The organism is Chryseobacterium sp. CH25 (genome assembly GCF_004119455.1).
GTDB lineage: Bacteria > Bacteroidota > Bacteroidia > Flavobacteriales > Weeksellaceae > Chryseobacterium.
This window is the reverse complement of record NZ_NRQT01000013.1, coordinates 57,672-115,342: the sequence shown is the minus strand read 5'-3', so window position 1 is coordinate 115,342 and position 57,671 is coordinate 57,672. Positions and strand designations below refer to the sequence as shown.

60 protein-coding genes and 3 tRNA genes (2 of these 63 cut by a window edge) are annotated in these 57,671 nt (G+C 34.4%); 17 read left to right on the top strand and 46 right to left on the bottom strand.

The features are described from left to right. From BOQ64_RS21560 to BOQ64_RS21545, 4 genes are all read right to left on the bottom strand, one after another. A protein-coding gene (locus BOQ64_RS21560) for a GLPGLI family protein (protein WP_129059289.1) crosses the window boundary here: on the bottom strand, positions 1-300 show its 5' portion. Its footprint begins 342 nt before the window's first position; only the first 300 of its 642 coding nucleotides appear in the window; it begins with the start codon at positions 298-300; its stop codon lies beyond the left edge, outside the window. Between the two features lie 300 nt (positions 301-600). After that, entirely contained in the window at positions 601-2,886 is a 2,286-nt protein-coding gene (locus tag BOQ64_RS21555; RefSeq protein ID WP_129059288.1) for an NADP-dependent malic enzyme, read from the bottom strand. Positions 2,887-2,901: 15 nt separating this feature from the next. Further along, positions 2,902-3,753: an ATPase gene (locus tag BOQ64_RS21550; RefSeq protein ID WP_129059287.1), complete on the bottom strand. Its 852-nt coding sequence runs from the start codon at positions 3,751-3,753 to the stop codon at positions 2,902-2,904. Between the two features lie 85 nt (positions 3,754-3,838). Next, positions 3,839-4,102 (bottom strand): hypothetical protein, encoded by a 264-nt coding sequence (locus BOQ64_RS21545; RefSeq protein WP_129059286.1) that lies wholly within the window; start codon positions 4,100-4,102, stop codon positions 3,839-3,841. Positions 4,103-4,467: 365 nt separating this feature from the next. Here BOQ64_RS21545 and BOQ64_RS21540 point away from each other — a divergent pair, with 365 nt between their 5' ends. The 4 genes from BOQ64_RS21540 (at position 4,468) to BOQ64_RS21525 (ending at position 8,519) form a co-directional block, all read left to right on the top strand. Beyond that, positions 4,468-4,926, top strand: a complete 459-nt coding sequence (locus BOQ64_RS21540) for a GtrA family protein (RefSeq protein WP_129059285.1) — start codon at positions 4,468-4,470, stop codon at positions 4,924-4,926. A 3-nt stretch (positions 4,927-4,929) separates the two neighbouring features. Beyond that, on the top strand, positions 4,930-5,658 hold the full coding sequence (locus tag BOQ64_RS21535) for a lysophospholipid acyltransferase family protein (RefSeq protein WP_129059284.1): 729 nt from the start codon (positions 4,930-4,932) through the stop codon (positions 5,656-5,658). 40 nt (positions 5,659-5,698) lie between these two features. Then, a complete protein-coding gene (locus tag BOQ64_RS21530; protein WP_129059852.1) occupies positions 5,699-7,468 on the top strand; it encodes an MFS transporter in 1,770 nt (589 codons plus the stop codon). 94 nt (positions 7,469-7,562) lie between these two features. After that, positions 7,563-8,519, top strand: coding sequence for a DUF3810 domain-containing protein (locus BOQ64_RS21525; RefSeq protein WP_228448516.1), 957 nt, complete (start codon positions 7,563-7,565; stop codon positions 8,517-8,519). Between the two features lie 506 nt (positions 8,520-9,025). Here BOQ64_RS21525 and BOQ64_RS24980 read toward each other — a convergent pair. The 5 genes from BOQ64_RS24980 to BOQ64_RS21510 all read right to left on the bottom strand — a co-directional run bounded on the left by BOQ64_RS24980 (position 9,026) and on the right by BOQ64_RS21510 (position 14,116). Further along, positions 9,026-9,124, bottom strand: coding sequence for a hypothetical protein (locus tag BOQ64_RS24980; protein WP_410494870.1), 99 nt, complete (start codon positions 9,122-9,124; stop codon positions 9,026-9,028). Continuing rightward, positions 9,096-9,863, bottom strand: a complete 768-nt coding sequence (locus BOQ64_RS21520) for a thiopeptide-type bacteriocin biosynthesis protein (protein ID WP_228448515.1) — start codon at positions 9,861-9,863, stop codon at positions 9,096-9,098. The genes BOQ64_RS24980 and BOQ64_RS21520 overlap by 29 nt, the downstream gene beginning before the upstream one ends. 9 nt (positions 9,864-9,872) lie before the next feature. Next, positions 9,873-12,077, bottom strand: a complete 2,205-nt coding sequence (locus BOQ64_RS21515) for a lantibiotic dehydratase family protein (protein ID WP_129059282.1) — start codon at positions 12,075-12,077, stop codon at positions 9,873-9,875. A 373-nt stretch (positions 12,078-12,450) separates the two neighbouring features. Then, a complete protein-coding gene (locus BOQ64_RS23275) occupies positions 12,451-12,609 on the bottom strand; it encodes a hypothetical protein (RefSeq protein WP_164975864.1) in 159 nt (52 codons plus the stop codon). A 127-nt stretch (positions 12,610-12,736) separates the two neighbouring features. Continuing rightward, positions 12,737-14,116 carry a helix-turn-helix transcriptional regulator gene (locus BOQ64_RS21510; RefSeq protein ID WP_228448514.1) on the bottom strand — a complete coding sequence of 460 codons (1,380 nt, stop codon included), beginning with the start codon at positions 14,114-14,116 and terminating at the stop codon, positions 12,737-12,739. 1,676 nt (positions 14,117-15,792) lie between these two features. Here BOQ64_RS21510 and BOQ64_RS21505 point away from each other — a divergent pair. From BOQ64_RS21505 to BOQ64_RS21490, 7 genes are all read left to right on the top strand, one after another. Beyond that, a complete protein-coding gene (locus BOQ64_RS21505) occupies positions 15,793-17,301 on the top strand; it encodes a vitamin K epoxide reductase family protein (RefSeq protein ID WP_129059280.1) in 1,509 nt (502 codons plus the stop codon). A 94-nt stretch (positions 17,302-17,395) separates the two neighbouring features. Continuing rightward, positions 17,396-17,560: a bacteriocin-like protein gene (locus tag BOQ64_RS23270; protein WP_164975862.1), complete on the top strand. Its 165-nt coding sequence runs from the start codon at positions 17,396-17,398 to the stop codon at positions 17,558-17,560. Between the two features lie 82 nt (positions 17,561-17,642). Next, the gene (locus BOQ64_RS21500) at positions 17,643-19,835 is read left to right on the top strand and encodes a peptidase domain-containing ABC transporter (protein WP_129059279.1); all 2,193 of its coding nucleotides are present in this window, start codon (positions 17,643-17,645) and stop codon (positions 19,833-19,835) included. Positions 19,836-19,905: 70 nt separating this feature from the next. Next, positions 19,906-20,100: a bacteriocin-like protein gene (locus BOQ64_RS24975; protein ID WP_410494490.1), complete on the top strand. Its 195-nt coding sequence runs from the start codon at positions 19,906-19,908 to the stop codon at positions 20,098-20,100. Positions 20,101-20,146: 46 nt separating this feature from the next. Then, positions 20,147-20,488 carry a hypothetical protein gene (locus tag BOQ64_RS24250; protein ID WP_228448513.1) on the top strand — a complete coding sequence of 114 codons (342 nt, stop codon included), beginning with the start codon at positions 20,147-20,149 and terminating at the stop codon, positions 20,486-20,488. Beyond that, positions 20,482-21,444: an HlyD family secretion protein gene (locus BOQ64_RS21495; RefSeq protein WP_228448512.1), complete on the top strand. Its 963-nt coding sequence runs from the start codon at positions 20,482-20,484 to the stop codon at positions 21,442-21,444. The genes BOQ64_RS24250 and BOQ64_RS21495 overlap by 7 nt, the downstream gene beginning before the upstream one ends. Before the next feature lie 123 nt (positions 21,445-21,567). After that, positions 21,568-22,737 carry a putative phage abortive infection protein gene (locus BOQ64_RS21490; protein ID WP_129059278.1) on the top strand — a complete coding sequence of 390 codons (1,170 nt, stop codon included), beginning with the start codon at positions 21,568-21,570 and terminating at the stop codon, positions 22,735-22,737. A 504-nt stretch (positions 22,738-23,241) separates the two neighbouring features. Here BOQ64_RS21490 and BOQ64_RS21485 read toward each other — a convergent pair. The 9 genes from BOQ64_RS21485 to greA form a co-directional block, all read right to left on the bottom strand. Further along, a tRNA-Met gene (locus tag BOQ64_RS21485) sits at positions 23,242-23,315 on the bottom strand. 242 nt (positions 23,316-23,557) lie between these two features. Beyond that, positions 23,558-23,631: transfer RNA gene (locus BOQ64_RS21480), tRNA-Met, on the bottom strand. A 242-nt stretch (positions 23,632-23,873) separates the two neighbouring features. Next, positions 23,874-23,947 (bottom strand) — tRNA-Met (locus BOQ64_RS21475). A 44-nt stretch (positions 23,948-23,991) separates the two neighbouring features. Further along, positions 23,992-25,284, bottom strand: a complete 1,293-nt coding sequence (locus BOQ64_RS21470) for a peroxiredoxin family protein (protein WP_129059277.1) — start codon at positions 25,282-25,284, stop codon at positions 23,992-23,994. 61 nt (positions 25,285-25,345) lie between these two features. After that, the gene (locus BOQ64_RS21465) at positions 25,346-25,573 is read right to left on the bottom strand and encodes a signal peptidase (RefSeq protein ID WP_185147093.1); all 228 of its coding nucleotides are present in this window, start codon (positions 25,571-25,573) and stop codon (positions 25,346-25,348) included. A 5-nt stretch (positions 25,574-25,578) separates the two neighbouring features. Continuing rightward, complete coding sequence (locus tag BOQ64_RS21460; protein ID WP_129059276.1) at positions 25,579-27,552, bottom strand: T9SS type A sorting domain-containing protein; 1,974 nt, start codon at positions 27,550-27,552, stop codon at positions 25,579-25,581. A 75-nt stretch (positions 27,553-27,627) separates the two neighbouring features. Beyond that, positions 27,628-28,815, bottom strand: coding sequence for an ATP-dependent Clp protease ATP-binding subunit ClpX (clpX, locus tag BOQ64_RS21455; RefSeq protein ID WP_129059850.1), 1,188 nt, complete (start codon positions 28,813-28,815; stop codon positions 27,628-27,630). Positions 28,816-28,883: 68 nt separating this feature from the next. Next, a complete protein-coding gene (locus BOQ64_RS21450) occupies positions 28,884-29,273 on the bottom strand; it encodes an HIT family protein (RefSeq protein WP_129059274.1) in 390 nt (129 codons plus the stop codon). 57 nt (positions 29,274-29,330) lie between these two features. Further along, positions 29,331-29,801 carry a transcription elongation factor GreA gene (gene greA, locus BOQ64_RS21445; RefSeq protein ID WP_089739696.1) on the bottom strand — a complete coding sequence of 157 codons (471 nt, stop codon included), beginning with the start codon at positions 29,799-29,801 and terminating at the stop codon, positions 29,331-29,333. A 109-nt stretch (positions 29,802-29,910) separates the two neighbouring features. On the opposite strand from greA, the gene BOQ64_RS21440 reads away from it, so the two are divergent. The 4 genes from BOQ64_RS21440 (at position 29,911) to BOQ64_RS21425 (ending at position 33,301) form a co-directional block, all read left to right on the top strand. Continuing rightward, positions 29,911-30,369, top strand: coding sequence for a hypothetical protein (locus tag BOQ64_RS21440; RefSeq protein ID WP_129059273.1), 459 nt, complete (start codon positions 29,911-29,913; stop codon positions 30,367-30,369). Positions 30,370-30,377: 8 nt separating this feature from the next. After that, the gene (gene dtd / locus BOQ64_RS21435; RefSeq protein WP_129059272.1) at positions 30,378-30,827 is read left to right on the top strand and encodes a D-aminoacyl-tRNA deacylase; all 450 of its coding nucleotides are present in this window, start codon (positions 30,378-30,380) and stop codon (positions 30,825-30,827) included. 13 nt (positions 30,828-30,840) lie between these two features. Further along, positions 30,841-31,437 carry a hypothetical protein gene (locus tag BOQ64_RS21430; RefSeq protein WP_129059271.1) on the top strand — a complete coding sequence of 199 codons (597 nt, stop codon included), beginning with the start codon at positions 30,841-30,843 and terminating at the stop codon, positions 31,435-31,437. Positions 31,438-31,645: 208 nt separating this feature from the next. Beyond that, on the top strand, positions 31,646-33,301 hold the full coding sequence (locus BOQ64_RS21425; RefSeq protein ID WP_129059270.1) for a S8/S53 family peptidase: 1,656 nt from the start codon (positions 31,646-31,648) through the stop codon (positions 33,299-33,301). A 199-nt stretch (positions 33,302-33,500) separates the two neighbouring features. Here BOQ64_RS21425 and BOQ64_RS21420 read toward each other — a convergent pair whose 3' ends face one another. From BOQ64_RS21420 to BOQ64_RS21380, 9 genes are all read right to left on the bottom strand, one after another. After that, the gene (locus BOQ64_RS21420; protein WP_045501846.1) at positions 33,501-34,013 is read right to left on the bottom strand and encodes a hypothetical protein; all 513 of its coding nucleotides are present in this window, start codon (positions 34,011-34,013) and stop codon (positions 33,501-33,503) included. A gap of 61 nt (positions 34,014-34,074) precedes the next feature. Next, complete coding sequence (locus BOQ64_RS21415; RefSeq protein WP_129059269.1) at positions 34,075-34,614, bottom strand: hypothetical protein; 540 nt, start codon at positions 34,612-34,614, stop codon at positions 34,075-34,077. Positions 34,615-34,786: 172 nt separating this feature from the next. Further along, positions 34,787-35,476: a DUF1361 domain-containing protein gene (locus BOQ64_RS21410; protein ID WP_129059268.1), complete on the bottom strand. Its 690-nt coding sequence runs from the start codon at positions 35,474-35,476 to the stop codon at positions 34,787-34,789. A 9-nt stretch (positions 35,477-35,485) separates the two neighbouring features. Then, complete coding sequence (locus BOQ64_RS21405; protein WP_129059267.1) at positions 35,486-36,856, bottom strand: DUF4173 domain-containing protein; 1,371 nt, start codon at positions 36,854-36,856, stop codon at positions 35,486-35,488. A 22-nt stretch (positions 36,857-36,878) separates the two neighbouring features. Continuing rightward, complete coding sequence (locus tag BOQ64_RS21400; protein WP_129059266.1) at positions 36,879-37,364, bottom strand: Coq4 family protein; 486 nt, start codon at positions 37,362-37,364, stop codon at positions 36,879-36,881. A gap of 11 nt (positions 37,365-37,375) precedes the next feature. Further along, positions 37,376-37,669: a hypothetical protein gene (locus BOQ64_RS21395; protein WP_129059265.1), complete on the bottom strand. Its 294-nt coding sequence runs from the start codon at positions 37,667-37,669 to the stop codon at positions 37,376-37,378. 72 nt (positions 37,670-37,741) lie between these two features. Next, positions 37,742-38,032: a winged helix-turn-helix domain-containing protein gene (locus BOQ64_RS21390; protein ID WP_045492574.1), complete on the bottom strand. Its 291-nt coding sequence runs from the start codon at positions 38,030-38,032 to the stop codon at positions 37,742-37,744. Positions 38,033-38,102: 70 nt separating this feature from the next. Continuing rightward, positions 38,103-38,720: a hypothetical protein gene (locus BOQ64_RS21385; RefSeq protein WP_129059264.1), complete on the bottom strand. Its 618-nt coding sequence runs from the start codon at positions 38,718-38,720 to the stop codon at positions 38,103-38,105. Positions 38,721-38,872: 152 nt separating this feature from the next. Next, positions 38,873-39,637, bottom strand: coding sequence for an enoyl-CoA hydratase/isomerase family protein (locus BOQ64_RS21380; protein WP_129059848.1), 765 nt, complete (start codon positions 39,635-39,637; stop codon positions 38,873-38,875). Between the two features lie 346 nt (positions 39,638-39,983). Here BOQ64_RS21380 and BOQ64_RS21375 point away from each other — a divergent pair, with 346 nt between their 5' ends. Both BOQ64_RS21375 and BOQ64_RS21370 read left to right on the top strand, forming a co-directional pair. After that, the gene (locus BOQ64_RS21375) at positions 39,984-40,535 is read left to right on the top strand and encodes a phage tail protein (protein WP_129059262.1); all 552 of its coding nucleotides are present in this window, start codon (positions 39,984-39,986) and stop codon (positions 40,533-40,535) included. 32 nt (positions 40,536-40,567) lie between these two features. Further along, positions 40,568-41,389: a T9SS type A sorting domain-containing protein gene (locus BOQ64_RS21370; RefSeq protein ID WP_129059261.1), complete on the top strand. Its 822-nt coding sequence runs from the start codon at positions 40,568-40,570 to the stop codon at positions 41,387-41,389. An 84-nt stretch (positions 41,390-41,473) separates the two neighbouring features. Here the strand turns inward: BOQ64_RS21370 and BOQ64_RS21365 are convergent, their stop codons facing one another. The 19 genes from BOQ64_RS21365 to BOQ64_RS21280 form a co-directional block, all read right to left on the bottom strand. Then, on the bottom strand, positions 41,474-42,163 hold the full coding sequence (locus tag BOQ64_RS21365) for an SMUG2 DNA glycosylase family protein (protein ID WP_129059260.1): 690 nt from the start codon (positions 42,161-42,163) through the stop codon (positions 41,474-41,476). 10 nt (positions 42,164-42,173) lie between these two features. Beyond that, positions 42,174-42,953, bottom strand: coding sequence for a DUF4241 domain-containing protein (locus tag BOQ64_RS21360; protein ID WP_129059846.1), 780 nt, complete (start codon positions 42,951-42,953; stop codon positions 42,174-42,176). Between the two features lie 156 nt (positions 42,954-43,109). Further along, the gene (locus tag BOQ64_RS24970; protein ID WP_410494489.1) at positions 43,110-43,271 is read right to left on the bottom strand and encodes a bacteriocin-like protein; all 162 of its coding nucleotides are present in this window, start codon (positions 43,269-43,271) and stop codon (positions 43,110-43,112) included. Positions 43,272-43,451: 180 nt separating this feature from the next. Beyond that, positions 43,452-45,947: a phenylacetic acid degradation bifunctional protein PaaZ gene (gene paaZ, locus BOQ64_RS21355; RefSeq protein ID WP_129059259.1), complete on the bottom strand. Its 2,496-nt coding sequence runs from the start codon at positions 45,945-45,947 to the stop codon at positions 43,452-43,454. 117 nt (positions 45,948-46,064) lie between these two features. Next, on the bottom strand, positions 46,065-46,892 hold the full coding sequence (locus BOQ64_RS21350) for an alpha/beta hydrolase (protein ID WP_129059258.1): 828 nt from the start codon (positions 46,890-46,892) through the stop codon (positions 46,065-46,067). A gap of 20 nt (positions 46,893-46,912) precedes the next feature. Beyond that, positions 46,913-47,506, bottom strand: a complete 594-nt coding sequence (locus BOQ64_RS21345) for a transferase hexapeptide repeat family protein (RefSeq protein ID WP_129059257.1) — start codon at positions 47,504-47,506, stop codon at positions 46,913-46,915. A gap of 97 nt (positions 47,507-47,603) precedes the next feature. Beyond that, on the bottom strand, positions 47,604-48,809 hold the full coding sequence (gene pcaF, locus BOQ64_RS21340) for a 3-oxoadipyl-CoA thiolase (RefSeq protein ID WP_129059256.1): 1,206 nt from the start codon (positions 48,807-48,809) through the stop codon (positions 47,604-47,606). A 110-nt stretch (positions 48,810-48,919) separates the two neighbouring features. After that, positions 48,920-49,333: a PaaI family thioesterase gene (locus BOQ64_RS21335; protein WP_129059255.1), complete on the bottom strand. Its 414-nt coding sequence runs from the start codon at positions 49,331-49,333 to the stop codon at positions 48,920-48,922. Between the two features lie 2 nt (positions 49,334-49,335). Next, the gene (locus tag BOQ64_RS21330; protein ID WP_129059254.1) at positions 49,336-49,650 is read right to left on the bottom strand and encodes a hypothetical protein; all 315 of its coding nucleotides are present in this window, start codon (positions 49,648-49,650) and stop codon (positions 49,336-49,338) included. A gap of 102 nt (positions 49,651-49,752) precedes the next feature. Next, positions 49,753-50,883, bottom strand: coding sequence for a 3-hydroxyacyl-CoA dehydrogenase NAD-binding domain-containing protein (locus tag BOQ64_RS21325; protein WP_129059253.1), 1,131 nt, complete (start codon positions 50,881-50,883; stop codon positions 49,753-49,755). A gap of 40 nt (positions 50,884-50,923) precedes the next feature. Next, positions 50,924-51,277: a four helix bundle protein gene (locus tag BOQ64_RS21320; protein WP_129059252.1), complete on the bottom strand. Its 354-nt coding sequence runs from the start codon at positions 51,275-51,277 to the stop codon at positions 50,924-50,926. Positions 51,278-51,313: 36 nt separating this feature from the next. After that, on the bottom strand, positions 51,314-52,114 hold the full coding sequence (locus tag BOQ64_RS21315; protein ID WP_129059251.1) for an enoyl-CoA hydratase/isomerase family protein: 801 nt from the start codon (positions 52,112-52,114) through the stop codon (positions 51,314-51,316). 158 nt (positions 52,115-52,272) lie between these two features. Next, positions 52,273-52,737 carry a 1,2-phenylacetyl-CoA epoxidase subunit PaaD gene (paaD, locus tag BOQ64_RS21310; protein WP_129059250.1) on the bottom strand — a complete coding sequence of 155 codons (465 nt, stop codon included), beginning with the start codon at positions 52,735-52,737 and terminating at the stop codon, positions 52,273-52,275. Between the two features lie 3 nt (positions 52,738-52,740). Further along, positions 52,741-53,550 (bottom strand): alpha/beta hydrolase, encoded by an 810-nt coding sequence (locus BOQ64_RS21305; RefSeq protein WP_129059249.1) that lies wholly within the window; start codon positions 53,548-53,550, stop codon positions 52,741-52,743. Positions 53,551-53,556: 6 nt separating this feature from the next. Next, the gene (paaC, locus tag BOQ64_RS21300) at positions 53,557-54,306 is read right to left on the bottom strand and encodes a 1,2-phenylacetyl-CoA epoxidase subunit PaaC (protein ID WP_129059248.1); all 750 of its coding nucleotides are present in this window, start codon (positions 54,304-54,306) and stop codon (positions 53,557-53,559) included. Between the two features lie 100 nt (positions 54,307-54,406). Beyond that, complete coding sequence (gene paaB / locus BOQ64_RS21295; RefSeq protein WP_002981782.1) at positions 54,407-54,688, bottom strand: 1,2-phenylacetyl-CoA epoxidase subunit PaaB; 282 nt, start codon at positions 54,686-54,688, stop codon at positions 54,407-54,409. A 123-nt stretch (positions 54,689-54,811) separates the two neighbouring features. Continuing rightward, positions 54,812-55,750 (bottom strand): 1,2-phenylacetyl-CoA epoxidase subunit PaaA, encoded by a 939-nt coding sequence (gene paaA / locus BOQ64_RS21290; protein ID WP_065393409.1) that lies wholly within the window; start codon positions 55,748-55,750, stop codon positions 54,812-54,814. 113 nt (positions 55,751-55,863) lie between these two features. Further along, entirely contained in the window at positions 55,864-56,949 is a 1,086-nt protein-coding gene (locus tag BOQ64_RS21285; protein WP_129059247.1) for a 2Fe-2S iron-sulfur cluster-binding protein, read from the bottom strand. Further along, on the bottom strand, positions 56,949-57,671 hold the 3' portion of the coding sequence (locus BOQ64_RS21280) for a phenylacetate--CoA ligase family protein (RefSeq protein ID WP_129059246.1). 594 nt of this gene lie beyond the right edge of the window; 723 of the gene's 1,317 nt are visible here — the last part of the coding sequence; its start codon lies beyond the right edge, outside the window; its stop codon occupies positions 56,949-56,951. Before BOQ64_RS21280 ends, BOQ64_RS21285 begins: the two co-directional genes overlap by 1 nt.

Below are 57,671 nucleotides of genomic sequence, written 5' to 3'. Positions count from 1 at the left end.
TGTAAACCAAGCTTCCCAAATTCTGCCTTTATAGCTTAATGTTGCTTTCTGGCAGTTATAACCATATTTTTTAGCAACCTCTTTTTCTATTTTCCAGTCTAACTGTATAGGCTCTGTCAGTTTATATACATCGGCTGACATATAGTAATGCTTTGAAATTTTATTCTGCTTATCTCTTACTGCATCAAAAACATAGTCTCCCACGGCAAAACCATGAAAGCCAATACTTCTCAGAGAATCTACCTCATATTGTTTTTCCGTACAAAATCTGGATTCCCCATCCTGGACGAGGAGTACCATTTTTTGGATACTGTTTCAGTACTTAAAGAGTCTTCTTTATAGACAAGATTATAGTCTATTCTCATATTCTGAGAATAAAAATTTTGAATGAATGAGAAAAGTAGAATTGCGATGAACGTTTTCAATTGCATATATCAGATTATTAGTTTTGTTTTTTATCTCACCAACTTTAAACAAGAGTATATCACTATATATTGACCTCAAAGGTAATAAAAACATTATTAGTAGTACCAGCTGCTAGATATACAAACAAAAAAAGCATCTTTTACAAGATGCTTTTAAATATATACAGTAAATAAATTACTTTTTCTCTCTTCTTTGCGCGTCAAGAACGGCAATGGTTGCAAGGTTTACGATCTCATCTACGCTTGAACGCATCTGAAGAACGTGTACCGGTTGTTTTAGTCCCATCAGGATTGGTCCGATTACCTGTGCTACTTTCATTCCTCTTAGAATTTTGTAAGAAAGATTTGCACTTTCAAGATTCGGGAAGATGAAGGTATTTGCCGGAGTTGTTCCTAATTTTGAGAAAGGATAATCACTTAAATGATCTGCGTTCATTGCAAAATCCGGTTGAATTTCACCATCAACAATCATCTTAGGGTATTTCTCATGCAGGATACTTACCGCTTTTGCAACTTTTTTAGATGTTTCAGAAATAGCCGCAAAGTTTTCAAATCCAAGCATCGCAATTCTAGGCTCAATAGCAAAAGATTTCACTGTAAATTCTGCCATTTTAGCAATATTTACAAGGTCTTCAGATGTAGGATTTTGGTTGATAGATGTATCTGCAAAGAAGATAGGTTTCTTTTCAGACAGAATCATCATCATAGCAGCCACTTTATCTACCCCTTTATCTTTTTCAATTACTTCTAAAACAGGACGTAATACAGAAGTATAGTTTTTAGAGAATCCTACGATAAGACCATCGGTATCTCCATGCTTAAGCATTAAAGGTCCGAAATAATCTCTCTGGCGAACATATCTCTTCGCTTTGTACTCATTCATCCCTTTTCTCTGACGAAGTTTCCAAAGTGTTTCTCTGTATTTCTTTCTGTTTTCTTTCTGATCGTCATCACTTGGATCAATAATTGGAATATCCAGGTTAATCCCGTAACGTTCCATCTGCTCCTTGATGTATTTTTTATCTCCTAAAAGACTTGGATAAGCAATTCCTTCTTCGTAAAGAATCTGTGCAGCCTTTAATACGTTATATTCTTCAGCATTTCCAAGGGTAATTCTCTTCGGATTGGATTTTGCACGGCTCTGCATCATTCTTACCAATCTTTCATCTCTACCCATTCTGTCTAAAAGCTGGTGCTCATATTCTTCGAAATCAGTAATTTCTTTTCTAGCAACACCACTTTCCATAGCAGCTTTTGCAACAGCACTTGATACTTTTGTAATCAATCTGTTATCAAATGGTTTTGGAATGAAATATTCTCTTCCGAACTGTAAGTTCTGAACGTTATAAGCAAGAATTACTGCTTCAGGAACTGCTTCTTTTGCTAAATCAGCAATAGCATGTACTGCAGCAAGCTTCATTTCTTCATTAATTCCTGTTGCCTGAACGTCTAATGCTCCACGGAAAATGTAAGGGAATCCAAGTACGTTGTTTACCTGATTAGGAAAATCACTTCTTCCTGTTGCCATGATTACATCTTTACGGGTTGAAAGAGCTAGGTCATAAGCAATTTCAGGATCCGGATTTGCCAGAGCAAACACGATAGGATTTTCGTTCATGCTTAACAGCATTTCAGGAGTCATTACATTTCCTTTAGATAATCCTACGAAAACATCAGAACCTTTTACAGCATCCTCTAATGTTTCAATATCTGTCTGAGCAATGAAATCTAGTTTTTCCGGAGTAAGATTTTCTCTTTTGTGGTTGATTACTCCTTTACTGTCACACATCAAGACGTTTTCTTTCTTAAGTCCTAATGAAATATAAAGTTTGGTACAAGCGATTGCAGCTGCTCCAGCTCCGTTCACTACCATTTTTACTTTATCAATATCTTTATTGGCAATCTGTAGAGAGTTGATTAATGCAGCAGCAGAGATAATTGCTGTTCCGTGCTGGTCATCGTGCATTAAAGGAATATTCAATTCCTCTTTTAATCTTTGTTCAATATAGAAAGCTTCAGGAGCTTTAATATCTTCAAGGTTGATTCCTCCAAATGTTGGAGCAATTCCTTTTACGATTTCAATGAATTTATCCGGGTCTTTTTCATCAATCTCAATATCAAAAACGTTGATATCGGCGAAAATTTTGAACAAAAGTCCTTTCCCTTCCATTACCGGTTTTGATGCTTCTGCACCAATATCTCCTAATCCAAGTACAGCAGTACCGTTAGAAATTACAGCTACAAGGTTTCCTTTTCCTGTGTAGTCGTAAACTGTTTCCGGCTTATCGTGGATTTCCATACAAGGAACCGCTACTCCGGGAGAATAAGCCAATGATAGATCTCTTTGAGATGAGTGTGGCTTGGATGGTATAACTTCAATTTTCCCTTTAGGTTCTGCTTTATGATAATCTAACGCGGCCTGACTAAAATTCTTTTCGTCGCGATTGTTGTTACTTGACATACGTTTAATTTTTTGTTAGAGTATATATTTAATGTGGTAATCTACTAAGCTTTCAATTGGTTTCTGAACTACATGTCCCACATTTAAATTAAGTTCTTCAGCTACAGAGCGTAAAATATTTTCATAATAATAAGCAATGGAGCCAATAAAATTGATTTCAGCATCATGTGCTTCCTGATAAGGCATCACCTGATATTCGAAGAAACTTTTCATCTCTTCGAAAACCATATTCATAAAATAAGGATGGTCTTTTCTTTCAACAACAAATTTATTGAAATCAGCCAAATAAGCATTTGGTCTTGGTGAATGATACATATTTTTCAATGCATCTTCTATGGTAAGTTGGTAATTTGCTTCAAATTCACTGTGAAGATCTGCAGGAAGTTTTTTCATGAAGTATCTGCGCACCAGCTGTTTTCCGATCGCGCTTCCGCTTCCCTCGTCTCCTATCAGAAATCCAAGGGATGGTAATTCAATCTTAAGATTTTCTCCATCAAAATAACATGAGTTTGATCCTGTACCTAAAATACAAACAATTGCAGGTTTTCCTTTATAGGCAGCATATGCAGCAGCTACAAGGTCTTCTTTTGCAATGATTTCAGCTTTTCCAAATACCTTTTTAATCTCTTCTTCTATGATTATACGGTTTTTTTCAACCCCACATCCTGAACCATAGAAAAAGACTTTGGTAATTGAATTCTTTACCAACATCAGGTTGCTGTTCTTCTGAATTTCAGGAGTGATAAGTTCTCTGTTGATAAAATTTGGATTGAATCCGATGGTTTCTGTTTTAAGAAAAACCTTTTTGAAGTCATCGAGTATTACCCAATCCGATTTAGTAGAACCACTATCTACAATAGCAACCATATTTTAGATTTTAATTTAAGGGTGCTAAATTATGAATTTATCTTCAATTAGCATTTAAAAACAACCTGGAAGCTGTCTAAAATCATTAATGTTTAATCTTAGTTTTTTTTTCGTTGAATTGTAAAAGCCAGTCTTCAATCTCATCTTCAAGATAAGATGCCTGCAGCACCATAGCATTGATAAAATCATCAGGAACGGGTTCTCCATTGGAGTTTTCAAGATTCCAAAGTTCATTGGACATATTTTCATATTCAGAATACACTCGTTTGAAGCGGGAGTTTTCTTTCTCAAGAGCTTCAATATTTTTCTGTTGAAGCTGGAATTTTCTGTATTTGTTTTGACGTTTCATACAAATATTATTAACAGTTGGGTCATAAAAAATTTGAGTAGTATGCTTTCAGCTGGGCATTACAAGATAGAAAAAACCATTATCACAAGGATTTGAAAATGAATTTATTATCAGGTTATAGTAACATCATTCCGCTTATTAAAATTAGAAATAATTTTTATTTAAAAAAATATTTTAACAACTTTTTTCAGTGTTTAACATATAGTTATAAATTTGCATATTCATATTGTAAAGAATCCTAATTTGAAATAATTGAAAACCATTATGGATACATAGGATTGTAAGGAAAACTGATTGTTTATCTTATAAAACATTCTAGTTTCCAATACAATAAAAGATATATTTTCAGTTTTTATATTAATTAAATGAAAGAAATACTCATACGCCAAAAACAGGTTCTGTTCTTTATTATTGCCGGAGGGCTGAGCGCCATTGTTGAGATTGGCAGCTTTAAAATATTCAGCACTTATCTGCCTCATATCTTTGCGAGAGAAACCAACTTTTATGGTGTACATTATCCTTTAAGCAACATTTTTTCAACCAGTTGTGGGATTATCACCAACTATTTTCTGAGTATCTGGTTTGTTTTTGAAAGAGGGAAGCATTCTAAGAAAAGAGAGTTCGCTTATTTTATGCTGGTTTCTTTTATCTCTACGTTATTCAGTCTTGGTTTCTTCCAGATATTCTACAGTTTTATATTTAAAGATAATATCAACTTAATTTTTTATACCTTGAGTCCGGAAATGATCAGCAAGATTGCAGCAATCCTGTTGGTTTCCATTCTTAATTATTCGGTAAAAAAGAAAGTAATTTTTAACGGTTAAACTGTGGCAAAAATTTTAAATTATCTCTGGAGATTCTGGCTCTTGTTATTAGCATTTGTTCTAACAACGACTCTCGGGACCCCCGTTTTTATTTTATCTTTTAGTAAAAAGCATTATAAATACGCTTATAAATTCGTCCGTTTATGGTGTTTCGGAATGTTTTACGGAATGGGCTTCCGATATGATCTTATTAAACTGTCTGAACAGGAAAAGGATATAACCAAAGAATATGTTTTCATATCGAACCATACTTCAATTATGGATATTATGCTTACCTGCATTCTTTTTCCACATCATCCGATTTGCTTTGTAGGAAAAAAAGAACTTATTAAGATTCCTATTTTTGGAACCATTTATAAAAGAGTCTGTGTAATGGTGGACAGGTCAAGTGCTAAAAGCCGTGCCGATGTATACCGCAGATGTGCTGAAAAAATGGAGGAAGGTAACAGTATTGCCATTTTCCCTGAAGGCGGTGTTCCTGATGACACTTCCATTATTCTGGATGATTTTAAAGACGGAGCCTTTATCCTGTCATCAAAATACAACTCTCCCATTGCTGTTTACACCTTTATTGGTCTTAAAGAAATGTTTCCTTTTGACAATTCCAAAGGCTATCCCGGAAGAGTAAAAGTTTATTTCAATGGAATTATAGAGCCTACTGATTCTCCAAAAGACTCAAAAGCAGAAGCTTATCAAGTAATTAAAAAAACATTGATGGAGCATTCTATTTAAAAGAATTAGTTATATTTGTTTGCGAAATTTTCAATAAAATATGTCAAAAACCAACCAGCCGACTAATTACCCGGCACTGTACACACTTGTACTTGTATTTTTTTTCTGGGGGTTTATTGCTGCCGGCAATAGTATTTTCATCCCTTTCTGTAAAAACTATTTTTCTCTAGACCAATTTCAGTCCCAGTTAATAGATTTTGCTTTTTATACAGCTTATTTCCTGGGAGCATTGTTGCTTTTCATATTCAGTACCATAAAAGGAATTGATATTATAGGAAAATGGGGGTATAAAAAGAGTATTGTCTATGGACTTCTGCTCTCTGCCCTTGGTGCTGCTATCATGATTATTGCTGTTAAAAGCAATGTATATTATGGAATGCTCATCGGACTTTTTGTGGTAGCGTTAGGTTTCTCTATTCAGCAGACCGCAGCAAATCCTTTTGCCGTATTGCTTGGAGATCCTAAAACCGGAGCCAGCAGACAGAACCTGGCGGGAGGAATCAACTCTTTTGGAACATCTATCGGGCCAATTATCGTTGGTTTAGCACTTTTTGGAACTACAGCTACTGTAGATGATGATCAGATCAAACACCTTGCTTTGGATAAGGTAATCCTTCTTTACACAGCAGTAGGAGCTCTTTTCCTGATTGCTGCGGGAATCTTTTACTTCTCAAAGAAACTTCCTGATGGAATTTCCACCGAACCTATGGAAAAAGCAGGTAAAGCAAGAAAAACATTGATTGCAATGACTGCTCTTGTTATTCTTTTCTTCATCCCGGTATTCAACAGCTATAATTCTGAGGAAGCAAAGGAAATTGAAACTTTAACTCAGCATTTAACAGTGCTAAAAACCAGCGTAGAAAAAGAAACTAACGCTGCAACTATTGAGGCATATAAAACACAGATTGTTAAAACAACTGCCGATCTCGAAGCTGTTAAACATCCATTGGAAAAAAAGAGAATGATGTATCTGGGAGGTGCTTTACTTGCTGTAATCGTCTCTCTTGTGTTTGCAAACTCAAGTGCTAAGAAAAATGCTGAAGGTTGGGGTGCTATGAAATACCCACAGCTTGTACTGGGGATGATTGCCATTCTGGCCTATGTAGGAGTAGAAGTTGCCATAGGAAGTAACCTTGGAGAGCTTTTAAGCATGCCGGAATTCGGTGGACATCAATCTTCTGACCTTGCACCTTATATTTCTATGTATTGGGGTAGTTTAATGATTGGAAGATGGACAGGTGCTATCGCGGTTTTCAACCTTAACAAGCAACAACAGGCCATTGCAACCATCATTGTTCCTTTTATTGCTTTTTCTGTGATTATAGGCATCAATACGATTGCTCAAAAAGATATGTCTCACCTGTATTTTTATGCTATCTGTGTAGCGATTCAGGTTATACTGTTCCTAATCAGTAAAAATAAACCTGCATTAACATTAATCATTTTTGGATTATTTGGAACTGCGGCTATGATTACAGGTTTATTAACTACAGGTAATTTTGCTATCTATGCATTCCTTTCCGGAGGTCTTGCCTGCAGTATTATGTGGCCATCAATTTTTACACTGGCTATTACAGGCTTAGGAAAATATACAGCTCAGGGATCTGCATTCCTTGTGATGATGATCTTAGGAGGAGGAATTATTCCACCACTTCAAGGTAAGCTTTCTGACATCATCGGAATCCATAGTTCTTATGTAATTCCTGTATTGTGCTTTGTGTACATTACTATATTTGCTTATCTGGCTAAAAAGTCTTTATTTAGACAAGGAATTAATGTTGACGTTTTAGAATCCGAAGGTGCACACTAAAAATAGACTAAAAATATATAAGAAAAAAAGATTTTGGGCAGGTGTATTACTTGCCCAATTTCTTTTGTTTTATGTTTTCTCGAAATCCTTACTGATGATTTCTTTTTTTGAACAATTCTTTGAACTCCAGAAAAAAACTCATCAGATGCTCTTTAGCTGGCTTCCTTTTTCAATGGGAGATATTATCTACATCCTATTGGGAATAGCCCTTTTTTACAGCCTTATTGCTTCGTATAAGAAGAAAAACAGAAATGCTTCCCTATTAAGAATCCTTGTCATCGTAAATATCTTTTACTTTACCTATCAGATATTCTGGGGAATGCTGTACTTCCAGACTCCTATTATTAAAAAACTTTCCCGCCAGGACGCTCCTGAAATACATAAAGCAAAAAAATTGGCTTTACAATATCTGGAGAAATGTAAACTTACCCGCACTACGGTACACGAGGACCATAACGGAATCTTTGTTGTTACCAATCTTCAAGCAGTACAACAGGAAATTCTATTCCAACAAACTCAACTCCCTAAATATATATCGGATAAAAAAGCAACCCAGATTCTTGCTGTTAAACCAAGTGTATTTAAAAAAGTAATGAACTTTACAGGCATATTAGGATATTACAATCCTTTTACTGCAGAAGCCCAATATAACGCCGAATTACCTCATACCTACATCCCTTTTACAACAGCTCATGAAACTTCTCATCAGCTTGGCTTTGCCAGAGAACAGGAAGCTAATTTCATTGGATATCTTATAGGAGTCCATTCCAGTAATACAGATTTAAGATACAGTACCGAATATTTTACGTTAAAAAGTCTTTTACGGTTCATTGTTGAAGAAGACCCTGAATTTGTAAAAGCTGTTATCCGAAATTATTCTCCTGCAATGAAAAGAGATCGTGCTTATGAAAAAAGCTTCGCATTCAGACATCAGGGTTGGTTGGATGAGCTGTTTGGATTCACTAACAATCTGTTCCTGAAAAGTAATCAACAGGAGGGATCGGTGACTTATTCTTACTTCATAGACCTCCTTCTCAACTATGAAAAATAGCCATAAAAAAAGAATCGTATCAGGCGATACGATTCTAAAAACACAAATGATGAAAAAAAATTTATTACCTTGACTTGTTCCCTCATTCAAGGCGATGTAAAAGTACGACATATTTTATAATTACAAAAACATTTCTTTTCTTTTTTGAAACTTTATGAAAACTTTATGATTTTTTAAGTTTTTTTGAGTTCAACAAGCATTAACATGAATCACAATCAAGCTTTAGATATACTATTAAAATAATAATCAAATTATACTTAAACTAAGAAAAATTTACAAAATCAAACATTTGTTTAAATATAAAATATTCCATATACTCCTTATTTTGGGTGATCAAAAAATTAGAGTTATCCTTCTGAAAACTAAAAATATCTCTGCGATCTGTATCTCCATAGTTTGCTAAATTTTAAAGATATTTTTTATGGATAATGCGTTTTGTTTGAGTCAAAAAGAATCATTCAATTAACAATATACGGATTGGTAATGTTTAGTAAATTTCACCAACATTATATCTTACCACCAGTTCTAAAAACAAGACTCTTATAATATCTGTATAAATAATCATAAATAATCATTTCAAAGAGTCGTTGATTTGAAACAAACATTCGATTGATATGCATATGAAACAGGCTGAAAAAAAGCTCTGAAGAGAATTTGAATGATGTTTTTTATATGTTGCAGTGCATTTTTAGATTCATGAACATTATTTAAAACAGCAGTTCTAAAAGAACTATACTCCTCGGATTCAACAAATTCCAGATAGTTAATAATAAATATTCTATATTTTTTATCCAGTTGGGTATTCAGCTTTTTATCTGCATTGAACTCCTGCTTGAAAGCAAAATTAAAATCCGTAATCCAACTTAGCTTTTCCTGAATGGACAACCCAATATTTTCTAATATCTTATCTATGTAATAAACAGACACCATAATTTTGTCTTCATCATCAAAGTGAAGATACTCATAAAGTAAGCTCTCACTGCTTTTACAGAATAAAAACTCAGCATCTTCTATTGTTGCTTCTCCATACCTCTCAATTTCCCGCTGATAGGTGTCTATTATACATTCTGATATTTCTCCGGAATCTCTATATTCCTCAAGATGGTTATTGACTAATAAAAGAACCTTACCGAAATAGCTAATATCCGAAAGTTCAAAACGAAGCCTAAAGTTCCCACGTGGATCATTATACCGGATAAAAAACCATTTTTTAATTAAGTTTTCCTCCTGTATTTGCTGTAATAATGGTATTATAGCTTCCTCCAAAATGATATCCGTAGTTTTTACTCCTGTATAAACCTTGATATACAGCCACTCACTTCCGGGAATAAACTTTCTGTTCATTAAAATTTGTTATAGTTTATACATTGGAAACACAAATTCATGTTTAAAGTCTTCATTCTCATTAAAAAAAAACTCTTCTATCATAATTGCTTTTTTCTTTTTAACTGTCTGAATGAAAATCTTTGCCATATCATAGTTTTCTAAGTTGAGGGTTAAAATATTGTCGGATTCAGCCCATTGTATCCATGCTGGCATTTTCCGTTTCATTCTCCAACGTTTTAATTCAGATAAAAATTTCTCTTTATCTGAAATCATCGGTTCCGGAAAGACGATATCTACATCAGAAATCTTCCAGGTAGCTTTTGAAAGGATAATATTTTTATATTCTACTCTTGGCAAAAAATTATAAATATCCTTTAGTCCACCCCAATTAAAACGCAGACCTTTTCTTATTTCCTGGGAATAAAGATCAGAAAGAAAGTGATAAACAGGTAAGCTATTATAAAAATAGTTGTGGGCATTGGTTAAATAAGGTCTTACTTCTTTATTCAATCTTTTAGAACGTAAAACAATTTTATCATTTTTCATTGAAATAAAAAGATCATCTAAAGTGATTTGATTTTCATCAGGTAAAACAGATTTAGCCATGTAAGGGATCTCATAATCTCTTATCGTTGGCCTTCTAATTACATTTCCTATTCTTGCTTCAGGTAAATGAATCACTTCTGCTAAAATGATATCAGGATTAAGAATTCCTTCTTTATCAGCAATCGCTTTTGTAAGGTTATGTATTTCAGATTTTTCGGAACAGAATCTCCCCATTAGATTTGCTGCGCTACTTCCTGTACTTCCACTTAATAATAACTTTTCTTTACCGTTATCTGATATAATTTCTGTCAAAAAAGAAATAGTATCAGGCAGGTCATCCCATTTTTCACCTAACTTGTCAAAATCTTCGTCCAATATCTCGATCTTGTACTGGTTTTCCCACAAAGAATCCTGTATTTTTTTGTTAAGAATCACATGAACTGGGTTAAGTTCAATGCTTATGCTCTTATGTCTTTCGGAACCTGGAAGCACCAGGTCATCTAAATAAGGATGAATTCCTTTTAATGAAATATTTTGTTTGTAGCCGATACCAATTTCAGAATCAAGAACATATTGCAAAGGTACTTCCTGTGCTTCAAACCTTTCATTAAAAACTTTTTTGAATTGTTCTAAGCGAATATCTTTTGGAGCTAACGTTATTTTGTTCAAAAGGTTAAAGGCACTTTTAAGTTCTTTTTTCCAATAGGAAGATAAAGTCGATTGATCTTTACGGTATAAATCGGTTTGAAATAGATATTTTTTCTCATATTCTACCCCAAAAGATGTAATGAGTTCTTCAATCTCTGCATAAATTGAAATTGAATTGCCAATATTCTGGTCCAATTCATGAAGTTTACTTTTTATAGATATCAGGGTATCCATTTCATTTACCTTCAGTTTTTGTAAAACAGAAATTAAAGTATCTAAAAAATCTACTCCTGAAACATTAGGCTCAATTTCGCTGGTAAGAACCTGATTATCGATCAGTTCTTCTATAAATTCTGCAGCTTCTTCTCCGGTTATTTCTTCTGTAGTCAGGACCTCTGTAAGTTCCTGTATAGTCTTCCCTTGTTTTGAAAACTCTAATATATATTGTAATTCTTCAGAAAGTGGAGCCAATGAAATAATATAATCCCTTTTTCCACCTAAGTATTGGTATTCAATATAACGGATTTTTGTTCCTACTTTATAAATAGTATTATTAGGATAAAATAAAAGCTTATTTCTGATTTCCGGCTTTTTTATAAAATATTGAGCCAGAGATACAAGAAAGTACATATCTAATTTGGTATCCCGAATTAAATAATCTGTATATACTTTACCCTGATCTGATTCACTATTCTCACCATCTTCACTAAATTTCCCCAAACCAACCTCAGAAAATAAACCGAATGGAGTACATCGCGTACTCATCCGGCTATAATACTTTAATAAGGTATGTTTCAGCTTTTGCTGATCTTTTGTTGAAAAAAGTTTTTCTCCATGAAGCCATGTGCTAATTTCCTCATGCAAATCAGGTGAAGCCAAATAAATTGCCTCCAGGAAAACAGAATCATAAGCAAATCTATTTTTTAATTCTTCATCTGAAATTTCATCTTTATTTACTACATCAAGAAAGCTTTTACACGAAAATAAAGGGGATCGTACAATATATTTTTCGAAAAACTGAAAAGGGAAACGAGACATTCTTTTTATTGATTCCTTAGGTTAATTAATGAAGTTCTTTCATCTGACTTCTTTATAGATAAAAATAAAAAATCATTTTCAGTAATATTAATTTTATCTACCAAAAATGATTTTTATTTATCGAACTCTAACTTTTTACCAATATAATATGCCTGTTCGGAATTTTATGAAGTACTGAATTAAAATAATGAGCCTGTGGCAGTATCCAATTCATCACCGAAGGAACTTTCAAATTCTCTAATTTTCTATACTCATCAGCTATTCTGATTCAGAAATAAGCATCCGTCGAAATAATTCATGCCCACAAATTACTGTTTTGTGCAGTAATTATTCCAAAAATGAAATTGATAAAAAAAGAGAATTGATTAATACATTATGCACATGTAACTGATGTTGTTTTCCCTGTTCCTGGTTGCTCTTCTTCAAAATTCAGATTAACGCCGCCGCCTTTTATAATTTTAGGATTACTAATTCTAACCATCTGTAATTTATTCAATGAAATCTTTTTTTCTGCTTGTTTCTTGTTTTTCATAACGTTCTTTTTTCTATCTACAAATAAAGAAAGATATATCCGTTTTTTGAAAAAAACATACCGAAATTTATAAATTTCGTATCAAAAAACATATAAACAACTGAAAATCAATAATTATAAAATAACATTATTTTTTATCTCCCTGTAATGCTTTAATAAAGTAAGAGGGTAATGTATCTGTTATTTTCTTAAATGCATTGGTAAAAGACTCTACATTATTATATCCGGCTTCATCCGCAATAGCAGCTATTGTAAGTTTCTGCAGATTTTTATTTGTTTTTAATTCATTAACTATATATTGAATTCTCAATGCATTCAGATATTGGGAAAAGTTTTGTCCTTTCAATTCGTTTACTGATCTTGACAAATACGCTCTGTTTGTATTAAACTCCTTAGACAAAAGTTCTAAATTAATTTTCTTATCCAGGAACCGCTTTTCTATTTCAAATTCATTTAACTGCCTGCTTAGCTGCTCCAGTTTAGCATTTGATAAGGTTACTTTTGGTTTTTCTTTTTGAGGCTCTACTATTTCAATACTATCAGGAGCTACTGAATCCTCTGTAAGCAGATCGGCTTTACTCTGGTAATTTTTTAATTTCTTCTTATTTTCTTTATATACATAAATCAAATAAATCATAACTCCCCCAGCTATTCCCAGGATCCAAAATAAAGTATAGTTCTTTGAACTTAAATCTGAAATCAGTACTTCTTTTTCTTTTAAAAGAAGCGGGGTATCATATTTCTTGTTTATTTCGGTAGTTAAAACCTTATTATTTTTGCTTAAAATACTATCTACAGACAATAAATGTTCTATATAAAATAATTGTTTTTCTTTGTCTCCTGTCTTTTTATAATGATCTATTAATATTGGGTAAGTATTTCGTAACTCATAAGATACATTCTTCGTTTTTGTAATTATAGAGTCAACTTTTTCAAAGCTATTTAAAAACTTTGCATTATTTGTATGATATAAAACCTTACCTATATAATATTCAGCTAAAGCAATGTTCTGAACATTGTTAGGGTTTTGTTTAAAAAGTTTAGAAGCCTCATCCAAGATTGGTAAAGCACGATTATAATCTCCCTGTTTGAAAATATTAATACCCGAAACCAACGATAGAGAGGCATAAAGATCTTTATCTTTACTTTTCAAATTTTGCTCAAATCCACGTTTGACATAATAGTTTGAAGAATCCATTTTATTACTTACATGATAGGCATAGGCTAGATTATATAAACATTTTTCATAATTGATACTGTTTGTTAAACCATTCTTCTCCAAATATTCCCTATAACTTAATAATAGCTTCAATGCTTCCGGGTAATCTTCTAATTCAAGCTTCAATAATCCAATGCAGGAATTAATATTATAATAAATTTCACTTCCTTTCTTAGCATATCCTTTAGCTATTAAGTAATTGTCTAATGATTTTGAATACTCAGCTCCATAGTAATAATAAACACCTTTATTCCGATAAGCTTTTGATAAATATTCAGGGCTCTGCATTTTTTTTGAGACCGTAATCATACTATCCAGATATAATAATGCTGATCTGCCTTTATCGCTATTCAATTGATATAGCATCTGATATCCTTCAGCTATTTTCTCATTATTTCTATCTTTTTTCCCTACAGCAAGAGCTGTATTGGCATAAAGTGCTGCTTTAGCTTTGTCTGTATAAAGAGTTTTTTCGAAAGAACTTTCTAATTGTTTAATATTTTTATTCCTTAAAGAATCAGGAATATGAAATCCTTTTATACTTTGTGAAACGTATAAATTCTGGCAAAGAATCAGGAGATAAATAAAGATTTTCGTTTGCATACTGTATCCGAATATACAAAAATACATATTTAAAAAATTCTCTTACTCCCTATTAATGGTATGATTTATATTTAAAAAAAAGTAAGCATACGATTAAATAATAGGATTCATTCAAAAGGTCAGTTATTGAAATCTCCATCCAATTTCCGGTTTTTTTTGCATTTCCAAAGAAATTACATTCTTCCCCTGCTTTTAATTAATGGATTATACTGCTAAATCTTTCCCCTATTATGGAAATAAATGATAATTATTGTCACTTTGGAGCCAACCCAATCAAACAAACAATAACAAGCTAAATATCAAAAAACTACACAATATTAATTTCATTTAAACTTATAAATATCATATTATATCTTCCCAAAATTTATAAATCCAGACATACTTTCCTTGCCTCATTGAAAAAGCACATGCATCTTTGTCTCAGGTAAAAACACAATGATTTATTTTTGTATGTATACAGTACAAAATTTAAATAAAAGCTGATCAGCTTTTCACCATCCTTCGCCAAGGATAATATGGCAAACAGGCAAAGTATTAATAAAAAAATTCTAACAATGAAAATGAAGAAAGATTTCTTTTCTGAAAACAAAAAGTCAATTAGATAAAGAGTTTTTTTAAATCCTCGATCAATCAACTACAAGAATTTATAATTTCATTTTTTATAATTGCAAAGAGATTCCTTTTAAGACTAAAGAAATATTTAGGTTTAATATCAACTTTAACCATGAAAACATCAAAATATCCGCTTGCGGAAAAGTAGATCTAAAATATTTCAATACTCATCTTCCAAAAGTTCTTGAAGCAATTAATCATAATTCCTGTTTACACAAAAAAATTGGAATTGATACAGATGAAAAACTGTCCTTTAGTGGTGGAAAAATTTGGAAATATCCACCAATCCAGTCTTGAGGAGGTTCTGATACAAAGTGATTTAAAAAAGTATTGGAACCTCACTAAGGACAGTATAGAGACTTGGGAGGACTGGGCTAAACCCCTCTTGAAACAAAAGAGCCTAAAACATTATTCTTTGGATAATATTCTAAAGTAAAAAGCTAAAAAACAAATATTTTTCCAATCCCACAGGTGTACGCTAATTATGAATGTAAAAATAACCATGAAAACACTACATATTCACCTGTGGGAAAAGGGAAATAATCCCTGTTAAGATCTTCCATCTTATATTTTTGCAATATCAAGTTTTATTTTATATCCGGATAAAAAACACATTTTAGCCCAAATTCTGCAAAATAAAATATTGATATTCAAATCAAATCTACTAACAACACCTTATATCTCACTAATAAAAGAAAAATTCTTTTGTTAATTTAAAACATCTGTGTATTTTAGATGAAAATATTAATATGATTTTTGATAAACTAATTAACTACCTAAAACTTGATAAGCAGGAATTTATTTTCCAGTTTAATTCTCACCCCAATTATCCATCTGCACTGGCCTTCAGTGATACCTTAAACTTTTTGGGAGTAAAAAATGATGCCTACCAGCTTGATAAAGAATATTGGGACGAACTTCCTGAAGAGTTTATCGCGATTGTTGACAATGCTTTCTCATTAGTAAAAAAATCGGGAAGCAACTATTCTGTATACTCTGAAAAAGCAAAAACTTTAGGCAAAGAAGAACTTTACAAGAATTCAACCGACTTTGTACTTCTGTTTGAAAAAACTGAGAATATAGAGAATAAAACATCTTTCAATTTCAAGCCTATTCTATATGCAGTTTTTGCAGTGATTCTTATCTATTCTTTTATATATCAAGGGCTACTTGAAGCCATTTTTAACCTGCTTTCTTTAGCTGGAGTTTATATTTCCCTTGAATTATTCAATCAAAAATTCGGAAATACATCTACTGTTATAGGAAGTATTTGTGGGGGCGCTCCTGCTACTCAAACAGCTAACTCATGTGACAGGATTATCAAACAGGACAAGACCAGTATTCTAGGATTAAAGTTTTCAGATTTCTCACTCATCTACTTTACAGGTTTAGCTATACTAGGGTTATTTTTACCGGCTACCGCTTATATTGTTAAAGGGTTTACTTTCGTTTCTATACTTGCTATTGGTTATTCTCTATATATTCAGGCTTTTGTTGAAAAAACATTTTGTAGAGTTTGTCTGTTAATTATCTCTATCCTGGTGGGGCAATTAGTGATCAGTGCCTTCTTTTTCCAGAATCTTTCTTTTGGAGTTGGAGCTCTTTTACTTACTGTTATCCTATGGGCAATGATTTTTTCTGCAGTAATGTATTTCAATACTCTGCTTGAACAAAAAGAAGAACTTCAGAAGACCAATGCTAAAAATCTTAGATTCAAAAGAAATTATGAACTGTTCAAAAGCCAGTTATTAGAAAAAGAGAAAGTAGAATTTCAGGATACTGAGACATTTTCTGTAGGAAAAAAGGATGCAAGACTTCGTATTTCCATTATTTCCAATCCTTATTGTGGATTCTGTAAAGATGGCCATAAATTGGCAGAAAGTCTTTTAAAGAAATACCCTGAAGATGTTTCTTTACAGATGAGATTCAACTATACCCCTGAAAGATCTAATGAAAAATACGATGCATTAATCTCCGATCTTACCCATATCTACAACAATAAACCGGAAAAAGAATTCCTTCACGCTGTAGAAGAATGGTTCGAAACAAGGGATGAAAAAAGAATCAATATTTTATCCGGTGGGGTTCCTACAACAGAAAACCTGAATTCTTTGACTCAAATGACTGTGGAAAACAGTAATGCAGGGCTTAACTTCACTCCTATCCTTGTAATTAACGGTTATCAGTTCCCGGAAAAATACGACAGAGAAGATATTGTATTCTTTGTTGATGAATTAATAGAAGACGACGAAATTTAATTATATCCAGTGATTCAAAATTCACTATCTTAGGAAAAACAAAAGCGATATCCGAAAAGCTATAAAAGAGTAGGAAAACCAAAAACTATTTATTATGAAAAATCTAAAAAAACTTTCAAGAGAAAACCTAAGAATACTGAAAGGTGGTATTACTCAGGAATGTGCAAGAATTCAAAGTGAAGCGAGCTATTGCGAATCCAAAATCAACCCGCCTAAAGAAGGTGCTGTAAATGCATGTAACAAATGGTGCTACTACTAGTCAACCATTTCATTGAATTATAATATTGAATAAAGTAAAAATGTCGTCAGAATATGGCGACATTTTATAATGATTATTAGCTTTGAAGAAATTTCCTTTTTATAAACAACCAGACACTAAAGACTGTGGACCTACATGTCTTAGAATTGTAAGTAAATATTACGGTAAAAGTATATCCCTGCAACAGATCCGGGCCCTTTCTGAAACCACCCGTGAAGGAAGTAGCCTTCTCGGATTGAGTGATGCTGCAGAAAACCTGGGTTTCCGTTCATTGGGAGTTCAGGTCGATTTTAAAACCCTCGTAGAAGAAGTTCCCCTTCCATGTATTGTGCATTGGAATAAAAACCACTTTGTAGTTGTTTATAAAACCGATAAAAATAACAAGATATACATCTCTGATCCCAGCTATGGACTGATTACTTACAATCAGGAAGAATTCATCAAAGCATGGATTGGGGAAAATGCCAGCGAAAACACTGAGGAAGGAATAGCCCTTATACTGGAAACAACACCGGCATTCTTTCAAACTGAATTTGATAATGAAGAAAGTAAAGCCAGCTTTTCTTTTCTTTCAAAATATTTATTTAAATACAAATCACTTGTTATTCAAATCGCGATAGGACTTCTTGCAGGAAGTTTACTATCTCTGGTTTTCCCATTTCTTACTCAGAGTATTGTAGACGTTGGGATCCAGAATCAGGATATTAACTTTATCTATCTTGTCCTGCTTGCACAGATTATGTTATTCTTTGGTAGAATGGGTATTGAGACTATCCGAAGCTGGATTCTTCTCCACCTTTCTGCCCGAATCAATATTTCGATTATTTCCGATTTCTTCATCAAACTTATGAAGCTTCCCATCAGCTTCTTTGATACCAGAATGACCGGAGATATCATGCAGAGGATTAATGATCACCACAGAATAGAACAGCTTCTTACGAGTTCTTCATTAAACACTCTGTTTTCATTAGTCAATTTGATTATCTTCAGTATTGTTCTTCTATTCTATGATTACAGACTTTTCATTGTTTATCTTGTAGGAGCAATAGCCTATATCGGATGGATCAGTTTCTTCCTTAAAAAGAGAAAAGAACTGGATTACAAAAGATTTTCACAGGTTTCTCAGGAACAGAGTAAGGTGATTGAGCTGATCAACGGAATGCAGGAAATCAAAATGCATAATGCTGAAAAGCAAAAAAGATGGGACTGGGAATTCCTTCAGGTAAAACTATTTAAAATTAGAATAAAATCACTGTCTTTAGAGCAATGGCAGTCTGTAGGAGGAAACTTTATTAATCAGATGAAAGATATTCTGGTAAGTTTCCTGTCTGCAAAATTGGTTTTAAGCGGAAACCTAACTTTAGGGATGATGCTATCGGTTCAATATATCATCGGACAGCTGAACAGCCCGCTTCTTCAGCTTATTGATTTTATTAAACAAACTCAGGATGCCAAAATCTCCCTTGAAAGATTAGGTGAAATTCATGATAAGGAAGATGAGGAAAATAAGGATGAACAGTATGCTATGGAAATTCCGCAAAGGGACATTGAAATTACTGATATGTCATTCAGATATATCGGATCTGATGTTCCGGTTTTTGAAAATCTGAGTCTTACTATTCCTTATCGAAAAACTACTGCAATTGTTGGAGCCAGTGGAAGTGGAAAAACTACTTTACTGAAACTTCTGATGAAATTTTATGATCCGGACCAGGGTGATATCAAAATTGGGAATACAGCCCTGAAGAATATTTCACCACGATTCTGGAGAGATCATTGCGGCGTTGTAATGCAGGAAGGATATGTATTCAATGATACAATTGCCAATAATATAGCCGTTGGTGAAGATCACGTTGATAAAAAGAAACTGAGACGTGCAGTAGAAATAGCTAATATCAAAGAATTTGTAGAAGGTCTTCCGTTAAGCTATAATACAAAGATCGGAAATGAAGGTGTTGGAGTGAGTGGTGGACAGAAACAAAGGCTTTTTATTGCCAGAGCTGTTTATAAATCTCCTGAATATATACTGTTTGACGAAGCTACCTCGGCTTTGGATGCCAATAATGAAAAGATCATTATGGAAAATCTTGAGCAGTTTTTCAGAGGTAAAACAGCAGTCGTTATTGCCCACAGACTCTCCACTGTAAAACATGCCGATAAGATTATTGTACTGGATAAAGGAAAAGTGGTAGAAGAAGGCAGCCATGCCGAATTGGTAGACTTACGCGGTGAATATTACCGATTGGTGAGAAATCAGCTTGAACTAGGAAATTAACCATTGAGAATCAATATATAGCGGAATCCGAAAAGCTTACAGAGTAGGAAACTAAAAACTTCTATTAATTATGAAAAATCTAAAAAAACTTTCCAGAAAAGATTTAGTTTTTGTCAGTGGGGGTGCAATAATTCCGGACGACAACTGTTGTGGATCATGGTGCCTGGGTAGCTGGATGCCATGTCGCCTGCATCATATTGCATGTCCACCAGACGCAGACACTTCACCACCATCGTGGTATGACGGGACTTGCCCACGTATTTAAATTATATTCCCCCTGAAAAATTGGGGGAACTTTATCTCAGAAAACAATGAAAGAAGACGTTTTAGACAATATCGAACTCCGCTCAGAAAGTGTACAGGATATCCTTACTCAACCTCCTAATTGGATGATCCGTTGGGGAAACACGCTTATATTTGTAATTATCCTACTCATTTTTGTTATGAGTTATATTATAAAGTATCCGGAATTTGTACCGGCCCCTATTATAGTAACCTCTCAGAACCCACCGGAAAAATTAGAGGCAAGAATAAACTCTAAGATTGAAAAAATATTCATTAAGGATCATCAGGAAGTAAAGAAGAATGATGTTCTGATGGTAATGTTGTCAGCAGCCAATTACAAAGATGTTATCGCATTAAAAAAATGGTAGATTCCATATCTCCGAATCAGCTTAGTTCCTTCCCTATTGCTCAGACTTCAAGATTTAAATTAGGTGAACTTCAGGGAGACTACAATAGCTTTGCAAAAGCATTTCAGGATGAAGAGCTTTTTACAAGATTACAGCCTTATGCTCCGGAAAACCTCGCTACTAATCTCAGTTTATCTGAATCGAGAGCGAGAATTACGACTTTAAAACAGCAAAAAAATCTGGAATCAGCTAAATACGACCTTACCAGAAAAAACTTCCAGCGATCTCAGGAACTATTCAATCAGGGAGTGATCTCTGCCATGGAACTTGAAAATGAAAAAATCAAATATCTTCAGGCTCAACAGAACCTTGAAAATATCAATATTTCTATTTCGCAAGCTGAAGAAGGAATTTCTAATCTTAATAAAACAAGAAGCGGAACAGTAATTAATACAGAAAAAGATAAAATCAATTATTCTTCACAAACCTTACAGCTATTTGAACAACTCAGAAAAGCTTTAAAGCTTTGGGAGCAAAATTATCTTGTTATTTCATCTACGGATGGTGTTGCCAGTTTCCAACAGTTTTTCGGCGAAAATCAGTTCGTAAAAGCCGGAGAAGCTATTGTATCTATCCTTCCTAAGAATAAGGAGAAATTAGTAGGCAGAATGTCTGTTCCTACCGTAAACTCTGGAAAAATCACTCCAGGAGAAAAAGTATTAATCAAACTGGACAACTATCGTTTCCAGGAATACGGAATTGTAGAAGGAAAAGTTCAGAACATATCACTTATTCCGGATGACAAAGGAAATTATTATGTAGACGTAGTTCTACCAAAAGGATTAAAAACAAGCTACAATAAAAATCTGAAATTTGATAAAGAGCTAAGAGGAAGTGCAGAAATTGTAACTGAAGATCTGAGACTTATTGAAAGATTCTTCTATCAAATCAGAAAGCTATTAGGCTATCAGGCTTAGTAAAGGCTTTAAACAAATAAAATATGCCGTTTTCAATATAAGGAAACGGCTTTTTTATAATAGAGTGATATGTCCTGAGAAATTTGAATAAATAAAACAAAATAACATACATAATAAACATCTATGAAGAAAAAGAAACAGCCTCAAATTCTTTGGGACAAGAAAGTAATAATATTAGTCGTATTATCATTTTCAATTATTATTTTTTCATTTCTTGCACCAAACTTGTTAATCGATAATAAAGAAAAATTTGATGCAAATTCTGGCTATATAGGAGATACTATAGGCGGAATTATGAACCCACTCATAACACTTAGTAGCGTTTTTATAACTTTCTTAGCTTTTTATATGCAACTAAGAGCAAATCAAATTCAAATAGAGAACTTTAAAACTGATTTAAAAAATCAGAATAAGAATATTAAACGGCAATTGAAATTACAAACCAACGAAAATCAAAGAATTTTTTTTGAAGCTCAATTTTATGAAATGTTAAAACTACACAAAGAAAATGTGAATGAAATTGAAGTTGACTTATACATTTACAATGAACAAAAGACCTATGATACATCTGAAAATACAGATTCTTTTCAAGAAAAAAAAACATCTGTTATTAAATCAGTAATAAATGTAAAACAAATCAAAGGCAGGGACGTCTTTATCTATTTAGCCAATGAATTGGAAATAGCCTTTAAAATTTATAGAGGCTCTAAGTCTAGTGCCTTATTTGCTACTGGTGTTTCTTCTTTTTTAAATTTTTCAATTCCATATAAAGCTTTTTTCAATGGATATTCCACTCTAGAAGAAGGTAAATACAAATCTACACTACTGGGAGAGAAACAAAATTTTGACAACTCTATATTAAATGGCAAACATATAGTTAATGAGTTTATTAACAATAATACCAAATCAAGGTATCCACTATTTGAAGGACATGAAAATAAATTAGGGCATTACTATAGACATTTGTATCATATCGTAAAATTCGTCGCACAAGAAAATGACTTTTTAACATATCCTGAACAACGCAAATATTTACGTATATTAAGGGCTCAACTTTCTAATTATGAACAAGCCATGTTATTTTATAACTATTTGGCATTTGCACCTGAATGGGAAAACACAAATAAATTTTTCTCTGACTTTCGAATGATTCATAACTTATATCAAGATACATTAATAAATGATCCTTTTTTTAAACAAGAATATCAAAAAATAAAAAACAAACAACAAATAGCTCGTTCATATAAAGATAAAGATTATATTTTTGAATCTCAAAAATGGGATGAAGATTAATAATTTAACTTTTTAGGGTTAATGATCGGAAAAATACTTATCTCACCCTTTAATAATTTACAGGTTTGCAAATTCTAGAAACATCTAAATTACATCTATTTTCAGCCTATTAGCAGAGCTATGATCTCAGTACGATTTAAAAGAAAAACACAGTTTTAATTTTTAATGAGGATTTAATAGTATTATTGTTTCATCCCAACTTATCCGGTCGTTGTGGATCAAAATATTCTATTAATAGGCAAAAAACAGAAGACATCGGATAATTTTAAATTAGTATAGGCTTTATATGATAGTATATAGGATTAGCTTTATTGTGTTTTCTCAAACTTATTCCCATCATCTACTGTTAATATATATAGCTTAATTTGTAACAAATAGAAAAATCAACTACCGTCTATATTCTCTAGGTAAAAAAATAACCTAATGAAGAAACTATTCCGGAAAATGAATACTATGGTATAAAAATAAAAACCGCAACCATTCATAAATGATTGCGGTTTTTTGTAGCGAAGACGGGAATTGAACCCGTGACCTCAGGGTTATGAATCCTGCGCTCTAACCAACTGAGCTACCTCGCCGTTTTGGTGGTGCAAATATAAAAAAAATAATTTTATCTGAATCCTTATTACAACAATAAAGTTTAAATATCTTTTACATGAAACAAACTCAACAAGATATTACTACAATCTAAATAAAGCTGAAGCCTTCAGATGACATTTTATAGGCAGGGTGAGCAATTATGAGGAAAATAATTCTGAAAAATGAAAGCAATTATATAAAAATGAAAACCGCAACCATTTATGAATGATTGCGGTTTTTGTAGCGAAGACGGGAATTGAACCCGTGACCTCAGGGTTATGAATCCTGCGCTCTAACCAACTGAGCTACCTCGCCGTTTTGGTGGTGCAAATATAAAAAAAATAATTTTATCTGAATCCTTATTACAACAATAAAGTTTAAATATCTTTTACATGAAACAAACTCAACAAGATATTACTACAATCTAAATAAAGCTGAAGCCTTCAGATGACATTTTATAGGCAGGGTGAGCAATTATGAGGAAAATAATTCTGAAAAATGAAAGCAATTATATAAAAATGAAAACCGCAACCATTTATGAATGATTGCGGTTTTTGTAGCGAAGACGGGAATTGAACCCGTGACCTCAGGGTTATGAATCCTGCGCTCTAACCAACTGAGCTACCTCGCCGTTTTGGTGGTGCAAATATAGAAAAATATTCTTTACCTCCAAAATTATTTTAACATAAAATATTCTAAAACATTCCCTACATGGTCTGGTTTGTTGATTATCTTATTATTAGCATCTAAAATAAAATAGGTTGGTGTTGCATGAACATTGTAAGTATCTACATAACTACTGTTCCAGCCTCTCAATTCTGAATCATTGATCCATGGAAATGCAGCAATCTTTTTAGAATAAGAATTTTTATCTACATCTAAAGACAACGCGATAACCTGAATATTTTTTGCTTTTAAATCATTGTATTTCTCCAATAACTTCGGAAGTTCAGTTTCACAGTGTGAACATGTAGATGACCAGAATACAATAACCTTCTTGTCAGCCTTCACATCATGAATTGATTTTGCTGTAGTATTAGTTGCCGACTGGAACTTATTATTAGGGAATACAGCTCCCATTTCCACATTAGCATTAGATTTTAGAGTAGAAGCTAATCTATCATTAATAGTACATTTCAGATTTTTAGCTAAACCAAGATACTTGTTTTTAAACTCATCCATCTGATAAACATCAAAAATATCGATAAGTTCAGACAGTACTGTTTGCCCTCTTGGAGTTTCCACCTTTAAACGGTCTAAAAGTTTATCTACTGAGCCACCAACATTAGTATTGCCTCCAGAGTTTAAATAAGCTAATAATACAGGTCTCAGTAGTGATGAGCTTTCCAGCATATCATTAGACTTATCAAGGAAGTTAATGATTTCATCCTGATCAACCTTTTTATTACCATCTGCCTGATTTCCCAGGAATTTACTGTAATTAGCATTATAATAAGTTATAAAAGGGTGCTTGGCAGCATCAATAGAAGTGGATGTCCCTGAAAGTCTGTCAATCTCTGTTTTTAGAGCTTTTCCAAAGTCTGTAGTATCTTTATAGTATTCTTTGATTTGAGTTAAAGCCGGAAGTATAAGTTCTTTCTTTTGAGAACCTTCCTGTTGCTTACTCATTAGCTCATTAGCCTCATCCAGATATGTAACATCCTTCACTTTATTATTCTGAATATCTAACTTAATATTTACATTCTTGTTTTCAGAAATAAAGCTTACCGTATTATTGGTTGTGGGAAAGTAAATCTTCATCATCCCCATATAGTTGCTTGGATATTTAAAGGTCCATGTATTATTCTTGCTTTGTTCTTTGGTAACAATAATATCTTTTGAACCGCTTAATGTATATAGAATGGCATCCTGGTCTTTAAAATCTGCCGGTGTCTGAACTGTAACTGTAAACTGAGCCTGCAGTGCAAATGCAGCTAAAACCGCAGCTAGTGTGTAAATCTTTTTCATAGAGTAAAAATAAAAAAACTCTCTGATTAATCAGAGAGTTTCCTATTATTTTAATAAAATTTTATGCTTTTATGCTTTTATACTTTTTTGTGTAGAACGCAATGAACACGATAGCTACAATAGCAAGTAAATATATATACATATCTATTGGTGAAGCTGGTGCACCTGGTCCACCTCCTCCGATACCTCCTCTTCCTGTAGGAGCTGGAGCTGGTGGGATTTCTTCTGCATACGCAAAGGATACCACAAAAAGCAAAAGAGCGGATACTAGTTTATTTATAGTTTTCATATTATTTATTTTAAGATTTTGGTGTTAACTATTACTCCTTTATCAGAAACCACTTTTACAACATAAGAGCTCTTCACTGAACCATCCAGTTCAATTACGAAATCCTTAGCTGTATCTACAGCTTTCTTAGAGATGATAAGCTTACCACTCATATCATAAACTTCAATATCTGCTTTTTTCCAATTTTTATCAAATCTCACAATATAGTTGCTAACCGCTGGGTTATAAACAACCATTGTTCTTGAAAGTGATGACGTATCTTCTTTTGTTGCCAATGAACCTCTATCAGGAGCTCCATAGTAAAGGTTATAAGTTTTAGAATTTACAGGAATAACTGCATCCTGTTTAACTTCTTCAACATTACCATTAGCCGTTTTATAATAGAATCCAGTTCCAGAAGATAACTGATGAACTCCTGTTGGAATCATTTCAGCATTTTCTCTAACTTCAAATTTGTAAGAAACAATTTTCTGAGTCTGACCAGGCTCATTGTAATCAAAACTATTTAAAACAACATTTTTACCCAAGAAGTCTTTTTCGTTTGCTTCATTGATGTATAATGAGTAGTTTGATTGATAGTTAGGGTCAATTCCTCCAGTTGTTTTTTCTTCATATGTAACAATCAGGTTATCTCCAGAAGCAGCCTGTACCGTAGTAGCTGTAGATGTCTGGTGTCCTGTTGTAGCATGTCCTGAAACTACATAATAAGTTCTTGCCAATTCTTTACCGCTAGCGTCTAGACCAATTACACCTAACTGCTTAATAGTTCCGGCACTAACACTTTTAAATGCATTTTTAGCATTTACATTGTAATCCGTATTAGCAGGTCTTGCTGTATTTTTAAATCTTCTAAGGGTATTAAAATTTAGCGTTTGAGGAGTGTTATCTCTTAACTTCATAATGAAAACCCCCATTGGTTTTACCATAAGATTATTAACATCTCCTACAGGAATGTGAGTAGTCTCATCAAATGTCATAATAAGAGCATCAGTAAAAGTACTTCCTGCATTGGTATACTGTACAGATCCCGGCGAATATTGAACCGCCCAGATATTATTGATTGCGTTGCCATCACTAATACCATTTGGAGTAGTTTCAGTATATCCGATAGTTGATAAATCTAAATTCGTTAAGAAAGGGTTACCAAATTCGTAAATATTCTTACCATAATTTCCTGCCCATGGGCTTGCAGTTTCTTCAAACTGGTCATAAAGGTAAGTGTTATATTTCTCATTATACATATTAATAGCCCCACCATTCGCACCAAAGTTAATACCATTACCAGCATTCTGTAAATTAACAGTTGCTAAGTTCGAGAATGGCTGACCATTAACAGTGTAAACAGCGTTGGCTCCTCCTGGAGGAGCACTAAGATCTAAATTGTTATTATTAGATCCCAGCATATAATATCCATAAGGAACTTGAGTAGCAGAAGCAGTTGTTAAGGTTTTACTTACAACCACAGCATTATCCCAAGTTAAGATTTCATTCTTAGAATATCTGGCATCAGTAAAGGTTTTGTTAAGTTCGGGAGATAGAGTATTTAATACCTTATTATTAAAAGGTAGAGCTATCTGTTGGTAAAAATTACCGGTACCATGCTTGTCTGCTCTATACTCTTTACTTACAACACCTGTAACATTGGACTGGGATAATCCATTGATGTACAATTGTCCGTACGTAGATGTTGCATAGGTTGCAGGGGTATTCATTTTCAGAACAATGTTTCCACCATCGGTCTTTGCACCCGTACCAGCGGCATCTAATGTTCTAAAAGCGTCTCCGCCCGCACCTTCTATCATAACATTTCCACGCACTTCCAAAAGACCGGAGCCTTTTGTCTGTACACCTCCACCACTATAAACTAGGGTGCCTTCGCTCACATACATATTAGCATTAGTGTCAACATGACATAGTATCTGCGCCTGAACAGAGTAACTAATTGCTAAAAGACCTATAGCAAATAAACTTTTTCTCATTGTATAAATTATTTGTGTGTTAATACAATCTTCACCCGCAAAGGTATTATTTTTTTCTTTAAAAAAAAAACTTTTTTATCTATTAATCAAAATATTATCTTCAGTTAAGACAATCTCTTTTTCCTCTCCTATTGAAAACATATAGTCTTCCAGAACCTTTTCTGTAGTCCCTCTAAGACCTCTTGCTCCCAATCCTTTTTCAATGGTTTCCTCAACAATTTTTTCAATTGCCCCGTCGGTAATTACCAAATCCGTGCCATCCATTTTGAAGAGTTCCACAAATTGATTCACTATTGAGTTTTTAGGCTCTTTCATAATTCTTACCAGCGTTTCTTTTGTGAGTTTATCAAGGTAAGTGATGATTGGAAACCTTCCTAAAAGTTCGGGAATTAATCCAAAAGAACGTAAGTCAATTGCATTAATATTTGTTAATACATACTCATCTTCATCAGTTTTATTGATTTTTTCTGAACTGAAACCAATAGCCTGCTTATTCATTCTTCTTTCAATAATCTCTTTAATTCCGTCAAAAGCTCCTCCAGCAATAAAAAGGATATTCTGAGTATTCACCTGGATGTACTTCTGATCCGGGTGTTTTCTACCTCCCTGTGGCGGTACGTTTACGATACTTCCTTCCAACAGTTTCAATAATCCCTGCTGTACTCCTTCTCCGGAAACGTCTCTTGTAATACTTGGGTTATCTGATTTTCTTGCAATCTTATCAATCTCATCAATAAAGACAATTCCTTTTTCTGCCTTTTCCACATCATAGTCGGCCACCATCAATAATCTTGAAAGAATACTTTCAACATCTTCCCCTACATATCCTGCTTCTGTTAAAATAGTAGCATCCACAATACAGAAAGGAACATTAAGTTCTCTGGCAATGGTTTTAGCCAACAACGTTTTTCCTGTTCCTGTCTCTCCTATCATGATGATGTTAGACTTTTCAAGCTCTACTTCTCTGTTTTCATCCTGAGCGTGAAGCAATCTCTTATAATGGTTGTATACCGCAATGGAAAGTTGCTTTTTGGCCTGATCCTGTCCAATGACATACTGGTCCAAAAACACCTTGATCTCTTTTGGCTTTTTAAGATCTTCCATATTGTCTGCAGGAGAATGTCCTGATTTGGAAGCACTGTCTTTCACAATAACATGTGCCTGCTCTATACAATTTTCACAAATAAAACCGTTCTGCCCAGAAATCAACATTTGTACTTCATTTCTTTTTCTTCCGCAGAAAGAACATTGGTTTGGATTCATATTATATAATATATATGTATATGTTAAAGAAAATCGTAAAAAATTACTTTTTTACGATTTTCTGTGTGTTAAGAATTAATAATTGAGTTTTGAATCTCTGTATATTCTTCGTTCGTTAATTTTAGTCTTTCATTTCTGAAGTTCATGTCTTCCATCTTGTTTAAAGGAATAAGATGAATGTGAGCATGTGGAACTTCAAGTCCTACAACCGCTACTCCTACTCTTACACATGGAATTGCAGTTTTGATCTTCTTGGCTACCTCTTGGGCAAATCCCCAAAGGTTTTTGTATTCTTCACTTTCAAGATCAAAAATCAAATCCACTTCTTTTTTCGGAACTACTAGAGTATGTCCTTTCACCAAAGGCATTGCGTCAAGGAATGCGATAAAGTTATCATCCTCTGCAATTTTATAAGAGGGAATTTCGCCATTGATGATTTTTGTGAATATAGTGCTCATTTTTATAAAAGTTAGAGATTAAATACTGGAAGTTTAGAAATGAAAGGGAATATCAGACTATAGAGTAATGTCTAATACTTCAAAAGAAAGTTTGTTTCCGTTTGGTAAAGTAATTTCAGCGGTTTCACCTTTCACTTTACCTAATAACCCTTTCGCAATTGGAGTGTTTACAGAAATCCTTCCTGTTTTAAGGTCGCTTTCGTTATCTGGTACCAATGTAAATACCTGCTCTTGTTTAGTTGCATTATTCTTAAGCTTCACTGTAGTTAAGATAGAAACTTTTGAAGTATCTAATTGGCTTTCGTCTATAATTTTAGAAGTTGAGATAACATCTTTCAGCTTGGAAATTCTCATTTCAAGCATCCCCTGAGCCTCTTTAGCCGCATCATATTCTGCATTTTCAGACAAATCTCCTTTGTCTCTAGCTTCTGCGATCTGCTGAGTAATTTTTGGTCTTTCCACAGTTTCCAACTGTTCCAGCTCAGCTTTCATTTTCTCAAGGCCCTCCTTTGTTACATAGCTTGCCATAATTTTCAAAATTTAGTTTTAGTATAAAAAATAATCCGACATTTGCCGGACAATGTTTTACGTGTTATAATCGTTTAATTTCTACAAATATATAAAAATTTAAATTGAAATGAAAAAAACTTTTTCGATATTATCTATTTTCATTTTATTGATTTTCAGTAACTTATTCATAAACTCATGTGGAAGTAGAGAAGATACGGTGAACTGTTTTCCAAACAATCCAATCAATGTTACTTTGAATTTAAACCTTCCTGCTTATAACGCTTTAAATTATGATGACGGCTGGATTTATGTAAATGAACAACAATCCGGAACCAGAGGATTAATCATTGTTCGCGTAGGAAATACATTTAAGATTTATGATCGGAATGCCCCTCATTTATGTCCCGATAATGGTACAACCCTTGAGGTAAAGGATAATATTTCCATTTTATGTCCAAAGGATGGCACCAAATGGATATTAAGAACCGGTCAGCCATTGGATGGAGCAAAGACTTCTCTTCCTCCCAAGACCTATACATCTTATAATTATGATCCTGCAAGCAAAGTTTTAAATGTTTATTATTAAAATAAAAAATGAAGATTGTTATACAAAGAGTCTCTGAAGCCAGTGTAAAAGTAGATGGAAAAATAGTAGGAGAAATAGCAAAAGGTTTAATGCTGCTGGTAGGTATTGATGAGAATGATGAAAAAGCGGATGCAGATTGGTTAGTACAGAAAATACTGAACCTGAGAATCTTTGGTGATGAAGATGACAAGCTCAATCTTTCTGTAAAAGATATTTCCGGAGAAATCCTGTGTATCAGTCAGTTTACTTTAATTGCTGATTATAAAAAAGGAAACCGTCCTTCTTTCATCAAAGCGGCTAAGCCTGATAAAGCGGTTCCGTTATTTGATTATTTTAAAGAAGAAATCGCAAAATCCGGTCTGAAAACTGAAAGCGGTATTTTTGGGGCAGACATGAAGGTTTCATTAATCAATGACGGGCCTGTAACCATCGTTATGGATTCTATTACCAAAAGCTGATAACAGAATACGGATGAGGAACAAAAATATTATTATCGTTTATCTTGTAGTAACCCTGGTTTTCCTGAGTGAAGTTGTTTTAAATTTTAATCAATACAGCTACGCCGGATATTACACAGATAAAATTATCGGATGGCTTTGGCTGGCACTGACTATTTTTATTATCATCCGGCTTTGGAAGAAAAAAGCAATAAAAGTTTACTTTGGACTTTTGGTGGCTGGAATTATTTTGAGCATTCTCCCCATGATGCTTCCTTTTTTCGCTCTTGTAAGCTATTTTTCAACCATTGACAGCTACCAGAGGATTTCGCTTAATAATGACTATCGAATTGAGAGATACCGTCCCGGAGCATTATCCAAGCCACAAATGGCAATCTATCAACAGAAGGGTATTCTTGAAAAAAGAATCAGCAAAACGCCTTATGTAGAAATTTTAGAAAGGGTTGTACAACGTCCTTCAATTGACATCCCCAGTGAAGAACAAAAGGAACCTATTCAAGAGGCTAAATTCATTAATGCCAATAAAGACAGCATTGGGATTGAATATAAAATCATGAACAAAAAACAGATTTTTTATCATCAATTCACTGAAAATTCAGCTGAAATATAATCAGATTAAAAACCCTTTATATACACAATGAAAAATACCTTTCAGCAAAACTGAAAGGTATTTTTTTATCAAGACTATAACAAATCCTTTTGCACAAAGGCAAAATCAACCTATTGAAAAATAAATTCACAAAAACGTGATTTGTTTTCATTTTATTATTAATTTTGAGATTATCCAAATCAATTCACAACCATTTAATAAAAATAATATGAAAACAAAAATCAAACTTCTTACATTATTGGTGTTCTGTTTCTTCCTTTCATTTGGACAATCTCCGTCAGATCGCACTACTCAGCAAAATGATCTGATCTATGTATGCTTTTCAAAAGACATTTCTTCAGAAAAGGATGCACTCAGCAAAAATCCTGAACTGGAAAGATTCGCCAGAGAAAATAGAATATCATTCACTTATGATCTGGGCTTCAGTAATGAAAAAATTAATGAAATGGCAGCTAGCAGCAGACGGAACGGAAATTCAGAAGAGTCTGTTCAAAAGCTGAAAAGAATATTTAAAGCTAATGTTCCTGTTCAGGATGGAGATTCTTTTAAAAGACTTATTCAGACCCTTGAAAAATTTCCTGAAATAGAATATGTTTCTGTGATGAGCAGTGCTCCTGTTGAACCCCCTTTAGTTAATATGTTTGTAGCAACTCCGGACCTGGAAAACCTGCAGACCTACCTGAATGACAATCCTGGAATCAATGCAAAATATGCATGGTCAAGAGGAATTACCGGGCAAAACATCCGAATTCGTGATGTAGAATATGGTTTTTACAAAACCCACGAAATGTTAACCAACCAGAATTCTATTCAATTGGAGCCTGGCTATTCTCCTAATTCAGGGCTGGCCAACAATAACTACAGAGATCACGGAACTGCTGTGGTAAGTATTTTAGGATCTGTAAAAGATAATATAGGTCTTACAGGAGCTGTTTACAATGCTTCGGAGATTAAAGGGTATATGGAATGGACAACGGTTGGATATAACAGGGCTTCTGCAGTAAGCAGATCAATCAACGCTTCTCAGGCTGGGGATGTTATCCTCTATGAAATGCAGACGGGTGGAAAAGACGGCCAGTATTGTCCTGCTGAATATGACAGTGTAATCTGGGATCTTACAAAAGCAGCTACAGATTCCGGAATTATCATCATTGCCGCTGCAGGAAACGGAAACCAGGATCTTGATGATCCTTTCTATGCAACCTACAGAGCAAGAGGAAACAGTGGTGCCATCATTGTAGGAGCTGGTACTCCTAACACTACCCATTCCAAACAAAGCTTCAGCACTTATGGAAGCAGAGTGGATGTACAGGGCTGGGGAAGCAGTGTTCTGGCAGCAGGATACGGATCATATGCAAAGTATGATAATGACAATAACAGAACTTACAATTATTTCAGTGGAACAAGCTCAGCAACACCTACAGTAGCTTCTGCTGCGGTACTGATCCAGTCTTTTTACCGTCAGACAACCGGGCAGAATTTAACTCCGGCTGCCATGAGAAGCCTTCTGGTTTCTACAGGAATCCCACAGGGTGGAACTGATGTTAATAAAAAGATTGGTCCGCTTCCGAATGTAAGAAATGCTATTTTACAACTGGAAGGTACATCTAAAGCTTCTGCCAAAGCTTTACCTGCATTGGAAGTAAAAGTTTATCCTAATCCATCAAGTAGCTATATAGCCATTCAAAGTACTGAAAATAAAAAGTTGAATATCGAAATCATCAATATGAATGGAAGATCAGTCATAAAAAGCACCGTATCATCCAATGAAAATATTAATATTTCTGAGCTTCCTATGGGCCAATATATCATTAATATCAATGAAGGCTCAAGACGGGTTGTGGAAAAATTCACCAAATTATAATAAAAGGCTGGAAGATGGAAGAATGATGCTGGAAGTTACTCTTAGCTCTTAACAGTACCGAAAGGTCTGATAAAGCTATCTTTAAAAATTAAATTGCAATTTTATATAAGTAATGACAACTTCCTTCAATTCCTCTATTCAAAGCAAAAAACTCCTTTCAGTCACTGAAAGGAGTTTTTTATTCTTAACTCTTATACAATTATTTTGCAGGAACACTACTGAAATTAAGAGCTACTTTAATATTCATATCTGAAGAAGTCTGGTTCTTCAATTCATACACTGTTCTTACGGTAAGCCCTGAACTTTTTACAATGCTATCCAAAAATCCTGTATCATTCAAATCCAGACTCATGCTGGAAGAATTTGTTGAAATATTAGAACGGGAAGCAATTAACCTCTCCCCTGTTCCGCTGGAAGATACATATATTTTAATCGTTTTAAATGCACTTAAATTTCCACCTGAAGGAGATGCTACAGAGATTTTTGCATCAGAGATTCTTACATCTTTAATCTGAGCATTATTATTTCCGCCAAACCAAGTCTGCACGTTAGTAGCTGTAGCGGTGGAAGAAACTTCTTTATCAGCAGGCACACCTGTGGAAACTAAAACATTCGTTGTATAGGGAAATGTATTCTGAACCAGCGACTGTACGGTTCCACAACTTACAAGTACAGCTGAAGCGGCCATTGCTGTTAGAACTATATTTTTCATAATTTATAAATTTAAACTTTTCAGATACTAATTTGCAGAAACTGTACCAAATTGATTCAGCTTACTCAATGCTTACTGTAAAATGTCCTTTGGAGTTTCCGGAAGCCATATTACTTTTCCCGATAATCAGCCACACTTCACCTCTTTCAGGAATCTCGTAGGTGATCTCTCTTCCAAAAGGGCCATCATAATTTCCATTAGGAAGTTTTATCTGGTTGAATCTAATATTAAAATCTTTCTCTTTGGTTGAAATCTTAGCTTTAATATTAGGTTGTGAAACATTGGTAAGTTTTAAAATAAGCTCCTGATCATCATTTTTAAATTCTTCTCCTAATGTGAAAGGAAGCTGAGAGGCATCTGCTGTTCTTATAATCTGACCTTCTTTTTCATTTCTCATCACCCCTTTACGTAAAACCTCTTTAGTAGCAGGAGCATTGTTAATAATTGAATCTTTCTTTTTCAGTGCTACAGAATCTGATTTATAAACAGAATCCGGCATTTCCGTTACTATTGTTGAATCCTTCTGAGGTACATCAGTTACAGCAGGATCCTTTTTACATGAAATAATAATCAATGGAATTAACAATAAGCTTTTTTTCATAATAATTAATTTTGAGGAAGTGAAAAAGATGGAGGCTGGGAGATGAAAGTTATTGTAGTTTTCCATATTCCTGAAAGCCTTTTTCAGTAGAAGTTACCAATACTAAACTTCCATTTTCAACACAATCCTGATTAAGCAGTCCTTTTTAAATGCTAAAATTGTTCCAACTCTTTTAAAAGATTGTGCTTTTAGGTTGTACAAGCTTTTCGTTACTATTACTGATGAGTTTAAAAGTGAAATACATAAAATTGAGCATAATCCCCATCAAAAGGGTAACACCCCATGTTTTTGTATATTCCATTGGATAGATAAACCGTACCACAATATCATTGAATAGCCCAAACGGATTGTTCAGAATATCCCAACTGTTCCATCTGAGAAATCTTCCAAGATACACTCCAAAGCTGCTCATGAAAAGAAAGAGAATTACAACCCCATTGATGGTTCTTTGTTTACTGTATCCAGACAGAAGTTTTTCAATATCAATAAGGCTTAAAAAACCACAGATCAGTCCTGTCCAGGCATAGGAAAGGATCACGATCAGATCATACCATATAGGAATGGTATTTCTTACTTTTAAATGAAACAGATCGGTTAGGATATAAGGTGAGTTGGGGAAAAATAAAATCCACACAATAATAATGAAAGCCAGGGATATCTTACTTTTAATATTGAATGCCATTATAAAGGTACTCAGCAATAAAGGAATCCATGCAAGGAACAGGTTCCAGTTCAAGAAGAAAAACACTTTTGTTTCGCTGATATAATATCTGAAAAGGGAAAGACTTAAACAAAACAAGGTCATAAATACCAGCAAAGCATTCATCTTAAATCTTGGAGATTCTATTAACTTTTTCATCATGTTTTCTTATTATTCGATGGTTTGATAATAGATGATCTTTGAAAGGAAAGATTTCGATTTTTCTATCTTAATTTTATTCTGTAGATCTCTTTTAAGCTTTAGGTTATTCTTTTCATCAGCATATCTCATCAGACTTTCATAGTTGAAATTAACGGATGTCCAATGATAATCTAAATCAAAGTTCTTACGGGTTATATTCTGTGAGGTCATAAAACCACCCCAATTGATATAGCTGCATATCAGGATTGTTCCGTAAAAGTACCACGCCATGGTATTGAAAAGGAAGGCATTTCTTTTCTGTCTTTGAATTTTAATGAAGGTTAAACCAAGCCCCACTAAAGATAAAAGAAGGAATGCAAAAACCCCCAGCCTTTTATAGGTAAAAGCATAGTTCACAATATATTCATAGTTTTTGGCCGCAGCAGACAGGATCAATACAGCATTCAAAATAATCCAGACTTTGGCTAAAATTTTCAGTAATCTGGCTTTAGGATCAAAATTGAATCCTGATTTAAAGTAGAACATAATTACCAGAATAGCCATCACGATAGATAAAATTACTGCATTAACACGCTCATGGGTTTCTTCTGAAAGCTGTACAGGAGTTTTTGAAACTTCATAAAACTGCTCATAGTTGTAGGTAATAATGAAAAATACCAGCAGAATATTCAGGCAGAAGAAGGATACTACTCCACTCATTCTTTCGGCCTCCAAATCCAGAAAAGAATAGGTAGCCTTGGGTTCCTGAGCACTTTTCTGAAAATCATTATCCAAAAAGTGATGGTTTTTATAAATCAGTTTTTCAACAGCATAATTCCAGAAGTTAAAGGCAATAATAAAACCTAAAACAGTAAGACAGAAGACCTGCCAAAGATCGATATCCAGTTCATAATCTGTGAAAAGAGCTGCAAAATGATCACTTCCTGCTGCATAAATTCCAAAGAAAACAGAGATAAGAATTAGTGGGATGATCACAAAGGCCATGATTTTCTGCCACATTCCCGGAACGTTTCTTTGGGGCAGCCATTTATCCAGCATAAAAATTCTACAGATTGAGGTAAAGCCATTGATTATAAAAACAGGAATCAGAAAGAGGATTTTCATTTTCCTATTCCTGGATTTATAAGCTAATAAAAGAAGTGAACTTGCCACTGCCAGAAATGATGGAAAATCACCATACCACGCAAACGCAATTCCTGAAAGTACACTTGTAGCTGTCAGGATATAAAATGTTCTGTTTTTATTTCTTTCAGGGGTTTTAAAGAAATTCAGAGTAGCATATAGAATTCCAAGAATTCCAAAATTCAGCCCTAGATCCTGATTGTAGAACAGGATAACAAACAGGGCTGTTGTGAGAAATATATAGTGATGTGTTTTCATAAGATGTAGAGTTTAATAGTTTTTAGTGTAGAACAACCGGATCTTTCTGTTGGATAAAGTCTTTCAGGTGTTCAAAATTCTGCCATAGCAAGCTTTCAAAATCCCATTCATAAAAAGCTCTCATTGTTTGTCCTTTCCGATAAGCTTTAATATAAATCTTCACATATTCAGGAAGGATTATGGTTCCTAAAACAATAGCTGCCAAAAGATGGGCATTGAGCTTACCGTTCCCAAGCAAAAGATACTGCATGGCAATTTCATCCTCGAAGTTGGTTCCACAATCGGTAATTAAGTGATGAACATCGTGATTTTCCATTTTAGGAATCATTGAAAACCCATGTTTATGGTAGAATTCACCTAATTTTCTTCCCAATGAATCTTCCTTAAATTCCAACAGCTGCCTTTCATTGAACTGCCATTGTCTTTTTTTCTTCTTAAAGTATTTTCTGTAGAGCTTTTGTGTTTTATCATATACAAAAAGCAGAAACTGAACACATATTTTTTTCATAGTGTATTATTTTAATTAAGGTTAAGCCCTATTAAAGCATAAATTATGGCTATTGGAATATTAATCATCAGTATACCTATAGCTTTAAGACAGGCATCAGATCTTGATGGAATAAAAACAACAGATAAAAGAAGTATAAGTATGATCAAAAGATTCAGAGCCGATCCAAAAATGAGTAAGAGAAACCCGCCTATAGCAAAATCTTCATCCTTGGTTATTAAGTATCCAAACAGACACATATTTCCCAGTAAAAAGCAAAGTCCAAAAACTGACTTTCCTATATTAATAATATCCTGATCTTTCATATTTATAAAAATTAAAATCATTTCAAAACAAAGAACTTTGAATTACAAAGTAAAAGTTCAAAAAATATAGAGTTATCGTCCTAATAATTTTTCAAGCGCATCCAAATGATCTGTAAAAGCCTGTCTCCCACTTTGGGTAACGCGGTAAGAGGTTTTGGGTTTCTTCCCTACAAACTCTTTTTTTACTTCAATATAGCCCACTTTTTCAAGGGCATTACTGTGACTGGCAAGATTTCCGTCTGTAATCTCCAATAATCCTTTCATTTCAGAGAAATCAACCCAGTCGTTTACCATAAGAACGGACATAATACCCAGTCTTACACGGCTTTCGAATTCTTTATTGAGCTGACTTATTTTGATCATAATAGGTAATGACTGCAGATATCAGGTGCTGCTTGTGAATATTGGCACCTAAGAAGCTGCAAAGTTAATTTTATTTATATTTTTTATGCATAATCAATCCGTAGACAATATGCAAAATCCCAAAGCCAACAGCCCAGAAAAATAATCCCCAGCCTAGAAAAAACAGAGAAAATAATCCAAGAGCAACTTCACAGTATCCCAGGTATTTTACATCCGGCAAGGTGTATCTTTCGGCACTTATTAAACCTAATCCATAGAAGATCAAAGTTGTAGGAGCAATCCATACTACTAAATGATGCTCAATAAGAGCTGCACAAAAGATACCTCCAGCAGCTAGAGGGACTGCAAAGGTAACTAAAAGTCGTTTGGTAGTGGCATCCCAGATCTTTAATCCTTTCTTTTTACTTTTATTAGCGGTAAAAATATAGCCACTGAAAACAGCAACAACCAAAACTACCAACCCAGTAATCACCAACTCTTGAACCAATGCTGTTGTAAAACTAAGTCTACTACCATTAATATACTCCATCTTTTTACTTTCCATAGCAAAATAGGCATATCCGGCCCCTAAAAGTGCTACAACACCTGCCACCACTCCAGAGAGGCCACTCAAAGAAATAAATCTGGAAGACCGCTCCATCATGGAACGGATATGGGATAAATCTTCGTGATAATTTTTCTGATCCATAAAAAGAACTTTGAATTACAAAGTTATAATTTATTTTGAATCTGCAAAATATTTTTTTGATATAAATAAATCAGTTCAGACCTCATCTATTTTCAGCCAACAAAAAAGCCGCTGAAATAATCAACGGCATCTTATTTTATATGAACTGAAAACTATTTTGCTCTCAGTCTTTCTTTAATTGCTTCAATATTCTTTTTTGCAGAGTCTTCTAAGATAAGGCTGGCACTCATGTGAATTCTTGCTGGCATCAGTTCATTAAAATGATCAGTTCCTTCCCATGAAACTTTTTTAATCAAAGCCAGAGCATCACTGCTTCTTGATGCTAAAGTCTGTAAAAATTTCTCCAATTTTTCATCCATTTCCTGGATATTTTCTGAAACAGAGTGATATACATTATGTTGTTCTGCCCACTCAGCAGATCTGAAATCAGCATCAATAGCCATTGCTGAGAATTGTGATTTGCCAATCTTTCTTTCTACATAAGGTCCGATTACAAAAGGTCCTATTCCTAAATTGATCTCTGTAAGTGCCAATGCAGAATCTTTTGTTGCAAAACAGTAATCGGCACCACAAGCAATTCCTACTCCACCACCTGTAGTTTTCCCCTGAACTCTTACCACCACAATCTTTCCGCAGTTTCTCATTGCATTCAGAACTTTGGCAAAACCACCGAAGAATTTCGTAGAAGCTTCAAGCTCTTCAATGGCCAAAAGTTCATCGAAACTTGCTCCTGCACAAAATGCTTTTTCACCTTCACTTTTTACTAAGATAGCTTTTACCTCATCTTTAGCGCCTTCATCTAAAATAGTCTGAGCCAATTTTTCTAAAATTGCTCCCGGAAGAGAATTACTTTTTGGAGTTCCGAAAGTGATTTCGGCAATATTATTTTTAATTTCTGATACTACGAATTCGTTCATTTTAATTTTTATTGGATTCTTACAAAAATACTAATTACAGCGCTTTTAGAGAAACTTAATGCAGATAAATTCACCTTATTTTTTAAGCTGAAAATTGAAAAGAAAAGACAGGAACTCGCTCTTGAACAATTACTTGTTAGCTTGTATTTTAAAAGATATAAATTCACTCTTCAAGAATATTAAAATATCTCTTTACGTAGAAATACGTAGTCTGTAATTTGGTATTTTCTACGCTAGTACAGCCTTCTGATTAGTTGTTCCTTTGGATTAGAAAATAAACAAGTAAACGGCGGAATCTGAAAAGCCAACAACAGAGTAAGAAAACTAAAGGCTAAAAATATTTATTATGGACGAATACATTGGAATTGTAAAATTATTTGCAGGAAATTTTGCCCCAAGAGGATGGATGTTCTGCGATGGCAGACTGCTTAGCATTGCTAACTATTCTGCGGTGTTTTCTATTCTGGGAACAACCTACGGCGGAGATGGAAGAACAACATTTGCACTTCCTAACTTAAAAGGAAGAATGGCATTAGGAGCAGGAAATGTAAATGCTAACGAATTCTATCCTTTGGGGGTAGTGGCAGGAACTACTCAGAACACAATCCTGACATCAAACCTTCCAAGTATTGGAGCAGGATTTCAGCTTAAAGTGGCCAATAAAAATGCCAATACATCTACTCCTACAGCCACAGCATCTATTGCTATAACAGGAACACAGGTAGGAAGAGATTTCAATTTTGTTCCAAGTTTTGTTAATAATGCTGATCCTGATACGATTATTAACAATAAGAGTATTGCTTTTGTGGGACAAAATCTGCCTGTTAATAATATGCCTCCTTATTTGGGACTCAACTATATCATCTGTGTTGAAGGAATTTATCCTCCGCGAGATTAATATATCATAACCTAATATTTAAAACAAAAATCATGAAAAGCACTACTATTTTTACAATTTGTAGTCTGCTCATTTCAATTTTTTCATTTGGGCAGACCAGTACAGAACAATTTGAAACTGAATCCAACGCGAATACAAGCTTCACTGATAATGGGGTAATTTTTAACATCATTTCCCATGTAAGTGTTTTTGACATTCAGGCAAACTTCCCAGGAACAGGCTGGAGCGGCACCGCTAATGATAACCGTTACATTGATAATTCTAATAATACTGAGACTCCACCATCATTCAGTATTAAGACCACTTCTAATTTATTTAAAGTAAACAGATTCTGGATGTATCTTTCAGCATTGAATCTTGATCTGAATGTACAAGGATCTATTACGGTAACCGGAAAACTGAGTGGTGTAACAAAATTTACCCAGACAAAAACAAATGGGTTTGCTACAAGTTTAGGCAGTACGAATGGGTATACCTTAATTGATCTGACTAATCTGAATGGTCAAAATTATTCCAACATTATTATTGATGAGCTTCGTATTACTGCAAATGGAGCCTTCAGGTATGTTGCTTTAGATGCCTTCACATGGGTTAAAGACAGCAATGTTGTTTTAGGAACCTCAGAAAGTAAAATTTCTAAAAAAGAAGTAAGTATCTATCCTAACCCTACCAACGGACCTCTTACAATTAATGCAGAAAAAGGGTCAGAGGCTAAAATTTACAGTAATGATGGTAGGATACTGAAAACTCTTCAGGTTCAAAAAGGAACTAATGAAATTAATATTTCAGAACTTCCGAAAGGTGTTTACTTTATCAAAACACCTACCGAATCCACTAAAGTTATTAAAAATTAATATTTATAAGTTCCATCCGAGCTTGTTCCCACAAAGATTCTAATTCATGAAAACAAAATCCCTTGATTGATATTAAGGGATTTGTTATTTATTTTTTAAAGCTAAAATATATTTATCTATATACAGCTGCTTTTCCTTGGATTTGTATTGCTGAATATACCGTGGATGCTCCAGAACAGTCATTGAATCGAAAAGTTGAGCTTCCTGATTGAGCTTTGAAATAAATTCGGCATTCTTCTTCCCGAGGATAAAGACTTCTGAAGTATCCAGATTCAGGCTAATATGTTTTCGTAATGATTCAATCATGAAATCTTTTACATCCCGGAAAAGTTCTTTATCATCATAGTAATTGGCATTAAGCCAGCCGTTCTTTGTTTTTCTTACGATGGCCAATGGAAATGGAGAGTTGATATAAACCTCTTGATAAAACAGATCTGCACCACCATAATCTGCAATCATATCATACACAAATACTGAAGACACTTCATGGGTATGGGTAGATTTCATCTTTATTCCACAGACACTTTCCAGCCTTTTTGTATCTGTAAAAGGAACTCCTGTTACACCTGCTCCATGTCGACTGGGATTGATCCCTATAATAAATTTCCTTTTGTTGGAATCATTATAATATTTATGATAAAACTTTTGCATCACCAGCTTTGTCTCCGGGTTGTCGAGATATGGATTCAAGACTTCAAAGCCATCAGGAAGATTTCCTGAATAGATTAAATTCTCATTGAATTCAATAACCTGATCTGCAAAAGTTTTATCCATGAATCAAATTTTATCTCAGAAAAACGAAATTATCTGATGGCCCTGAAGGTTCATCATCTTCATCCTCTTCTTCTTCGTCATATTCTGACAATTCTAATTCAATATCAATAAAATGAATATATAATCCACATAATTGATCATTCTGGTCATAAGCAAAATAAACCGGATACACTCCGTCTCCTAATCCGCTTGCAAATATTGGAATCTGATATTCTGTACCAGGAACCGTCCAGTTAATCCAGTCTCCCAGATCTCTTTGGTTTTTAGGACTTTCTTGATAGCTTTTTGCAAACAGGGCTGCAAAATAATCGTCATAAATATTCTCTACATCCAGCTCTTCAAGAAACTTATCCACATGAGGAACCACTTCAGGATCGGTGATACAGGCTAAACCAGCATCTACATTAAATCCAAAAAAAGCATCTTCATTAGCATCATCAATATTTTCAATTCCAATTAAGGCTTCCCTGTAAAGAACCGGCTTTTCTTTGGTAAACTCTACTTTTGCAGCAGCATATCGATCTCCCCAACCTTCCAATTTTGCTACAGCAATGGTTACAGGAAAGTTTCCTTTTGGAATCTCAACAAAGAAAGGCTGCTCCTTCTGATTCAGATACACCAGAGGATCTCTTACCACAACTTTTCCTGATGGTAACGAAACATTTCCTATTCCCATTGTTTCCATCTTCTGCTCCATAATTTCATCTGAGGTAAAATAGGTCTCAATATCTACAGGAGATACCAGTTTATCTTTTATCTCTTCCCATTTTTGCATCCAACTTTCGTTCATGATTATTTTTTGAATTGATTTTAACCCTGAAAATAATGAATAAATACCGTCTCATCAAACAAGGCTATGATTTTAACAAAAGATTATAAAATAAACCAGCAAGCCGTGATGATGACTTGCTGATTGTTATATTATTTAATTTTAAAATTGATTACACTAAGAATCTGCACATATAACACAGGCTCCTAATATGTCTGGCCATCTTCCAGGAATACAACATGTTCCCCTTGGACAAGAATGAGGAGTACAATTCCATATTGGACCGGCTCCTTTAAGAGATCTCAATTCACTTCTTGAAAGTCTTTTTAAGTTTTTCATAGTAATTAGTTTTTGATATTCTCTCCTACTCTATATGCTTTTCGGATTTCGCCTATTAAAGTTAATCATTTTTAATTAAAAACCTCATAACAAACTGATATAATGAAAGTTTCCTTATAATCAAATAAAAAGCAGCAAATTATTTCTAAAATGCTGCTTTATGATATTTCTTATTTTGAATTAAATCAATCCAAACTGTTCAAAATGATGGGTAAAGTGTTTCTTATGCATCAGTTCCCACATCTCTTTATTCAGTTTTCCGAATACAAAATTCATGTGTTCTGCCTGTGGATTTTCTTTGTAATACACTACAAATCGTTTCAGGTTATCAATGAATGACTGTTTTGCTGCTTCCAGATTTTTATGGGTAAGTTCCGGAAGTGAACCATCCTGTGGTAGGAATGGAGCTGTAAAGTCTTTTGGCATTGCTCTGTGATTGTAAAGAGAATCCTGCCATTTTTCAAGATGTTCTTCAGGAGTGAAACATTTCTCTGCTTCAGGTTCTCCTAAACTTACCAACACTCCTTGCTCTAAGTGTTCAATCATTTGCTGTGGAGACATTTTACCCCAGGTAGCAGGTGTACTTTCCGTTAATCCGCCTAATATTTTTTGAACATTTTTCACATTCAGATCAATAAAAGGGGATTGTTTTGCCACCAACGTTAAGATTGTAGCTACACAAACTACCTCATCTCTCTGGTTGATTACCTCAACCAGCCATTTTACCACTCCAGATGGGATATTTCTTCCTTTTACTCCTCTGTTGATCTTTTCTTTTGCTGTTAAATAAACCGTAATAGTATCACCAGCATATACAGGCTTAAAGAAACTACATTCTTCCAACCCGTAATTTGCAATTACAGGTCCTTTTTTACCGGAAACAAATAATCCTGCAGCTGCTGAAAGGATGAAGTATCCATGAGCAACTGTTTTATCGAAAATAGTTCCTGTTAAACTTGTAGCATCAGTATGCGCGTAGAAATGATCCCATGAAACGTTTGAGAAGTTTACGATATCTGCATCCGTAACAGTTCTTCCCGCTGTTTCAAGAGAGTCTCCAACTTCAACTTCTTCAAAATATTTCTGGAAAGGATGCTTATCTGAGAATTTTTTCTCTGCTCCTTGCTGATAAATCTTCGTAATAGCCTTCAATACATCCGGAGATCCCTGAATAGCTGTTTTTTGTAAGAAGAAATGAAGACCGCTCAGACCACCCATTTCTTCACCACCACCTGCTCTACCAGGTCCACCGTGCATTAATGTTGGAAGTGGTGAACCGTGACCTGTGCTTTCTTTAGCATTATCTCTGTTTAACACGAAGATTCTACCATGTTGAGAAGCCATTTTCCATGACGTTTCTGCAATAAAGTTTTCATCGTGAGAAACGATTGATCCTACCAAACTCCCTTTTCCTCTTTTTGCCAAAGCAGCTGCTTCTTCAGCATCTTTGTATGGCATTAATGTAGATACCGGTCCGAAAGCTTCTACATCATGAGAGATATTTTTCTCGAAAGGTTTGTCATTCAGGAATAATTTAGGGCTCATAAATGCTCCGTTTTCATAGCTGGCATCTACTAACTCATGTTTTCCGTCATAAACAAGTTCTGTTTCTGATTTTAGGATATTTACTTTTCTTAAAACTTCTTCGTATTGCTGTCTTCCCACCAAAGATCCCATTCTTGTTTCTCTGCTTAATGGATTTCCGATCTTTGTTTGATCTAAAGCTTTGGATAAAGCATTCTGAACGTCACCAATTAAATGCTCTGGAACAATAATTCTTCTGATTGCCGTACACTTTTGACCTGCTTTTGTGGTCATTTCATTACGAACTTCTTTGATGAATAAATCAAATTCCGGAGTTCCCGGTTTTGCTTCCAATCCAAGAATTGAACAGTTCAGTGAATCTGCTTCCATATTGAAACGAACGGCGTTTCCTGCAACAGATGGTAATGATTTCAGTTTTCTTCCTGTTGTTGCAGACCCAGTGAATAATACAGAATCTCCATCCTGAACATAATCCAGAATATTTCCAGGTTCTCCACAAACTAATTGTACTGCACCTTCAGGAAGCACTCCACTTTCAATCATATCCTGGAATACTACATTCGTAAGGTAAGATCCGAAAGGTGATGGTTTCACAATAGATGGTACTCCTGCTAACAACGATGTTGATAACTTTTCCAGCATTCCCCAAACCGGGAAGTTGTAAGCATTGATCTGTACAGAAACTCCTTCACTTGGTGTTAAAATATGGGTACCCAGATGAGTTCCGTTGGCAGAAATCTTCTGAGTATCTCCATCTACCCAAAACGGAGTGTTTGGAAGCATTCTTTTTGCTAATCCTGAATAGGTAAAGAAAGTTCCGAAACCTCCTTCAATATCTACCCATGAATCAACGTGTGTTGCTCCTGTTTTGTATGATAATTCGTAATATTTTTTCTTTCTTTCTAACAGATAAAGTGCCACTTTTTTCAACATCTCTCCACGGTCGTAGAACGTCATTGAAGAAAGGTTTTTGTATCCCACTGTTCTACCGTAATCAAGAGCCTGTTCAAAGTTAAGCCCTTCCGTATCAGAAATAGCTACCTGCTCTCCTGTTACAGCATTGTATAGAGGAATTCCAGCTCCGGTTCCTTCTACCCATTGTCCGTAGATATAGTTTTTTAGTTTTTCCATATAGAATTTAATTTAACAATGTATCAATCTAACAGTTTACCAATAGATGCTTCGACTCCGCTCAGCATGACAAATGGCCGCTATATTTTTACAATGGTATCTTTTTATATTTATAATTTATTTTGGTTCCTGATACGGAAACAGCTTTACTAACCCTTCATATAAACTTCTGTGAAGAATGGTTGCATGATTGTCTGTTTCCATCATTTTATATTCTACCGTCCAGTTTTTCTTTCCTGCTTTTTTCAAAACATCATAAAAATTTTCTGCATCTTTTATCATCACAGGATGTTCCCCTTTTCCAACAGACACATAAACGAATTTCTTCGTATCCGAGGATTTCGAAAGTAATTGAGGCGCCTGCTTTAAAAGACTTTCATCATCCCACCATAAACTTGGACTGATGATGAAATAGTTGTTGAACATTTCCGGTTTTTTCAATAAAATCTCTGTTGCCAAAAGCCCTCCAAGAGATTGCCCGAACAGATATTTTTCTGTTGTTTTAAACTGACTTTCTACATAAGGCTTCAGCTCTTTTTCAAAAAAGGTGATAAACTTATCTGAATGCCCTGTTGTAGGATAATCTTTCTGTAAATCTTTCAGATCTGTATGGAAAGTAAAATCTCTTTTTCTGTCTATATTGGCAATTCCTACCACTATGGTTTCCGGCATGGAATACATCTGGTTAAAGAACTGTGTCAACCCTGTAACGTGGATAAAATCTTCATTCATACTTCCATCTAAAAGATAGATGATTGGGTATGCTTTTGCTTTATCAAAATTTTGAGGAAGATAGATATTCAATGTTCTTTCCTCATTCAGTGTTTTAGACTTAATCGTCCTCACTTCTCCTATTGTAAGCGGTTTGGTAGCAACAGTCTGTGCTGACACCATAGAATTTACCGCAAACATCATACTGCATACAAGAGCAATTTTCTTAATCATATTTAATTTTGAATGGTTATTTATTTCACATCATCCCAAATACTGTAATCTACAATCTTTGTAGGAGTCTGCTGAACATATTCTGTAAAAGGCTCACAAGGTAAAATAGCTTCTTTTCCTTCTCTGGCTAATTCCTGGTAGAGTTTTGTTCCTTCTGTTTTCCAATGAATCATTTCATCAGAAACATCACGGATAATTTTTGCTGGGCTTCCTACAATCAGTTTTCTGGGCTCACATCTGAAATTAGCGGGAACGAATGCTAAAGCTCCCACAATACTTTCATCACCAATATAAGCTTTGTCCATCACGACTGAATTCATACCGATTAAACAATTCTTTCCGATATGTCCTGAGTGAATAATCGCTCCGTGCCCAATATGGGCTGATTCTTCCAAAATGGTTTCAATATTCGGGAAAACATGAAGTGTACAGTTTTCCTGAACATTAGCTCCGTCTTTAATGATAATTTTCCCCCAGTCGCCACGGATTACTGCATTGGGACCAATATAGACTTCTTCACCAATTTCCACATTCCCGATAATCACTGCCTGTGGATGAATATAGGCAGAAGGTTTTATGATGGGACGGATTCCGTGATATGAGTAGATGTTCATATTTTTTAATTTGAAAGTTTGAGAATGAGGTAATTTGAAAATTAATAATGTCATTAAACATTTTCAAATTCTCAAATTATTCCATTTTCAAATTGATTTATACTTTTTCAATGATCATTGCATAGCCTTGTCCTACGCCGATACAAAGGGTGCACAATGCGTATTTTTTATCCTGTTTCTGAAGTTCCATAGATGCAGAACCAATGATTCTTGCTCCAGAAACTCCCAGTGGATGACCAATGGCAATAGCACCACCATTTGGATTTATTCTTGCATCATCATCCTGTAAACCTAAACTTCTTGTTACGGCTAAAGCTTGTGCTGCAAAAGCTTCGTTTAGTTCAATGATATCCATATCTTCCAGAGACAAATTTAATCTCTTTAATAACTTCTGAGTAGCTTCTACAGGCCCGATTCCCATAATTCTTGGTTCTACTCCGGCTACAGAAGATCCTAAAATTTTAGCTTTTGGTTTTAATCCGTATTTTTTTACAGCTTCTTCGCTTGCTAAAATTAATGCAGCAGCTCCATCATTCATTCCTGAAGCATTTCCTGCAGTTACTGTTCCTTCTTTTCTGAAAGCCGGACGAAGTTTTCCTAATCCTTCTATGGAAGAAGTTGGCTTAATAAACTCATCCTTTTCAAAAACAATTGGATCTCCTTTTCTCTGTGGAATTTCAACTTTTACAATTTCTTCTGCCAATCTTCCACTTTCCTGAGCTTTAGTTGCTTTTTGCTGAGACCAAAGGGCAAATTTATCCTGATCTTCTCTGTTGATTTGGTGCATATCCGCTAAGTTTTCAGCAGTTTCACCCATTCCGTCCACACCATACATTTCTTTCATTTTCGGATTGATAAATCTCCATCCGAAAGTGGTATCATACATCTGACTGTCTCTTCCGAAAGCAGCACTAGGTTTAGACATTACATAAGGAGAACGCGTCATATGCTCTACTCCACCTGCAATATAAATTTCACCTTCACCAGCTGCAATAGAACGGAAAGCATTTGCTACTGCAGACATTCCTGAGGCACAAAGACGGTTTACTGTTTCACCTCCAATTTTATAAGGAAGTCCAGCCAATAAAAGCCCCATTCTGGCTACGTTTCTGTTATCTTCTCCTGCCTGATTGGCACATCCGAAGATCACGTCCTCAATTTCCTCAACAGGAACTTCAGGGTTTCTTGCTACTACTTCTTTGATAACAATAGCAGCAAGATCATCTGCTCTTACTTCTGATAATCCTCCCTGTAATTTTGAGATGGGAGTTCTGACATAGTCTATGATGTATACGTTGTTCATAATTTTAATTTGAAAATGAGGCAATTTGAGAATTTGAAAATTTCAGGTAAGTAAAAATTAATGGAATTCAATAACTTTCAAATTATCCCATTTTCAAATTTTCGATTTTTTTATAATTCTGTTACTTTTTTTCCGATTTTATATACAGTGCCTACAAATTTGGCAATCAGGTCATTGTTCTGGTTGGTAATCTTAATGTCGTAAACAGCTGTTTTTCTGGTATTATTCACTAAAACGCTTTCTGCTCTGAAAACGTCACCTTCTTTTCCTGCTTTGGTAAAATTGATGATACAGTTTAAGGCAACAGCTGCATCTCCTGTATTGTTGGATGAAAATGCCAGTGCAGAATCTGCAAATGCAAATGTTACCCCGCCATGAACGGTTTTAAGCCCATTAATCATATCTTTTTTGATGGGCATTTCTATCAGGCAATAGTTTTCTTTCACTTCAATCATTTTGATATTCATCCATTGGGAAAAATAATCCTGATTGAACATATAATCTGCAACTTGTCTTGGATTCATGTCTATATGTTTGTTATTTCTTCATATAATTCATCGGATAATTTATCATAAACACTCATAGTTTTACCGAGAATCACCTGTTCATATGTAAGATGAGTATCAGAATGGCCAGAACTGTTTTCTTCTTCATACACTGCATTTAAATCAATCCCATTTTCATTGGCTAACCTATTAATCAGCATCTTGTATTTTTCATTAAACTCTCCCAATAATTCAAGTCTTTCCTGACTCTCCATGGAAGATGCTTCCTGAGTTAAATACTGTTTTTCAATCGCAAGCCTTGTTTCTAATTCAGCTCTGAATTCTTCTATATTCATTTATTCAATCTAATAATTTAACAATGTAACAGTTTACCAATGAGATGTTTATACAATCTCAGCATGACAGCGCAATTGCTACATTGTTAGATTGGTATATTGTTACATTTTACGTAGTAACGGACTTTGTCTGTACCTTTCTTCCTGATATTCGTTGTAAAGGTTCTGCAGGGTTTCTGAAATTTTTGAATATCCAATTTCCTTTCCCCAACCTAATAATCCTTTTGGATAGTTTACTCCTTTCTGCATCGCTAGTTCGATATCTTCATCATTAGCAACCCCTAATCTTTTGGCTTCCACCGCTTCATTAATCAACATTGAAATGATTCTTAAAAAGATCTGCTGATAAAGAGCATCGTCTTTCTGTGCTTCCGGTTTTACAGCTCCATCACTGTAATCATAAAAGCCTTTCCCTGTTTTTCTGCCGTGAAGTTTAGCTTCAGACATTCTCTGCTGAAGTAAAGATGGTTTGTATTTCGGATCGTAGAAATAATCTTTGTAAACTGTTGTAGTTACTGCAAAATTTACATCTACTCCAATAAGATCCATTAATTCGAAAGGTCCCATTTTGAAGTTCCCTAACGTTTTCATCGCTTCATCTACCTGTTCCGGAGTGGCGATATTTTCTTCAACAATTCTTAATGCTTCACCATAGTACGGACGGGCAATTCTGTTGACAATAAACCCAGGAATATCCTTAGCAATCACAGGTATTTTCCCCCACTCTTTCATGAGGTTGTATATTTTTTCGGCTAAAGTTTTTTCTGTTAATAAGGATGGAATGACTTCCACTAAAGGCATCAACGGAGCCGGATTGAAAAAGTGAATTCCGATGAAACGCTCCGGTTTCTTTAGTTCTGCCCCCAGAGAGGTGATAGAAATGGATGATGTATTGGAACCGATAATACAGTCTTCAGAAACATAAGTTTCAAGCTCTGTAAAAACTTTGGTTTTGATATCTTTGTTTTCAATGATCGCTTCAATAACCAAATTCGAATCTTTTAGATCCTGTAAGGTTTCACCTTTAACGATATTGTTTCTGATCTCTGTAGCTTTTTCCTGAGAAATTTTTCCTTTTTCAGCTAATTTCTGAAGGGTTTTCTCTAAACCTGTAAGTGCTTTATCTATTTGTGGAGCATTAGCATCGAATAATACGACCTTGCATCCTGCTGTTGCAGCTACCTGAGCAATTCCAACACCCATGGTTCCTGCCCCAATAATTCCAATATTCATAGTTTTAATTTGAAAATTTGAGAATGAGTTAATTTGAAAATTATTTAATTTTTGACGTTGAAATAATTTTAGACAGAATTAATACTATTTCTTTTAAATCTAAAAGTAATTTTTCTTCGGGCGAATTCAAATGTTGAGACTTTAAACATAATAAGAGCCAATACTCAGTTTCATCTGCTTCTTTAGCTGCAATTTTTATTTTATGAATAAAGTCTGCTTTACTTTCAGCATTCTGAGCTTCCTTTACATTCGCTCCAATGGATGTTCCTGATTTAAAAATCTGATTTGCCAGTGAAAATTTATTAATCCTATATAGTCCTTCTGAAAATTCAATAATGTTTAATGCAAAATCAAATGTTTTATTTACAATAATATTTTCCTTGTCATTTCTCATTTTCAAATTTTCAAATTAACCCATTCTCAAATTGATTTATTTTCCTTTATAATTAGGTTTTCTTTTCTGTAAAAAGGCATTTACACCTTCTATGAAGTCTTCTGTTTCTGCTGCTTCCTGTTGCAGGTCGCCTTCCAGTTCCAACTGTTCTTTTAAAGTATTGGTATAAGAATTAGCAAAAGCTTTCTTCGTTAATTTAATAGCTGCAGTTGGCATATTAGCCATTCTTTCAAGAATTTCCATTGATTTTGGTCCGAATTCTTCTTCAGTGAAAACCTCAGCCACAAGACCATGAGTTTTAGATTCTTCAGCAGATAATTTTTTACCTGTGAACGCTAAATAGTTAGCCAATTGTCTACCTAAAAGCTTCGGTAAGAAATAAGTTCCTCCGGTATCAGGAATCAATCCGATATTTGAAAACGCCTGAGCGAAATACGCCTTGTTGTTAGCTAATACAAAATCACAGATTAGTGCCAGCATAGCACCAGCTCCTACAGCAGGACCGTTTACTAATGCAATAACCGGCTTTTTACAACGGGTAACCTCCATTACCAACGGATTATAATAGTCTACCACAATTTTTCTGATGATATCCTGATCGTGGTGCTCTTTACCTACTGCAAAAGCTTCCTCAAGGTTTTGACCGGAACAAAAAGCTCTTCCTCTTCCTGAAATAGCAACGCATCTTACGTTTTCATCCTCACTGCATTCTTTAATAAAATCTTTCAGATCTTTTAAGGACGGCTTAGTAAGCGCGTTCATCGTTTCAGGTTGATTCAGATAGGCAATTTTAAGCTTCCCGTCAAAATGCGATTCAATATCCAGTTGTGTATACATAGTTTTTTATATTTTATTTTTAACAATGCACTAATTTAACAATATAAATCAATGTAAGCGTCTAACAATTTAACAATCTAGCCCTATCATCGTTATGTTTTGCATAGTCCGTAAATTTTATAGCCAGCCTGATACATCGATTCATTAATACATTCATTTTAATGACATTTAAAATAATCAAAAGGCTCCAGACAGTCTAAGCACTGATAAGAGGCCTTACATAAGGTAGACCCGAATCTGCTGATCTGTTTGGTATGCTCAGAACCGCAACGTGGACATTTTTTCGGTTTCCCGATGTGATGTTCATCTGCTCCTTTTTCAGGTGGCGTAATTCCGAAAGCACGAAGTTTTTCTCTCGCTTCATCTGTCAGCCAATCTGTTGTCCATATCGGAAACATTTTGGTGACTACTTTGGCTTCCCATCCGTTTTCCTTCATCATTTTGATGATATCTTCCTCAATGGTGAACATTGCTGGACAAGCAGAATAGGTAGGAGTAATTGTCACTTCACAGGAGTTTTCACCCGTAACTTGTGCATCTCTTACAATTCCTAATTCCACAATATCAATCACTGGAATTTCCGGATCGGGAATTGTTTTTAATAAATCTAAAAGCTGATTCATATTCTATTTTTTATCAGAATCGAGAATTATTCTCATTGAATTCTGATAGTCTAAATTATCTGTTATACCGTTGTGATACTGATTTTTTAATACAATCAGGCTATCCCCTTTTTTAAAGTTATTTTTCAGCTTCAAAGAAGCTTTATAATGAATAACCTCATCTTTATCTCCATGAAAAATAATAACAGGTGATGTAACAGTTTTTAAATATTCGTTGGTTTCAAAATTATATTTCAGTAAAAACTTAGGGAGAAATGAAAATTTCTGGTTCATTTCATCTTTCATACTATAGTAAGGTGCTTGTAAAATCAACATTTTTGCATGGTGTGCAGATGCTAATTTCGCTGCTAATCCTGTTCCTACAGAATATCCTAAAATAATAATTCTGTCTTCAGGATATCTTTTCAAAAGCTCTTTATAAGCACTCTCAATATCAGAAAAAAGCTGTTCTTTACTATTAATTTCATCTTGGCTCTTTCCATAACCTCTGTAATCAAGTATAAAAGTATCATAATTCATACTTTTATACAGTTGAGCCACTTCACCCCAGTCTTTAATAGATCCCCCATTTCCATGAAGGTAAAAGATAACTCCTTTAGAATCTTGAGCTTTAAATAAAACTGAACTCAAATACTTTTTATCTTGTGTTTGGATTGCTATTTCTTCAAAATCCTCAACAAAACTAAACTTGTAGTCTGCTGGCAACTTTTCAGGATAAAAGATAATTTTTTCCTGATAGAAATAAATACTTACACATAATATCACATATATTGTAAGAAAAAAAGCAAATATTCCCAGAAGCAACTTTTTCATGGTTTATTACCAGGTACACCCAGGATACGCTCTCTGCATATACTGAAGCTCACAAAGAATAAATCCGAAGTACTCTGTATGGTATCCTGTTCTTGATTTTGGCTGCATGAAAGGATTTGTTGGATATTCTAATCCAAAACCTGCAAAATCTTTCTGTGTAACTGAAATAAACTCTTCATAAAGAACATCTGTATTCGGAGCAATATTCAAAGCTACCAAATCATCTTCACCTTCTGATTTAGCAAACAGACCTTTTGTATATTCCCAGATATTTTCGATCGCATTCTCTACACGAGTACGACTTTCTTCTGTTCCCTGAGCAAAAATTTTCATCCAGGATGCAGTGTGAGTATAGTGATATCTTACTTCTTTTAATGATTTTTGAGCAATAGCTGCTAATTCTTCATTAGCAGAATTTGATAATGCTTCATACATCAGTTTTTGATACACTGAGAAAACATAAACTTTTAGAATGGTCTGAGCATAATCTTCATTGGGAAGTTCTGTCCAGTGTGCGTTTACATATTCGTGTTCGTATCTCAAGAAGGCTATATCATCTTCATTTTTACCATTGTCAATAACTCTTGAAGCATACACATAAAAGTTATTAGCCTGGCCAAGTTCATCCAAAGCGATATTCGTTAATGCAATATCTTCCTCTAAATAAGGACCTTCACCGCACCATGCAGACAAACGTTGTCCCATAATGAAACTGTCGTCTGCTAGTTTTAATAAATAATTATATAATGGGTTCATTGTTTAATAGATTTGAAGACCAATAGATAATAGACGGATAGAAAATAGATAGGCAAACCTTAAAGTCTTTTATCTATTCGTCTATTACCTTCAAGTCTTATTACATATTTTTTACATCGTTTGGAATTTCGTAGAAAGTTGGGTGACGATATAGTTTATCATCAGCCGGATCAAAGAATGCTTCTTTATCCACTCCTTCCGAAGTTACAATATATTTGCTTGGAACCACCCAAACAGAAGTTCCTTCTTTTCTTCTTGTATAAACGTCTCTTGCGTTCTGTAAAGCCATTTCTGCTGTTGGCGCCTGTACTATTCCAACGTGTTTGTGAGATAACCCCGGTTTAGTCTGAATAAACACTTCCCACATATCTAAATTTGCCATAATTAATTTGAAAATTTGAAAATTGGTTAATTTGAAAATTGATTGATCACCTTAATTGAAAATTTGAGAATTATTAACGTTGTTAATTTCATTTTCAAATTTTCAAATTGGTACATTTTCAAATTATATAACTTCTTTTTGTTGTTTCTCTGCAAAAGCTATCGCTGCTTCTTTTACCCAAGAGTTTTCTCTCTGAGCTTTTCTCTTGGTTTCGATACGCTTCTTATTGCAAGGTCCGTTTCCTTTTAAAATTTCCATGAATTCATCCCAAGGAAGTTCTCCGAAATCATAATGCTGTCTTTCCTCATTCCATTTCAGATCTTTATCCGGAATGGTTAATCCTAAGAATTCAGCCTGAGAAACAGTAACGTCAATGAATCTCTGACGAAGACTGTCATTACTTTCTCTTTTTACTCTGTAATTCATAGAGATTTTAGAGTTTGGTGAGCTGTCATCATTAGGTCCGAACATCATCAGAGCCGGCCACCAGAAACGGTTTAATGAAGCCTGTGCCATTTCTTTTTGTTGTTTTGTACCACGGCAAAGAGCCATCAAAATCTCATAGCCTTGTCTTTGGTGAAAAGATTCTTCTTTACAGATCTTTACCATTGCTCTTGAATAAGGTCCATAAGAATTCCCCATCAGCATAACCTGGTTCATAATTGCAGCTCCATCCACTAACCAACCAATGGCACCGATATCAGCCCAGCTTAATGTTGGATAATTGAAGATGCTTGAGTATTTTGCTTTTCCTTCCAACATATCATCATAAGTAGCATCTCTGTCTGCTCTAATACTTCCGTCTCCTAAAGTTTCTGTTGCAGAATAAAGGTATAAGCCATGCCCTGCCTCATCCTGAACTTTAGCTAAAAGTGCCATTTTTCTTCTTAATGAAGGCGCTCTGGAAATCCAGTTAGCTTCCGGCAACATTCCTACAATTTCAGAATGCGCGTGCTGTGAGATCTGACGAACCAAAAGTTTTCTGTAATCATCTGGCATTACATCTTTAGGCTCTACTTTATTTTCTTCGTGAACGTATTGAACAAATTTTTCTAAGTCCATAATCTTTTAATTTGAGAATTTGAAAATTAGTTAATTTGAAAATTATTTAGAGAAACTGAGAATAAACGATTACCCATTTTCAAATTTCCAAATTAGTAGATTTTCAAATTGAATTAAACATCATAATTAAGCATCACCACATTCGTTGTCGGGTGACATTGACAGGTAAGAACGTAACCTCTGGCTACTTCGTCTTCGGTAAGTGCGTAGTTTTTCTCCATGAAAACTTCTCCTTCTAAAACCTCCGCTTTACACGTACAACATACTCCTCCTTTACACGCAAAAGGTACAGGAAGATTGTCTTTCAATGCTTTATCTAAGATACTCTCTTTTTTGGAATTAAGGTGGAATGAATATTCATCATCATCAATAATCACCGTTACCATACTTTCAATATTGGCAATCGCTTTGAATTCATCACTCATTTCCTCCGTATTTTCTTCGTCAGGAGCCGTGAAATATTCAAATAAAACCTGAATGGCAGGTACCTTTTTATCTTTTTTCAAATAATCTGCAATGCCTTTAATCATTTCTGAAGGACCACAGATAAAATAAGTGGATTCTTTTACATCGATATCTGTATACCTTTCAAACAACTGATCTAGCTTTTCAGGAGAAATTCTTCCTTCAAAAACAGGATCTTCGTGTTTTTCACGACTTACCAGATAAATTACTTTAAATCTTCCATTGAACTGTTCTACTAACTTATCAATTTCAGCTTTTCTTAAAATGTGATTCATGCTTCTGTTACTGTAGAACAAATAAGCATTACTGTTTGGTTCCTGATACAGACTTTCTTTGATATTGGATAAAACCGGTGTAATTCCGCTTCCAGCAGCCAAACCAACATATGTTTTCACATTGGTTGGGTGATAAGAAGTGTTGAAACCTCCCATTGGTGGCATTACTTCCAGCATTTCATCCATATGAAGATGCTCATTGAAATATCCTGATACTTTTCCGTTTTCAAGCAATTTCACTAAAACTTCTAATGTATTGCTTTTTTCACTTGGAGCATTACAGATAGAATAAGAACGTCTTTCCTCATTTCCGTTAATGATCATTCGGAAATTAAGGTACTGTCCTTGTTTGAACCTGAACTTGTCTTTCAGTTCTTCAGGAATTTCCACCGCTACATTCACAGCGTCTGAAGTATCCTTCTGAACCTTTACAGTTTTAAGTTTATAAAATGAATTCATTATTTTTTTAGTATTCTATTAATTTTTCCACCTTCGCACTTCGGCAAACTGTCCTGAGCATGCACTTTCACTTTTGTTGTGATGCCTACTCTCTTTTTTATTTCGTTTTCAATATTTTTTCCGAAGCTGCCGACAAAATTAAAATAATCATCGGTATCTGCTTCTATTTTTTGAGACTTTACCAATTCATCATCAATTTCAACATCAATATCCAAAGCTACACACATCTGCTCTTTTTCAACGGGCGTCAGATAATAATTGGGAACTACTCCTTTTACATGAGAAAATGCATCTTCAATCTGGCTTGGGTATACATTTACTCCTCTTACGATCAGCATATCATCTGCTCTGCCAACAATAGGTTTCATCTTCACCATAGTTCTTTTGGCATTTTCATCGTAATAAAGGCTGGTAATATCATTGGTCCAGTAGCGCAGAAGCGGCATTGCTTTTTTTGTTAAAGTTGTAATTACCAACACGCCTTCTTCTCCGAAAGGAACCGGTTCTTTTGTAATCGGGTCCAAAATTTCAGGATAAAAATGATCTTCCCAAATGTAAGAGCCTCCTTTTTCCTCAAAATCCTCCATGGAAACTCCAGGACCGATTATTTCGCTTAAACCATAAATATTGGTAGCATGAACACCTAGTTTTTCTTCAATATGCCCTCTGATAATTTCTGTCCATGGCTCAGATCCCAGTACAGCGTACTTAAGACTGATTTC

Coding starts and splice junctions, on each gene's coding strand:
- BOQ64_RS21420 (WP_045501846.1), bottom strand. CDS start 34,013: ATGAAAAATATAGTTCTAACAGCAATGGCCGCTTCAGCTGTACTTGTA.
- BOQ64_RS21410 (WP_129059268.1), bottom strand. CDS start 35,476: ATGATGAAAAAGTTAATAGAATCTCCAAGATTTAAGATGAATGCTTTG.
- paaA (WP_065393409.1), bottom strand. CDS start 55,750: ATGGACTTAGAAAAATTTGTTCAATACGTTCACGAAGAAAATAAAGTA.
- BOQ64_RS21555 (WP_129059288.1), bottom strand. CDS start 2,886: ATGTCAAGTAACAACAATCGCGACGAAAAGAATTTTAGTCAGGCCGCG.
- BOQ64_RS21350 (WP_129059258.1), bottom strand. CDS start 46,892: ATGATTAAGAAAATTGCTCTTGTATGCAGTATGATGTTTGCGGTAAAT.
- BOQ64_RS21465 (WP_185147093.1), bottom strand. CDS start 25,573: ATGAAAACTATAAATAAACTAGTATCCGCTCTTTTGCTTTTTGTGGTA.
- dtd (WP_129059272.1), top strand. CDS start 30,378: ATGAAGATTGTTATACAAAGAGTCTCTGAAGCCAGTGTAAAAGTAGAT.
- BOQ64_RS21380 (WP_129059848.1), bottom strand. CDS start 39,637: ATGAACGAATTCGTAGTATCAGAAATTAAAAATAATATTGCCGAAATC.
- BOQ64_RS21285 (WP_129059247.1), bottom strand. CDS start 56,949: ATGAATTCATTTTATAAACTTAAAACTGTAAAGGTTCAGAAGGATACT.
- BOQ64_RS21330 (WP_129059254.1), bottom strand. CDS start 49,650: ATGAATATAGAAGAATTCAGAGCTGAATTAGAAACAAGGCTTGCGATT.
- BOQ64_RS21395 (WP_129059265.1), bottom strand. CDS start 37,669: ATGAAAGATCAGGATATTATTAATATAGGAAAGTCAGTTTTTGGACTT.
- BOQ64_RS21495 (WP_228448512.1), top strand. CDS start 20,482: ATGGTAGATTCCATATCTCCGAATCAGCTTAGTTCCTTCCCTATTGCT.
- BOQ64_RS21550 (WP_129059287.1), bottom strand. CDS start 3,753: ATGGTTGCTATTGTAGATAGTGGTTCTACTAAATCGGATTGGGTAATA.
- greA (WP_089739696.1), bottom strand. CDS start 29,801: ATGGCAAGCTATGTAACAAAGGAGGGCCTTGAGAAAATGAAAGCTGAG.
- pcaF (WP_129059256.1), bottom strand. CDS start 48,809: ATGAACAACGTATACATCATAGACTATGTCAGAACTCCCATCTCAAAA.
- BOQ64_RS21320 (WP_129059252.1), bottom strand. CDS start 51,277: ATGAGAAATGACAAGGAAAATATTATTGTAAATAAAACATTTGATTTT.
- BOQ64_RS21505 (WP_129059280.1), top strand. CDS start 15,793: ATGATTTTTGATAAACTAATTAACTACCTAAAACTTGATAAGCAGGAA.
- BOQ64_RS21385 (WP_129059264.1), bottom strand. CDS start 38,720: ATGGATCAGAAAAATTATCACGAAGATTTATCCCATATCCGTTCCATG.
- BOQ64_RS24250 (WP_228448513.1), top strand. CDS start 20,147: ATGAAAGAAGACGTTTTAGACAATATCGAACTCCGCTCAGAAAGTGTA.
- BOQ64_RS21440 (WP_129059273.1), top strand. CDS start 29,911: ATGAAAAAAACTTTTTCGATATTATCTATTTTCATTTTATTGATTTTC.
- BOQ64_RS21400 (WP_129059266.1), bottom strand. CDS start 37,364: ATGAAAAAAATATGTGTTCAGTTTCTGCTTTTTGTATATGATAAAACA.
- BOQ64_RS21460 (WP_129059276.1), bottom strand. CDS start 27,552: ATGAGAAAAAGTTTATTTGCTATAGGTCTTTTAGCAATTAGTTACTCT.
- BOQ64_RS21520 (WP_228448515.1), bottom strand. CDS start 9,863: ATGAACAGAAAGTTTATTCCCGGAAGTGAGTGGCTGTATATCAAGGTT.
- BOQ64_RS21415 (WP_129059269.1), bottom strand. CDS start 34,614: ATGAAAAAAAGCTTATTGTTAATTCCATTGATTATTATTTCATGTAAA.
- BOQ64_RS24975 (WP_410494490.1), top strand. CDS start 19,906: ATGAAAAATCTAAAAAAACTTTCCAGAAAAGATTTAGTTTTTGTCAGT.
- BOQ64_RS21390 (WP_045492574.1), bottom strand. CDS start 38,032: ATGATCAAAATAAGTCAGCTCAATAAAGAATTCGAAAGCCGTGTAAGA.
- BOQ64_RS21470 (WP_129059277.1), bottom strand. CDS start 25,284: ATGAAAAAGATTTACACACTAGCTGCGGTTTTAGCTGCATTTGCACTG.
- paaD (WP_129059250.1), bottom strand. CDS start 52,737: ATGAATCAGCTTTTAGATTTATTAAAAACAATTCCCGATCCGGAAATT.
- BOQ64_RS21370 (WP_129059261.1), top strand. CDS start 40,568: ATGAAAAGCACTACTATTTTTACAATTTGTAGTCTGCTCATTTCAATT.
- BOQ64_RS21525 (WP_228448516.1), top strand. CDS start 7,563: ATGATTTCTTTTTTTGAACAATTCTTTGAACTCCAGAAAAAAACTCAT.
- BOQ64_RS23275 (WP_164975864.1), bottom strand. CDS start 12,609: ATGAAAAACAAGAAACAAGCAGAAAAAAAGATTTCATTGAATAAATTA.
- BOQ64_RS21315 (WP_129059251.1), bottom strand. CDS start 52,114: ATGTATACACAACTGGATATTGAATCGCATTTTGACGGGAAGCTTAAA.
- BOQ64_RS24980 (WP_410494870.1), bottom strand. CDS start 9,124: ATGTTTGTTTCAAATCAACGACTCTTTGAAATGATTATTTATGATTAT.
- BOQ64_RS21430 (WP_129059271.1), top strand. CDS start 30,841: ATGAGGAACAAAAATATTATTATCGTTTATCTTGTAGTAACCCTGGTT.
- BOQ64_RS21305 (WP_129059249.1), bottom strand. CDS start 53,550: ATGAAAAAGTTGCTTCTGGGAATATTTGCTTTTTTTCTTACAATATAT.
- BOQ64_RS21405 (WP_129059267.1), bottom strand. CDS start 36,856: ATGAAAACACATCACTATATATTTCTCACAACAGCCCTGTTTGTTATC.
- BOQ64_RS21450 (WP_129059274.1), bottom strand. CDS start 29,273: ATGAGCACTATATTCACAAAAATCATCAATGGCGAAATTCCCTCTTAT.
- BOQ64_RS21530 (WP_129059852.1), top strand. CDS start 5,699: ATGTCAAAAACCAACCAGCCGACTAATTACCCGGCACTGTACACACTT.
- BOQ64_RS21325 (WP_129059253.1), bottom strand. CDS start 50,883: ATGAATATTGGAATTATTGGGGCAGGAACCATGGGTGTTGGAATTGCT.
- BOQ64_RS21545 (WP_129059286.1), bottom strand. CDS start 4,102: ATGAAACGTCAAAACAAATACAGAAAATTCCAGCTTCAACAGAAAAAT.
- BOQ64_RS21345 (WP_129059257.1), bottom strand. CDS start 47,506: ATGAACATCTACTCATATCACGGAATCCGTCCCATCATAAAACCTTCT.
- BOQ64_RS21490 (WP_129059278.1), top strand. CDS start 21,568: ATGAAGAAAAAGAAACAGCCTCAAATTCTTTGGGACAAGAAAGTAATA.
- BOQ64_RS21515 (WP_129059282.1), bottom strand. CDS start 12,077: ATGTCTCGTTTCCCTTTTCAGTTTTTCGAAAAATATATTGTACGATCC.
- paaC (WP_129059248.1), bottom strand. CDS start 54,306: ATGAACCCATTATATAATTATTTATTAAAACTAGCAGACGACAGTTTC.
- paaZ (WP_129059259.1), bottom strand. CDS start 45,947: ATGGAAAAACTAAAAAACTATATCTACGGACAATGGGTAGAAGGAACC.
- BOQ64_RS21540 (WP_129059285.1), top strand. CDS start 4,468: ATGAAAGAAATACTCATACGCCAAAAACAGGTTCTGTTCTTTATTATT.
- BOQ64_RS21360 (WP_129059846.1), bottom strand. CDS start 42,953: ATGAACGAAAGTTGGATGCAAAAATGGGAAGAGATAAAAGATAAACTG.
- BOQ64_RS21375 (WP_129059262.1), top strand. CDS start 39,984: ATGGACGAATACATTGGAATTGTAAAATTATTTGCAGGAAATTTTGCC.
- BOQ64_RS21510 (WP_228448514.1), bottom strand. CDS start 14,116: ATGCAGAGCCCTGAATATTTATCAAAAGCTTATCGGAATAAAGGTGTT.
- paaB (WP_002981782.1), bottom strand. CDS start 54,688: ATGGCAAATTTAGATATGTGGGAAGTGTTTATTCAGACTAAACCGGGG.
- BOQ64_RS23270 (WP_164975862.1), top strand. CDS start 17,396: ATGAAAAATCTAAAAAAACTTTCAAGAGAAAACCTAAGAATACTGAAA.
- BOQ64_RS21365 (WP_129059260.1), bottom strand. CDS start 42,163: ATGGATAAAACTTTTGCAGATCAGGTTATTGAATTCAATGAGAATTTA.
- clpX (WP_129059850.1), bottom strand. CDS start 28,815: ATGAATCCAAACCAATGTTCTTTCTGCGGAAGAAAAAGAAATGAAGTA.
- BOQ64_RS21425 (WP_129059270.1), top strand. CDS start 31,646: ATGAAAACAAAAATCAAACTTCTTACATTATTGGTGTTCTGTTTCTTC.
- BOQ64_RS21335 (WP_129059255.1), bottom strand. CDS start 49,333: ATGAATCCAAGACAAGTTGCAGATTATATGTTCAATCAGGATTATTTT.
- BOQ64_RS24970 (WP_410494489.1), bottom strand. CDS start 43,271: ATGAAAAACTTAAAAAGACTTTCAAGAAGTGAATTGAGATCTCTTAAA.